This is a genomic window from Roseibium sp. MMSF_3544, assembly GCF_030732845.1.
Lineage (GTDB): Bacteria > Pseudomonadota > Alphaproteobacteria > Rhizobiales > Stappiaceae > Roseibium.
This window is the reverse complement of record NZ_JASHKA010000029.1, coordinates 1-57,671: the sequence shown is the minus strand read 5'-3', so window position 1 is coordinate 57,671 and position 57,671 is coordinate 1. Positions and strand designations below refer to the sequence as shown.

The 57,671-nt window shown below is 59.6% G+C and carries 47 protein-coding genes (1 of these 47 running past the window's edge); 11 read left to right on the top strand and 36 right to left on the bottom strand.

Features of this window, described 5'->3' with window-relative positions; translation table 11 throughout:
* Together RBB47_RS27340 and RBB47_RS27335 are read left to right on the top strand one after the other, a co-directional pair.
* On the top strand, positions 1-556 hold the 3' end of the coding sequence (locus tag RBB47_RS27340) for an FIST N-terminal domain-containing protein (RefSeq protein ID WP_305989094.1). 641 nt of this gene lie to the left of the window's left edge; 556 of the gene's 1,197 nt are visible here — the last part of the coding sequence; its start codon lies beyond the left edge, outside the window; its stop codon occupies positions 554-556.
* Positions 553-1,905 (top strand): hybrid sensor histidine kinase/response regulator, encoded by a 1,353-nt coding sequence (locus RBB47_RS27335; RefSeq protein WP_305989093.1) that lies wholly within the window; start codon positions 553-555, stop codon positions 1,903-1,905. The genes RBB47_RS27340 and RBB47_RS27335 overlap by 4 nt, the downstream gene beginning before the upstream one ends.
* A 64-nt stretch (positions 1,906-1,969) precedes the next feature.
* On the opposite strand, the gene RBB47_RS27330 is transcribed toward RBB47_RS27335, so the two are convergent.
* Positions 1,970-2,698 (bottom strand): response regulator transcription factor, encoded by a 729-nt coding sequence (locus RBB47_RS27330; RefSeq protein ID WP_305989092.1) that lies wholly within the window; start codon positions 2,696-2,698, stop codon positions 1,970-1,972.
* Between the two features lie 114 nt (positions 2,699-2,812).
* Complete coding sequence (locus tag RBB47_RS27325) at positions 2,813-4,576, bottom strand: PQQ-dependent methanol/ethanol family dehydrogenase (protein ID WP_305989091.1); 1,764 nt, start codon at positions 4,574-4,576, stop codon at positions 2,813-2,815.
* 346 nt (positions 4,577-4,922) lie between these two features.
* Here RBB47_RS27325 and RBB47_RS27320 point away from each other — a divergent pair, with 346 nt between their 5' ends.
* The 4 genes from RBB47_RS27320 (at position 4,923) to RBB47_RS27305 (ending at position 8,223) form a co-directional block, all read left to right on the top strand.
* Positions 4,923-5,900, top strand: a complete 978-nt coding sequence (locus RBB47_RS27320; RefSeq protein ID WP_305989090.1) for an ABC transporter substrate-binding protein — start codon at positions 4,923-4,925, stop codon at positions 5,898-5,900.
* Positions 5,881-6,657 (top strand): ABC transporter permease, encoded by a 777-nt coding sequence (locus tag RBB47_RS27315; RefSeq protein ID WP_305989089.1) that lies wholly within the window; start codon positions 5,881-5,883, stop codon positions 6,655-6,657. The genes RBB47_RS27320 and RBB47_RS27315 overlap by 20 nt, the downstream gene beginning before the upstream one ends.
* Positions 6,654-7,259, top strand: coding sequence for an ABC transporter ATP-binding protein (locus RBB47_RS27310; RefSeq protein ID WP_305989088.1), 606 nt, complete (start codon positions 6,654-6,656; stop codon positions 7,257-7,259). The genes RBB47_RS27315 and RBB47_RS27310 overlap by 4 nt, the downstream gene beginning before the upstream one ends.
* Before the next feature lie 94 nt (positions 7,260-7,353).
* A complete protein-coding gene (locus tag RBB47_RS27305; protein WP_305989087.1) occupies positions 7,354-8,223 on the top strand; it encodes a PHB depolymerase family esterase in 870 nt (289 codons plus the stop codon).
* Positions 8,224-8,263: 40 nt separating this feature from the next.
* Here the strand turns inward: RBB47_RS27305 and RBB47_RS27300 are convergent, their stop codons facing one another.
* From RBB47_RS27300 to RBB47_RS27275, 6 genes are read right to left on the bottom strand one after another with little or no spacing between them, the layout of a single operon-like run.
* Positions 8,264-8,812: a tetratricopeptide repeat protein gene (locus RBB47_RS27300; protein WP_305989086.1), complete on the bottom strand. Its 549-nt coding sequence runs from the start codon at positions 8,810-8,812 to the stop codon at positions 8,264-8,266.
* A 40-nt stretch (positions 8,813-8,852) separates the two neighbouring features.
* The gene (locus RBB47_RS27295) at positions 8,853-9,644 is read right to left on the bottom strand and encodes an ABC transporter permease (RefSeq protein WP_305989085.1); all 792 of its coding nucleotides are present in this window, start codon (positions 9,642-9,644) and stop codon (positions 8,853-8,855) included.
* On the bottom strand, positions 9,641-10,363 hold the full coding sequence (locus tag RBB47_RS27290) for an ABC transporter ATP-binding protein (RefSeq protein ID WP_305989084.1): 723 nt from the start codon (positions 10,361-10,363) through the stop codon (positions 9,641-9,643). The genes RBB47_RS27295 and RBB47_RS27290 overlap by 4 nt, the downstream gene beginning before the upstream one ends.
* Positions 10,360-10,815, bottom strand: a complete 456-nt coding sequence (locus tag RBB47_RS27285) for a hypothetical protein (protein ID WP_305989083.1) — start codon at positions 10,813-10,815, stop codon at positions 10,360-10,362. Before RBB47_RS27285 ends, RBB47_RS27290 begins: the two co-directional genes overlap by 4 nt.
* 20 nt (positions 10,816-10,835) lie before the next feature.
* Positions 10,836-11,807, bottom strand: a complete 972-nt coding sequence (locus tag RBB47_RS27280; protein WP_305989082.1) for a YVTN family beta-propeller repeat protein — start codon at positions 11,805-11,807, stop codon at positions 10,836-10,838.
* Positions 11,808-11,810: 3 nt separating this feature from the next.
* A complete protein-coding gene (locus RBB47_RS27275) occupies positions 11,811-12,983 on the bottom strand; it encodes an ABC transporter substrate-binding protein (protein WP_305989081.1) in 1,173 nt (390 codons plus the stop codon).
* Between the two features lie 164 nt (positions 12,984-13,147).
* On the opposite strand from RBB47_RS27275, the gene pedF reads away from it, so the two are divergent.
* Together pedF and RBB47_RS27265 are read left to right on the top strand one after the other, a co-directional pair.
* Positions 13,148-13,873: a cytochrome c-550 PedF gene (gene pedF / locus RBB47_RS31050; RefSeq protein WP_371932866.1), complete on the top strand. Its 726-nt coding sequence runs from the start codon at positions 13,148-13,150 to the stop codon at positions 13,871-13,873.
* Complete coding sequence (locus tag RBB47_RS27265) at positions 13,873-14,790, top strand: ABC transporter substrate-binding protein (protein WP_305989080.1); 918 nt, start codon at positions 13,873-13,875, stop codon at positions 14,788-14,790. The genes pedF and RBB47_RS27265 overlap by 1 nt, the downstream gene beginning before the upstream one ends.
* 21 nt (positions 14,791-14,811) lie before the next feature.
* On the opposite strand, the gene RBB47_RS27260 is transcribed toward RBB47_RS27265, so the two are convergent.
* Together RBB47_RS27260 and RBB47_RS27255 are read right to left on the bottom strand one after the other, a co-directional pair.
* Complete coding sequence (locus RBB47_RS27260) at positions 14,812-15,738, bottom strand: FAD:protein FMN transferase (RefSeq protein ID WP_305989079.1); 927 nt, start codon at positions 15,736-15,738, stop codon at positions 14,812-14,814.
* A complete protein-coding gene (locus RBB47_RS27255) occupies positions 15,735-17,828 on the bottom strand; it encodes a 4Fe-4S binding protein (RefSeq protein ID WP_305989078.1) in 2,094 nt (697 codons plus the stop codon). Before RBB47_RS27255 ends, RBB47_RS27260 begins: the two co-directional genes overlap by 4 nt.
* Positions 17,829-17,999: 171 nt before the next feature.
* Here RBB47_RS27255 and RBB47_RS27250 point away from each other — a divergent pair, with 171 nt between their 5' ends.
* The gene (locus RBB47_RS27250; protein WP_305989077.1) at positions 18,000-18,392 is read left to right on the top strand and encodes a cytochrome c family protein; all 393 of its coding nucleotides are present in this window, start codon (positions 18,000-18,002) and stop codon (positions 18,390-18,392) included.
* A 54-nt stretch (positions 18,393-18,446) separates the two neighbouring features.
* Here RBB47_RS27250 and RBB47_RS27245 read toward each other — a convergent pair whose 3' ends face one another.
* From RBB47_RS27245 to RBB47_RS27170, 16 genes are all read right to left on the bottom strand, one after another.
* A complete protein-coding gene (locus RBB47_RS27245; RefSeq protein ID WP_305989076.1) occupies positions 18,447-19,820 on the bottom strand; it encodes an ATP-binding protein in 1,374 nt (457 codons plus the stop codon).
* Positions 19,817-25,255, bottom strand: a complete 5,439-nt coding sequence (locus RBB47_RS27240) for a DUF4157 domain-containing protein (RefSeq protein ID WP_305989075.1) — start codon at positions 25,253-25,255, stop codon at positions 19,817-19,819. The genes RBB47_RS27245 and RBB47_RS27240 overlap by 4 nt, the downstream gene beginning before the upstream one ends.
* A complete protein-coding gene (locus RBB47_RS27235) occupies positions 25,252-26,556 on the bottom strand; it encodes a contractile injection system tape measure protein (RefSeq protein ID WP_305989074.1) in 1,305 nt (434 codons plus the stop codon). The genes RBB47_RS27240 and RBB47_RS27235 overlap by 4 nt, the downstream gene beginning before the upstream one ends.
* Before the next feature lie 3 nt (positions 26,557-26,559).
* A complete protein-coding gene (locus tag RBB47_RS27230; RefSeq protein WP_305989073.1) occupies positions 26,560-29,805 on the bottom strand; it encodes a hypothetical protein in 3,246 nt (1,081 codons plus the stop codon).
* Between the two features lie 12 nt (positions 29,806-29,817).
* Positions 29,818-32,880, bottom strand: coding sequence for a hypothetical protein (locus tag RBB47_RS27225; RefSeq protein WP_305989072.1), 3,063 nt, complete (start codon positions 32,878-32,880; stop codon positions 29,818-29,820).
* Complete coding sequence (locus tag RBB47_RS27220; RefSeq protein ID WP_305989071.1) at positions 32,880-36,509, bottom strand: baseplate J/gp47 family protein; 3,630 nt, start codon at positions 36,507-36,509, stop codon at positions 32,880-32,882. Before RBB47_RS27220 ends, RBB47_RS27225 begins: the two co-directional genes overlap by 1 nt.
* The gene (locus RBB47_RS27215) at positions 36,506-36,901 is read right to left on the bottom strand and encodes a GPW/gp25 family protein (protein ID WP_305989070.1); all 396 of its coding nucleotides are present in this window, start codon (positions 36,899-36,901) and stop codon (positions 36,506-36,508) included. Before RBB47_RS27215 ends, RBB47_RS27220 begins: the two co-directional genes overlap by 4 nt.
* A gap of 3 nt (positions 36,902-36,904) precedes the next feature.
* The gene (locus RBB47_RS27210) at positions 36,905-37,204 is read right to left on the bottom strand and encodes a PAAR domain-containing protein (protein WP_305989069.1); all 300 of its coding nucleotides are present in this window, start codon (positions 37,202-37,204) and stop codon (positions 36,905-36,907) included.
* Between the two features lie 17 nt (positions 37,205-37,221).
* On the bottom strand, positions 37,222-38,952 hold the full coding sequence (locus RBB47_RS27205) for a phage baseplate assembly protein V (protein WP_305989068.1): 1,731 nt from the start codon (positions 38,950-38,952) through the stop codon (positions 37,222-37,224).
* A 3-nt stretch (positions 38,953-38,955) separates the two neighbouring features.
* Positions 38,956-39,663 (bottom strand): hypothetical protein, encoded by a 708-nt coding sequence (locus tag RBB47_RS27200; protein WP_305989067.1) that lies wholly within the window; start codon positions 39,661-39,663, stop codon positions 38,956-38,958.
* Between the two features lies 1 nt (position 39,664).
* Complete coding sequence (locus tag RBB47_RS27195; protein ID WP_305989066.1) at positions 39,665-39,835, bottom strand: hypothetical protein; 171 nt, start codon at positions 39,833-39,835, stop codon at positions 39,665-39,667.
* Positions 39,836-40,285: a phage tail protein gene (locus tag RBB47_RS27190; RefSeq protein WP_305989065.1), complete on the bottom strand. Its 450-nt coding sequence runs from the start codon at positions 40,283-40,285 to the stop codon at positions 39,836-39,838.
* Positions 40,286-40,294: 9 nt separating this feature from the next.
* A complete protein-coding gene (locus RBB47_RS27185; RefSeq protein WP_305989064.1) occupies positions 40,295-40,726 on the bottom strand; it encodes a phage tail protein in 432 nt (143 codons plus the stop codon).
* 27 nt (positions 40,727-40,753) lie between these two features.
* Positions 40,754-42,301, bottom strand: a complete 1,548-nt coding sequence (locus RBB47_RS27180; protein WP_305989063.1) for a hypothetical protein — start codon at positions 42,299-42,301, stop codon at positions 40,754-40,756.
* A 67-nt stretch (positions 42,302-42,368) separates the two neighbouring features.
* On the bottom strand, positions 42,369-43,118 hold the full coding sequence (locus RBB47_RS27175; RefSeq protein ID WP_305989062.1) for a hypothetical protein: 750 nt from the start codon (positions 43,116-43,118) through the stop codon (positions 42,369-42,371).
* A complete protein-coding gene (locus RBB47_RS27170; RefSeq protein ID WP_305989061.1) occupies positions 43,115-43,669 on the bottom strand; it encodes a DUF4255 domain-containing protein in 555 nt (184 codons plus the stop codon). Before RBB47_RS27170 ends, RBB47_RS27175 begins: the two co-directional genes overlap by 4 nt.
* 390 nt (positions 43,670-44,059) lie before the next feature.
* Here RBB47_RS27170 and denD point away from each other — a divergent pair, with 390 nt between their 5' ends.
* A complete protein-coding gene (gene denD / locus RBB47_RS27165; protein WP_305989060.1) occupies positions 44,060-45,046 on the top strand; it encodes a D-erythronate dehydrogenase in 987 nt (328 codons plus the stop codon).
* Entirely contained in the window at positions 45,043-45,810 is a 768-nt protein-coding gene (locus tag RBB47_RS27160) for an SDR family oxidoreductase (RefSeq protein ID WP_305989059.1), read from the top strand. Before denD ends, RBB47_RS27160 begins: the two co-directional genes overlap by 4 nt.
* 45 nt (positions 45,811-45,855) lie before the next feature.
* Here RBB47_RS27160 and RBB47_RS27155 read toward each other — a convergent pair whose 3' ends face one another.
* The 10 genes from RBB47_RS27155 to RBB47_RS27110 are packed head-to-tail and all read right to left on the bottom strand — an operon-like array spanning position 45,856 to position 57,313.
* Complete coding sequence (locus RBB47_RS27155; protein WP_305989058.1) at positions 45,856-47,364, bottom strand: aldehyde dehydrogenase (NADP(+)); 1,509 nt, start codon at positions 47,362-47,364, stop codon at positions 45,856-45,858.
* Between the two features lie 18 nt (positions 47,365-47,382).
* Positions 47,383-48,537 (bottom strand): fumarylacetoacetate hydrolase family protein, encoded by a 1,155-nt coding sequence (locus tag RBB47_RS27150; protein ID WP_305989057.1) that lies wholly within the window; start codon positions 48,535-48,537, stop codon positions 47,383-47,385.
* The gene (locus RBB47_RS27145; RefSeq protein ID WP_305989056.1) at positions 48,534-49,370 is read right to left on the bottom strand and encodes an alpha/beta hydrolase; all 837 of its coding nucleotides are present in this window, start codon (positions 49,368-49,370) and stop codon (positions 48,534-48,536) included. The genes RBB47_RS27150 and RBB47_RS27145 overlap by 4 nt, the downstream gene beginning before the upstream one ends.
* A complete protein-coding gene (locus RBB47_RS27140; RefSeq protein ID WP_305989055.1) occupies positions 49,367-50,005 on the bottom strand; it encodes a hypothetical protein in 639 nt (212 codons plus the stop codon). Before RBB47_RS27140 ends, RBB47_RS27145 begins: the two co-directional genes overlap by 4 nt.
* On the bottom strand, positions 49,998-51,359 hold the full coding sequence (locus RBB47_RS27135; RefSeq protein ID WP_305989054.1) for a substrate-binding domain-containing protein: 1,362 nt from the start codon (positions 51,357-51,359) through the stop codon (positions 49,998-50,000). Before RBB47_RS27135 ends, RBB47_RS27140 begins: the two co-directional genes overlap by 8 nt.
* Before the next feature lie 17 nt (positions 51,360-51,376).
* Positions 51,377-52,336, bottom strand: a complete 960-nt coding sequence (locus RBB47_RS27130) for an ABC transporter permease (RefSeq protein ID WP_305989053.1) — start codon at positions 52,334-52,336, stop codon at positions 51,377-51,379.
* Positions 52,333-53,277, bottom strand: a complete 945-nt coding sequence (locus tag RBB47_RS27125) for an ABC transporter permease (RefSeq protein ID WP_305989052.1) — start codon at positions 53,275-53,277, stop codon at positions 52,333-52,335. The genes RBB47_RS27130 and RBB47_RS27125 overlap by 4 nt, the downstream gene beginning before the upstream one ends.
* Entirely contained in the window at positions 53,270-54,793 is a 1,524-nt protein-coding gene (locus RBB47_RS27120) for a sugar ABC transporter ATP-binding protein (protein WP_305989051.1), read from the bottom strand. Before RBB47_RS27120 ends, RBB47_RS27125 begins: the two co-directional genes overlap by 8 nt.
* Before the next feature lie 59 nt (positions 54,794-54,852).
* The gene (locus RBB47_RS27115; protein WP_305989050.1) at positions 54,853-55,980 is read right to left on the bottom strand and encodes a substrate-binding domain-containing protein; all 1,128 of its coding nucleotides are present in this window, start codon (positions 55,978-55,980) and stop codon (positions 54,853-54,855) included.
* Between the two features lie 46 nt (positions 55,981-56,026).
* On the bottom strand, positions 56,027-57,313 hold the full coding sequence (locus tag RBB47_RS27110; protein ID WP_305989049.1) for an amidohydrolase family protein: 1,287 nt from the start codon (positions 57,311-57,313) through the stop codon (positions 56,027-56,029).
* Positions 57,314-57,671 lie beyond the last annotated feature (358 nt).

Sequence of the window (57,671 nt, the reverse complement as noted above, 5' to 3'; positions counted from 1 at the left end):
GACTGACAATTTTGTGCCAACGGAGCGCAAGCTGGTCGTGACTAGGTCCGATCCGGAGCGGCGCATCATTTACGAGTTCAATGCGGCGGAGGCCGCGACGGAATATGCGCGCGCCGTCGGGATAGACCCGGGCGCGTTGTCGCCGATGAGCTTTGCCTCCCATCCGCTGGTCGTGCGTGTCGGCGGCGAATATTACTGCCGGTCTGTCCAGAAGGTGAACCCGGACGGTTCCCTGTCGTTTTTTTGCGCGATCGACGATGGCATCGTCCTGACGGTTGCAGAGCCGACCGGCATGACCCGGTCCACGAACGAGGCATTTGAAAATGTGGTCAGCGAAATCGGCGATGTCGATTTCGTTCTCGGATTCGATTGCGTCCTGAGGCGCATTGATGCGCAAAACCGCCAGGCAACGCAGCGGATCCAGAAAATTTATCAGAAATACAATGTCGTCGGGTTCAACACCTACGGCGAACAGTACTTGTCGATGCATCTCAACCAGACCTTTACCGGAATTGCCTTTGCGCGGTTGTCCGGAAACGCGGGAGACGCGGTATGAGCCTGTCCGATATTGATGACGTGATCCGCCTGCAAAAGATCAATTCTGCGCTTGTCGACCGGGTTGAACAGGCCATGGACCAGCAACGAAACGCGTTCTCGCTTTTTCAGACGGCGATCTCGCTGGAAGGCCAGGTCAGGCGGCGGACCGACGAGCTGACATCCGCGCTGCGACGGCTCGAGGAAACCAATATCGAACTGGCCGAGCAGAAGGACATATCCGAGCGCGCAAACCGGTCGAAGACACAGTTCCTGGCCGCGGCCAGCCACGACATTCTGCAGCCGCTGAACGCCGCGCAATTGACGATTTCCTCGCTCTATGACCTGCAGGTGTCGGAACAGGCCCGCTCCATGGTCAGCCAGGTCGAACGCTCGCTCGATACGATGAACGAACTGCTGCGAACGCTCCTCGACATTTCCCGACTGGACGCCGGTGTCACCACACCACGTTTCGCATCGGTGCCGATCCCGCCGATACTCGCCAGCCTGTTGTCTGATCTGCGCCCGATCGCGGAGAAAAAAGGGCTGCGCCTGCGTGTTGCCGTAACCAATGACTGCGTCTACACGGACCGCCTGATGCTCCGGCGCGCGCTCCAGAACCTGATCACCAACGCCATCCGCTACACGGAACGCGGTGGTGTCCTGATCGGAACCCGCAGGCATGGGGACGACATCTCCATTGAGGTGATCGATACGGGCGCCGGAATTCCGGAAGACCAGCAGGAGAAAATCTTCGAGGAGTTTCACCGCGGGCCGCTGACGCATGGAGATGCAGAACACGGGACCGGTCTGGGACTGGGACTTGCCATTGTCCGCCGGCTGGTGACAGCGCTCAAGCACGATGTCTCGGTGCGTTCAACACCGGGCAAGGGGAGTATCTTCCGCATTCGGGCAAAGCGCGCGGAGGCTCCGCCTTCGGTGGTGAATGCCGCACCGGTTGCTCCGGCCACACTGCCCACAAACGCGAATCTAGCCGGCAAGAAGATACTGGTTATTGAGAACGATCCGGCCGTTCTTGAGGCCATGGAAGGGCTTCTGGCAAACTGGGGTTGTCAGTACAGGATCGCCCGCTCGACGCCCCAGGCCATTGATGCGCTCGAGGGAACGACCTGGTTGCCCGATTTGATTATTGCAGATCACCATCTGGACTTCGGACATTTGGGTACCGACACGCTGGAGCGCCTTTTCGACCTGCTGCCAGTGCGTGTTCCGGCTATCCTGGCAACCGCGGACGCGTCGCAGAGTGTTACCGAGCGCGCCAGGCATCTCGGTGTCGAACACCTGCCGAAACCTGTGAAGCCCGCTCAACTTCGCGCGCTGGCAACACACCTGATCAATTCCAGCAAGTAACCGTGCCGGGGACCTGATCGCGCAGCCAAGCGACCTGAACGGCGAAGTCGGTAACACACAAACTCTAGCTGTGATGCCGGAGGGACCTGGTGTCCTGATTTGATGTGGCACTTGTGTCGAAGGGATCAGCGGTGCCGAGCGCTTCGAGTTTCTTGACCTCGATCACGGCCTGGGTCCGGCTCGAAACACATAATTTGCGAAGAATTTCCGAGACATGAGCCTTCACGGTGGTTTCGCCGACCTGGAGCTCATAGGCAATCTGTTTGTTCAGCAAGCCGTTGCAAATCATCTGAAGGACGCGGATCTGCTGTGGCGTCAGGCTGGACAACCGTTCGATCATCTTGCGCGTCTGATCGTCAAGCGGTTCGTCGTCCGCATCATTGTAGTCGTCCGGCAGGTAAGTAGCGCCATTCATCACCTGCTGGATGGCGTTCGCCAGGGTGGTTTTCTTCGAAGATTTCGGGATGAAACCGGCTGCGCCGTAGGCCATGACCTGGGCGATGATCGGCGGGTCTTCCGCTCCGGAGACAACGACCACCGGCAGGCGGGGATAATGTGTTCTCAGATGCAGAAGTCCGTCCATGCCCTTCACACCCGGAATGGACAGATCCAGAAGCGCAAGGTCGAAGCCTGCATCGTCGTCCAGCAACTCACAGGCATCATCGAGCGAAGCCGCATCAAGCGTATCTGAATTCGGGTAGGCGAGTTCCACAGCACTGTGAAGCGCTTCCCGGAACAGGGGATGATCATCAATGATCAGGAACTTGGTGACGCTGTCGCTTTCAATTGACATGACCCTCTCCTCCCGGTCCGGAACAATTGTGTCGAGCAGTTCTTGCACGCAAACAGCCGGGTTTACGCGAAGGCTTCCGGCGGAACACCGCCGGAAGCCTTGAGCTGTTGCGATTTAGTTCGAAGATGCCAACTGTTTCGGCAGTTTGAACACCCAGATCGAACCGCCCTGGTTGAGGTAATTCACCTTCTTGGCGACTTCGCCGCCCCACAGCGGAACCGCACCGCCCCATCCGGAGGCAATGGCGATGTATTGCTCGCCATCCATGTCCCACGTAATTGGCTGGCCAACGATACCGGAACCGGTCTGGAAGGACCAGAGCTCCTCGCCGGTATCCGCATCAAAGGCCTTGAACTGGCCTTCCGGCATTCCGGTGAAGACAAGGCCACCGGCAGTGGTCATCACGCCGCCCCACAGGGGTGCGTTGTTTTTGTGTTCCCACTTGATCTCACCGCTGTTCGGATCGATTGCCTTCAGAGACCCGATATAGTCTTCGAAGATCGGCTTGATGGTGAACCCGGATCCAAGATAGGCCGCGCCTTTCTTGTAAGTGATCGGCTCGTTCCAGATGTCCATGCCCCACTCGTTCGACGGCACATAGAAGAGGCCGGTATCCGGATTGTGAGCCATCGGCATCCAGTTCTTGCCGCCCAGGAACGAGGGAACCGCGAAGACGACCTCGCCCTTCTTGCCGTCGGCTGCCTTGCTCGGATCGCCCGGGCGGTTGGCTTCGACGAAGTTCGGACGGCCGTCCTCACCGATACCGTCCGCCCAGCTGATCTGCTTCACAAACGGCCACGCGTTGACGAACGCCCCGTCTTCCCGGTTGAGGATATAGAAATATCCGTTCCGGTCAGCGGTCGCGTAGCGCTGGTTGCCCTCGGCATCTACAAACGGGATCACTTCGTTCACACCGTCAAAATCCCAGCCTTCGCGCGGGGTCGTCTGGTAGTGCCACTTGATGTCGCCGTTTTCCGGGTTGATCCCGATCCGCGAGGCTGCATAGAGGTTGTCGCCTTCCGTACCGCTCGGGTTGCCTGCACCACGCAGCCAGCTGTTCCATGGTGCCGGATTGCCTGCGCCGAACACGAGCGTGTTCGTGTCCTGATCATACGTCCCGCCAAGCCAGGTCGCGCCACCACCGGTTTTCCAGAGATCGCCCGGCCAGGTCGCGTTCAGCGTGCCGGTCATGGTGCTGTCTTCACCCTTGAAGGTTCCCATGTGGCCTTCGATCACCGGCCGCGTCCAGACCAGCTCACCGGTTTCCGCGTCACGGGCCTGCACTTCGCCGACAATGCCGAATTCACCGCCCGAGTTACCCGTGATGACAAGACCGTTCACGATGACCGGAGCGGCCGTATAGGAATAACCGGCCTTGTAATCGGCGATTTTCTTGCGCCAGACCACATCGCCGGTCTTCAGATCAAGCGCCACGATCCGCGCATCCAGCGTCCCGAAATAGATCTTGTCGCCGAAAATAGCTGCACCGCGGTTGACGACGTCGCAGCACGGCAAAATGCCCTCGGGAAGGCGGGCGTCATATTGCCAGATCTCTTCGCCGGTCTTGACGTCGATGGCGTAGAGCCGCGAGTAGGACCCCGTAATATACATCACGCCGTCATAAATCAGTGGTTGCGTTTCCTGGCCGCGCTGCTTTTCACCGCCCAGTGAAAATGCCCAGGCCGGCACCACGTTCTTGACGTTGTCCTTGTTGATGATCTTGAGCGGCGAATAGCGCTGCTGGTCCCGGCCCATGCCGTTGGTCAGAACGCTGCTGGTGGTCGCCTGATCGTTCGCCAGATCCTCTTCCGTCACATCGGCGTGTGCCCCGGTCATAGCGAGTGCACTGACCGCTGCCATTGCGAATAACTTCCTCATCCTGTCTCCTCCCAGGTTCAGTTCGGACCGGGCGACGCGTCCTGAATGCGGACAAACACACGTAGCCGCCACCTCCCTCATTTTCAGTCTAGTGGAAAGGTTGGCGCCCGAGAATTGCACCATAGTGCACCTTCTGAACCGCAGAATTCAGGGATTCTGCGTAGGTGCACTGCAACAAATGCGGAAAACCGAGCGCGAAGGCTCCGATTTCCGGATCTAAGGAGATTTGACAATAGATGACTGGCTGGCATTTCCGGTCAAATTGGGTGCCAGTTCCGACCGAAAGTCCAATTCATTGACCGCGTGTGCCTGCTAAGCTGAAGGTAAATATCATCGGGAGGAAATCATGCATCGGCTTGCCAAACTGTTCGCTGCCGGACTTGCGTGCCTTGCCCTGAGCGGCCAGGTTCACGCGGGCGAGAAACCTGTCCTCAAGGCAGCTGTACTGAAGGTTGGGACGGTGAACTGGGAGCTTGATACGATCAAGCACAACGGTCTCGACACCCAGAACGGATTTAAACTTGAGGTTGCTGGCCTTGCCGGAAATCCGGCTACCCGTATCGCGTTTCAAGGTGGCGAAGCCGATATCGTCGTTGCCGACTGGCTGTGGGTCGCGCGCCAGCGTGCGGACGGACACGACTATGTCTTCGTGCCCTATTCCAAATCCGTTGGCGGTCTGATGGTGCCCAAGGACAGCGAGGCCCAGACCCTTGAGGATCTCGCCGGTCAGAAGATTGGCATCGCCGGCGGTCCGGTTGACAAGAGCTGGCTGATCCTGAGGGCCTTTGCGGAGCAGGAATACGGCATCGACCTTGCCGCCGAAACCGAGCAGGTCTTCGGCGCACCACCGCTGATTTTCAAAAATGCACTCTCCGGCGAGACCGCAGGCGCAATAAACTTCTGGCATTTCGGTGCAAAAATGAAGGCAAAGGGCATGCGGGAACTGATCTCCGTTTCAGACGCCGCCAAGGCTCTCGGCTTAAATCCGGAGACTCCCCTGCTCGGGTACGTCTTTCATGGCGAGATGCTGAAGGAGCAGCCCGATCTGGTCCGCGGTTTCATGGCAGCCTCAAGAGGCGCAAAAGATATCCTGGCGAACGACCCGGAAGCCTTCGACCGGATCAGGCCGCTGATGCGCGCAAAAAGCGACGCGGATTTTGAAGCGCTGAAAGCCGGTTTCGTTGCGGGAATTCCCGCCCCAGGCCCGGTGAACGAGGAAGAAGCCGAACGCATGCTCGAGGTCATGGCACGGCTCGGTGGCGAGAAACTCGTCGGGTCCGCAACAACCTTGCCGGAGGGTGTGTTTGTCATTCCGGAAGGCTGATCCCCGGACAGCCGGCTCCATCAGGGTCCGGCTGATTTCCCTCGGCCTGCTGGTGGTCGGATGGTGGGCCTTTGCTGTTGCCTTAGCAGATCCGGAGATCCTGCCCTCACCATTGGAAATCGCGAGGCTCACGGCAAGGGAGCTCTTCAACGGCCCCTTGCTCTATAACCTCGGCGTCACTCTGGGGCGCGTTGTCGCCGCCTTCATTCTGGCGATGGCTATCGGAACTGTGGCTGGTCTTGTCATGGGAAGACGCAAGGCCGTCGACACCTGGCTCGATCCCTGGCTCCTGTTTTTCCTGAACCTGCCCGCGCTCGTCACCATCGTGTTGTGTTACCTCTGGATCGGCCTGACCGAAGTCGCGGCGATCACGGCCGTTGCCATCAACAAGATCCCGATGGTGACGGTGCTCATTCGGGAAGGCGCACGCACGTTCGACCCAGCCCTCGACGACATGTCCCGCATCTTCCGGGTACCCCGCATCACGCGCCTTCGGCACATCATCGCGCCGCAACTGGCGCCCTATTTCGCCGCGAGCGCGCGCACCGGAACGGCCCTGATCTGGAAGATCGTTCTTGTCGTCGAATTTCTCGGACGGTCAAACGGTGTCGGCTTTCAGATCCATCTTTATTTCCAGCTCTTCGACGTTGCCATGGTGCTGACCTATGCCTTGTCGTTCATTGCCGTGATGCTGACGATCGAGTTTGCAATCCTTCAGCCCTGGGAGCGCCGCGCGAGCCGGTGGCGGCAGGCATGATCGAGATCGACATCCGCGAAAAATCCTTCGGCGAGCACGACGTTCTTGGAAACGTCCGTCTGGAAATCGCTGCGGGAGAATGCATGGCCGTGCTTGGCCCGTCCGGTATCGGCAAAACAACACTGCTCCGGATCGCCGCAGGTCTCGAGGATGACTTTCAAGGCAAGGTCGTTCGGCCAGGACGCATCGCGATGGTATTCCAGGAACCGACCCTTCTGCCCTGGCGAAGCGCGGCGGACAACATCCAGCTGATTACCAATGTCCCGGTGGAAGACGTGAAAGACGCTCTTGAGCGGGTCGGCCTGACCGGAAAGCAGAACCACTTTCCCGACCAGCTTTCCCTCGGTCAAAGACGGCGCCTTTCCCTTGCGCGGGCCTTTGCGGCGAAACCGGACTTTCTGGTTATGGACGAGCCCTTTGCCTCGCTGGACAAGGACCTCGCCCGCAACATGATCGATCTGACGGTGGAGCTTTTGAAAGACACGCAGATCGCAACGCTCCTTGTGACGCATTCGGAAACCGAGGCAGGCGCGCTCGCCACCAAGGTGTTTCGGCTTGAAGGCCAGCCAGCGATGCTGACGCCGACTGAAGTCTCCAGCTGAACACGCCTTCAACAAACGCTAACGGCGTTTTGAGTTGGCGCGCCCGAAGGCAAACCATAGTGTTTGTGCCTCGAGCAATCCGGAGATGCGATCCTTGCAAAAATCAGTTCTGGCGGCGGCAACCCTGATGTTCCTGTTTGGCGGCATCGGCACGGCAAGCGCCGAAAACCAGCCGGTCCATCCCTGTGGCCTCGAGACTGCCTGCAGCGCAGCTGAAAGACCTTACCGCGCCAAGCCGCCCGAAGGCTGGGACGGTGTAAAGCCGCTGCCGGTTCTGATCCATTTCCATGGCTGGAAACGCGATTCCAAGCACCCGCTGAAAAACCCGAAGGTCCTGACTGCAATCAATGAGAACGGAGCCTTGCTGGTGGCTCCTGAAGGACTCAACAGGACCTGGGATTTCTGGAACCGCGACAATCGCGATGTCCCGTTCGTTCGCGCCGTCATCGAGGATGTGGCGCAGCACTATCCGATCGACAGGAGCCGCATCTATGCAACGGGTTTTTCCTACGGCTCGGCGATGGCCTGGCGCACGGCCTGTGACGCTGGCGACCTGATCGCGGGCATCTTGCCGGCGGCAGGAACGCTCTACCGCCAGGAAAGCATTACTTGTCCGACCGGGCCGATGAACGTGATGTATGTGCATGGCTTCAAGGACAATGTCATGGACTTGCCCCTCGCCGCGGACGGCAACCCGAATGTGGCGGTCGACCTGTGGCGGCGTACCAATCTTTGCGCGGCGGAACCGGACGGCAAGGAAACCTTGAACGGGCACGACTGCCTCGTCTGGTCGACCTGCCAAAGCGGCCGGGAGGTGATGCTTTGCCTGCACGAGCGCGGCCACATTGTTCCAAAGGGCTGGATTGCTGCTGCGCTGGAGCGCGCGCTCACAAAGTATCGACTGGGTGAGCGCACCCTGGGTCAGGCCGAGGTCAAGGCCCAAGGCGCAACTGCAAAGCAGTAATCGACTTGAACTGAAACCTAACGGCTATGAGGTACGGCCCCTAGTAGATCCGCTGGAACTTCCATTCGTCCGCATCCGGCGTCACGGACTTCCAGTCGTAGCCCTCGTTTTGCAGCTCCTTGGCCGTTTCAAATCCCTGTTCGGCGGACCGGTCGATATAGCTTTTGCCGAGGTCTATATCCTGGTCGACGCCATAGCCGCGAAGCAGATTCAGTCCGTGATTGAACTGCCCAACCGGATCGCCTGCGTCAGCCGCCTTTTTGTCCCAGTTCGCTGCTGCTGCCGGATCTTCGTTCTCCCCAAGACCGTTCTGGTTCATGTAGGCCATCCAGGTCATGGTGCCCGTCCAGCCCTTGTCCGCGCAGGTCTGGAAGATCCGCCGGGCGGCCTCGTGGTCGCCCTTCTTGGTCAACAGGTACCCTTGAGCGCAAACGACCATGTCGACGTCGCCCTCCAAAGCGCGGGAGAGCGATTTGCTCAGGCTCATCTCGTCCGGATTGAGCGTACCGCCGTCGTCGGCTTCTTCAGCCAGGGCAGCCTGACCGAACGTTCCTGCCACCAGCAATATCGAAGCAACTAAAGTTTTCATGCCCGGGCCTCCTGTTTGAAAAAACCGTCCCGATGGTCGTTCAGGCTTTCCGCCTGACAATGCCGCGGGACGGATCATACCCCCAAAGACTGCCAAAGAGAAAGATTGCAAAGGCCAGCAGGACCCACAAAAGGGCCATCCAGTCGACCTGGCCGTAGAGCGCAAAGCGAATGAGTTCGACACCGTGCGAAAACGGGTTGAAGGCGCAGATATCTCGCAGGATGGTCGAGGCCTCCGCCATCTTCCACAGCGGGTAAAGCGCGGTGGACAAGAAGAACATCGGAAAGATGACGAAGTTCATCACGCCCGCGAAATTTTCCAGCTGGTTGATCGTACTCGACAGCAAGAGCCCCAGCGCACCCAACATCAACCCGTTCAGGATAAGCGCCGGCAGAATGGCCAGATAGCCCGCCGGTGAGAAGGTGATCCCAGTGACGGCGGCGATCGCCAGAAAGGTATAGACCTGAAAGATCGAAATGGTCGTGCTGGCGAAGAGCTTGCAAAACAGCAGCCACCAGCGCGGGATAGGGCTGGTCAACAATAGGCGCATCGATCCCATCTCACGGTCATAGACGAGACTGAGCGAGGACTGCATGCCCGAAAACAGCTGGATCATGCCGCAAAGACCGGGAACGATATAGATCTCGTAGGTGATGTAGGTCTGATACGGCGGTTGAATGGAAAGGCCAAGCGCTGCCCTGAACCCCGCCGCGAACACAATCAGCCAGACCAGAGGTCGTACGATGGCAGCGAGAAACCGGCCGCGCTGCGATACGAACCGCAGCGCTTCGCGGTGAACAATGGCAACCAGACAGACAAGTGCTGCTTTCATTGGCTGCCTCCGGTCAGTTCCAGAAAGCTCTCATGCAGGGAAGACTGCCCGGCAATTCCCGCCGCGCTCCCTTCTGCACAAATCTCGCCCCGATGGAGCACGACGAGATGATCGTTGTCGCGCACTTCGTCGACCAGATGCGTTGCCCAGAGCACCGTCAGATCCTGCTCGTTCGCAAGATCGTGCACATGATCGGTGATCGAGCGTCTCGTCGCTGCGTCTAGACCGACAGTCGGCTCGTCCAGCAGCAAGACCGCCGGACCATGGATCAGCGCCCGCGCAATCTCCATGCGCCGCCTGTGCCCGCCGTTAAGTGCCCTGACTTTCTCGCCCGCGCGTTCCGCCATCTGAACGCGATCCAGCGACGCAGCGATCCTCCTGTCGGCCTCTTTGCCGGCAAGCCCGTGAAGGGCAGCGAAATACTTCAGGTTGCGCACGACGGTCAGGTCAAGATCGAGCGTTGGCTGCTGAAAGACCACACCGATCCGCGCCAGCGCCTCACCCGGCTTTCGCGACAGCGAATGCCCGTCGACTTCGATTTCGCCGGTGTCCGGCACAAACAGGCGCGTCAGAATGGAAAACAAAGTGCTCTTCCCGGCACCGTTCGGGCCGAGAAGAGCGCAAAATGTTCCTTTTTGCAGCGAAAAGCTGATGTCGTTCAGAGCCGTTTTCTTGCCATAGCGATGGGTAATGCCCTGGACGCTCAGGCGGGTTGTCACTTGATGGTTATCTCCACCTTCTGAAGGTCGCTTCCCGGGACGCCGAAATCATAGGTTCCAGGTTTGATCGCCAGGAAGCTGATCTCTGCCGTGCCGGCCTCGTCGAACTCAAGGCTGTCGACCCCGAGCGGGCGAATCTCGATACCTTCAATTACGATCTCGTCGATCCAGATCGCCCGGAAGAAACCGGCACCGTTGAGCGCGAGTTCCTGGCTGCCGTCAGCCTCGATTTCGATCTCATAGTAGGTTCCGGATTTCAGTTCCAGTTTGCCGCTTTCGTTGAGCGGCATGCCTGCGGAGAGCGTCAGCGGTGACAGGTCCTCGCGGTTTTTGCTGGATAGAATCCCGGCGTTGCCAAAGGCTGGTGCATCATCGTCGTCATCGTCGCTGTCGGCCAGGACAGGCGCTGTCAAAATGGCGAAGGTCGTCATAAAGGCGAGCAAGACTCTCATGTGTTTCCTCCCGATTGAACTCAGTTTGTCGGCCGGTATGCCGCGCCCCAGGGGAAGCGCCCGACCTTGATGCTTTTGATGGGTTCCAGTTTTTCCACGTCGATCACGGTGACATCGCCGGAAACGCCGTTGGTGGTGAACAGAAGGCTCTCGTCACCGTTGAACGACATGTGCCAGACGCGCCGTCCAACGAGGATGTAATCCGTCACCTCGTAGGTTTTCGGATCGACAACAGCGACGTGGTTGGACGGTCCAAGAGCGACAAAGACGTGCTTGCCGTCCTTGGTCATTTCGAAACCCACCGGCTGAACGCGATCCGGATGAATGCCCTGGATCTCGAAATTGATCTTGGCCTTTTCTTCCTGGCTTGCGCGGTCGAACACTGTGATCGTGCCGCCGATCTCCGAACTCACCCAAAGCTCCGTGCCGTCATGCGTGAATTCGGCGTGGCGCGGGCGCTGGTCGACAATCGTGTTGGCAAAAAGCTCCTGGGTTTTTGTGTCGATCCAGTGCGCCATGTTGGTGGTTTCGGACGTGGTGATCGCAATGTCCCCATCCGGTGACACCGCCATGCCTTCCGGTTCGATGCCGACATCGATCTGCGCAATGACCTTGCGGGTTTCGGTATCGACCACGGTTGTGATCGCGTCGTCCTCGTTGGCGATATAAAGATGCCTGTTGTCCGGATGGAGGACGAATTGCTCGGGATCTTCGCCGGAGGGCAGTTCATGCAGGACCTTGCCGGTTTCCGGATCGATCACCTGCACGGTGTCGCTGTCGGAGGCGCACAGGTAAAGCACCGAATGATCGATGGCGAAGGTGATGCCCCGCGGGCGCTCACCAACCTCGATTGTCCGCACGACCTCGAGCGTCTCGATATCGATCACGCTGATCGTGTCGTCCTTTTCGTTGGACACCCAGATTTCATCTGCGACGGCAACGGAAAGTCCCATTCCCATCGCAAGTCCGGCGATCTGCCAAAGAATGCGCATGTTTCACTCCCCAAATGCGGTGCAGGCGCTTTCCGCCTCGTCTATTCCGAGCGTATCAAGCTCGGTTCGTTGATGAAGAAATCCTTCGAGCGGCGCCTGGGTCGCCACTGCCCGGGGATGCACCAGCGGAATCGGCTGGCGCATCTGGCCGTTCCAGGTCCGGAACGTGAGCGGCCTGCCCTTGAAACCGGCAAGTTCGAACTTGTCGGAAAGAAGGTACTCGCGGATGACACCTGGCTCCGCCTGATTGGTTCGCGTCACGGCTTCCCCCAGCGCGCGCATGGCAACCCAGCTCGCATAGTCGACAGGCCTCATCGGCCGGTCCGCTTCCTCTTCGAACCGGTTCTGAAGCTGCGCGGCGCCCCATTGCTCCACTGTCCTGTCCCAGGCCGTCGCCACCAGTCCTTCCGTCCCTGCCACAGGACGCGGTTCCCATGTGCTGAACGGCACGTATCGGCCGAAATCATCCGTTTCGTCCGCGACAATCAGAAGATCATGTTCGGGAAAATCCTGCGTGAAGAGCGGCAGTTCCTGGAACGCATTGCGGCGCATGTCCGCATCGACATCCCACTCCTTGACCTCGCGGATGCGCACGCCGAACTTTTGCGCCGACTTTTGCAGCGCGTCAGCATAGGCCTTGTCTTTCGGATTGGGTCCGGAAATGACCACCCAGTCCGTCCACTTCTTGCGCACACCGAACTGGGCAAGCGCATCCGTCAGCATCGCCCTTGACGGCAAGGTGTGAAGGATATTCCTCCGGCACGCATTGCCCCTCAAATCGACATCCGGTGCACTGGCATTGAAGAGGATTGCACCTTCCGCCTCGGGCAGGTCCGCAAGCGCGAGCAACTTTTCCTGCGGAGCCTTTACGATGATGAATGGTGTCAGCGACAGCAGCTCGCGCGCGGCACTTTCAAAATCGCCGCCCTCGTCGACAATCCGTGTTTCCAGAGAGTAGGTCTGCTTCAGAAAACGACCGGTCGTCGCATTGTCCTTTAGGCCAAGTTCAGCGCCTGCAAGACCCTCGTTTTCGGGGATCGGGTCGAGGTTGGAGAGCACCGGAGGTTGTGGTTCAATTTGCTCAAGATAACCGATTGCAACCGCCACCTCACCATACGCTGCACCGCAATAAAGCCATACAAGCACTAAGTAATTCGCGATCAATCTGGCAATCATACAACCCTCTCCCATGACCCGAATACGCGCAGTGCAGCAATATTTTCTAGGTTAGGCTGATTGTAACCACATCGGCTGGAAAACGAGACTTGTCCCTTGGTACAATAGCGCCCCTGCCAGAGCTGTGCGTATCTAAGTTCGACGATCTCGGGAGGAGAGAACTCATGAATTTACGCAAATGTATGCTGGGCATCTTTGCGGCTGGGACCGCGCTTTCCCTGACATCCATCGATCCGATGGGCCGGGTTGAAGCACATGGCGATGTGGCACCTCAGGCCGTCGACACGGCCGGTCTTCCTGACCTCGGCGAAGAGTGGCTCGCGGAGAACCCCTGGCGGGATCCGGACAACGAGTTTTGGGCGCTTGCCATCAGCATCGGTGCATCAGGCTACAACCAGAATTGCGCTCGCTGCCATGGCCTGGAAGTCATTTCCGGTGGTCTCGCACCGGACCTTCGTTACCTGGAAGCTGACGACTTCGGCGACGAATGGTATCTGGAACGCTATCAGAACGGCTATACCCAGAACGGCATTACCAAGATGCCGGCTTTTGGCGAACTTCTCGGGCAAGAAGCTGCCTGGGCCATCCGCACCTACGTTGAAACCCGTCCGGATGAAGGCGCGCTCGATCCTCATTCGGATCGGCTGAAGGCCATTCGGGATGAAATCAAGGCATTGGCGGACAAAGCGACACCAGCTGCAGAAGTAGAAGGTACCATCGCACCGCTGCGCGCAGAGATGGAAGAAATTGCCAACTCACTGGAGACCGGCTCAGGTGCTCCGAAGGCGGAGTCGGTTGCCTCGCGCGCTGTCATACAGTTGGATGGCTCCGATGACAGTCTCAAGAAAACCGTTGAGATCCTGACGATCGGACTATCGGCCGCCGAATAATGTTCAAACCTGCGCTCAAGGCAGTTTCCGCCGTGCTGGCCATGCTTTGCATGACCGGAACGGCGGCGTTTGCGCAAAACTGTGAAAATGTCCGTTTCGGTGATGAGGCCGAGCGTAAGCCCCAAAATGTGGGCCGCGACATCGTCGGCCAGAGCCTCGACGACATTCAGGACCGTGGGTTTATCAAGATTGCGGTCTATGAAGACTTTCCTCCCTTTTCCTACGAGGACAAGGGGGTCCTGAAAGGTGTCGACATAGAAATTGGGCGGCTAATCGCACAGGATCTCGGGGTCGAAGCAAGGTTCATTGCGACGGCCGCGGACGAGAATGTCGATGGCGATCTGCGCAACAACGTGTGGCGCGGCAAACTCATTGGCGGGCAAATCGCAAACGTGATGCTGCATGTCCCCTATGACCGGGAACTCGGCTGCCGGAACGAAATGGTTGTGCTTAACGGCCAGTACTACAACGAGCAGCTTGCAATCGCCTATCGCAAGGATGCTTATCCGGAAGATCCGCCCGTACCGGCCTATTTCCGCGTCGATACGGTCGGCGTCGAAAACGACACGCTCTCCGATTTCTACCTGTCCAACTTTGCGCGCGGGCAGTTGATCGCCAACATGAGCCGTTATCCGACGGCAACCGACGCCATGACCGCATTGGCAAACGGCGAGGTGATGGCGGTGATGGCGCCTCTCTCTCAGATCGAACATGGCCTGAACGATGACATTGCCGTCCACATGCCGCCTTTTCCGGGTCTTGCCAAATCCGCCTGGACGCTTGGTGTTGCCGTGCGGCACAACTGGCGGCCACTTTCCTATGCGGTCGACGACGCGATCCGCTTTGCCATCGACGATGGCCGCATGGCAAAGATCTTTGAGGACCACGGCCTGACTTATACAAAGCCGGATTGGTAACTGGCAGTATTCCGCCGTTTTCTAGATCCGAACAAGCGTACCGTCCTGCTCCTCAAGCCAGATGGCCTGTGCTACTCCCTCGGCAACAATCCGCTCTGCAAGCGCCGGTGTGTTTGTCAGCGCCAGCGCGGTCGAAAGCCCGTCTGCCGCAGTTGCCGTGTCCGCCTTGACCGTCACGGATTGCCACCGCAGCGCCGCCTGTGTCAGGTCCGGGCGAACGATGTGTCCTTGTCCGTTTAAAAAGCGCGTTCCGAAAGGCGCCGAGGTTGCAAGCGCCGCCTCTTTGAGATCGACCGCTTCAACGACGGCACCGCTCGCATTGGCGACGCCGATCCGGGCGTTGCGTGTACCGGCGCGGAATTCGCCGATATGAACCAGATTGGAGTCAAATCCGTGGGTGCGCAGCACCTCGCTGACACGGTCGGTCGCAAAACCCTGCGCAATCCCATTCAGCGTCATCGCCATACCTGGCCGGGAGAATGAAATATGCGCAGGCTGAAGCTGCACCTTGTCCCACCCGATCCGTGCCGCGAGTGAACGTCGGTCTTCCGCGCTCATCCCTTTTCCGGCCTCTGCCTCAGCCACCATCAGTGGCTGAATGCTCGGGTCGAACAAGCCGTCTGTCTGCCGGTTGATCCTGTCGACGCGCCGCATCAGGCGCGCGAATTCCGGTGCCATCGACAAGAAGCCGCTGTCATTCAGCCGATTGAGTGCCGAGTTCGCCTTATAGAGCGAAAACAGGCTCTCCATTCGCAGGATCGTGTCCCGCGCAGCCGCCAATGCCTGTGCCGCCTTTGCCCTGTCAGTACCGAAGAGCTGGATATCTGCCTCGGCACCCAGCGCACGGCCGCGCCACCTGACGGGTTCTGATCCACCCGCCCGCGCCGCCGTCGCGGACAGGACGCATCCTGCCATGATCGTCAGAAAACGGCGGCGGCTTGGCTTCACAACTGCCTCCCTCGTTTGGCAAGAACCAGCGGAACACATTTCGCGTCATCGTCGTGAATGGTCACGCAATCGAGGCACTGGAAGCACTCGTCGTAGCGGATGCCGCCCGAGGGTTTGATCGCATTGTAATTGCACCTTACCCGGCAGAGCTGGCACGGACTGCCGCAGACATCGCGGCGCGGAATCCAGTCGCGGATCCGCAAGAAACCACCGATCGCCATGACAGCACCAAGAGGGCAGATGTAGCGGCAGAAACCCTTGAACAGCATCATGCTCAAGAGCAGCAATCCCACGCAGTAAAGGACGAAATACCATTCGCGCACAAAGTAGGTTGTGATCGCGGTCTTGAAGGGTTCGACCTCAACGGCAGCGTCCAGATAGGAAGGTGCCGTAAACGCCAGCGCAACGAGACCGGCAAGGATGACGTATTTCAATTTCACCAGCCATCGGTCGACATGATCAGGAACGCGGATCTGTGGCAGGCGCATGAGACGCCCGAGATAGTGCATGAACTCCTGCATCGCTCCGAACGGGCACATCCAGCCGCAGAAGAACCCTCTGCCCCAGACAATGAAAGTCACGATGACAACCGCCCAGATCAAAAGGGAAAACGGATCGTAGAGCAGGAAGGCGAGGCTCTGGCCTTCAAATGCGCCCCTCAAAACACCGAGCACAGTCACGATGGAGAGCTGCCCCTGGCCCCACCAGCCGACAAAACCGATCACACCAGCAAGGATTGCGAGCCGGATCGCGACATAGTGCGAGGTTCCCGCAAGCCTTGACTGACCGAGCAACAGCAAGGGCAAAAGCATCGCCAGCCCACCGGCCAGAACCACCAGATCCCCTGATCGCGCATCTATTGCCTGCCGCCAGACAGGCACCGGCGCGGGCGGTTCGTCCCGGATGAAGAAGCGCTCATCGGTCTTGTGCGTAATCGTAAAATCCACCGTCCCGACTTCAGGCCGGAATGATCCGTGTTCGCGGACGGCTCGAACCGACAGGGACCAGTCGCTGGTCGGATCGAAGCCCAGCCTGCGATCCGTTCTGAGAACCATCGCAACCTCGCCCGGAATTCCGTCCCGCAACTCGATATCAAGATCGGCGTCACGCAAGGAGATCGGCAAACCGTCCTGGCTTGCCGTGATGAGGTCAGGGCTCGTGTTACGCACAAACTCCTCCGTCACAAGGCCATGCCGCCCTGCATCGATGACCAGGATCGGCTCGTCCTCCGGAGAAAGTTCCTGGAAGTTGCGCAGCTGGCGCAAGCTGTCCGGTTCAAGGATCGCCTCGGCAATCGACGGTGGTCCGACATCGACCACCCAGAGATCAAGATAGGCTTCGTCCGGTTCATCCTTGGCAATCGGATCGTCGTCCGCCCAGATCGAATCGGCAAAGGCTTCATCCACTTCCCGATTGGTGACAAGACGCCGGCCGACAATGCCTTCCTTGACGATCCTGTCCCAGGTCAGCTCTTCCCGGTATTCGAGGTTTGGTTCGGCGGCTGCCCTGCCGCCGATCTCCTGCATCTTTTCCCGGGCCACCTTGAATGCTGCCGCCAACAGCGTTTCGTGGGCAATCCTGACGCTCGCCGTGGCCTTGGTCACACCGTCCAGATAAACAAGCGAGGAGCCGCTGCCGCCATCGCCATAGGGAACACCGATAACCAGGGAATCGGTGATCGAGTGACCCTTGTACTGGGCAATGAATTCCTGAAACGGCGCTTCGCCCAAACCGGAGACGAAAATCGGTTCGTTGTGAGTGACCAGCTCGACATCGATCAGTTGGCCCTCGAGGGTCAAAATGACGAAGAGGTTGATCGGGGCACCGGAAAACCCAGGCAGGGGTGCAAGGGGTTCGGTTTCAAAGGCGTAACCCGCAACGCGGCTGTCCAGGTTGATCAGTTCATAGATACCGCCCTCCAGCAGCTCGCCCAACTGATACGGCGGCTGAATGAACAAGGCGGCTTCTTCGCGATCAAGTTCCAGAGAAGCAGCAGGTGTGACGGCAAGCGCCAGCACAGCCGCAGCGCAAGCCAAAAGCCGCGCCAGCACGCCGACAAAGTCCCGCGCCCTTCCTTGAAGCTCCTCCATGCCGGTCAGTTTTTCTGCACGCGTCGGCGGGCGCAACTGTCCTTTAGTGCAGTTCACCTACGGCTGTCGCATCTGCGCCTGTACCAAAGGCCAAGAAATCCGTTGATACAGATCAACGTTGCAGGGCGCCGACTGGCATTGACTCAAGGTCAATCAGGAGAGGAGAACCCAATGTCGGTCCGGAACATATCATTGGCAGTGGCGGCTTTGACATTCACGCAATCCGCGCAGGCAGCCGAAGTCTTTGAACAAGCCAAGGTAACGGCAGGCGAAATGCTCTACCGCGTCGAGTGCAGGCGCTGCCACGCGCCCGGATCCGACGATCCGAGCTATGGCCCCCCGCTTGAAAACATCATCGGCAGGGGCGCCGGGACATTCCCCGACTACGAGTATTCCGAAGCGCTAGCCACGTCCGGCATCGTCTGGACGCCGGCCGCCCTGCGCGCCTGGATGGAGGACAACACGGGCTTTCTGCCGGGCACGAAAATGCGCCATGTCGGTATCGAGGACCGGACGGTCCAGGATTTCATCCTAACCTATCTCGCCAGCCTGAGCTCGCAGTAGAAGGCACTGGCAGCCACCTGACGCGCGGAGTTCATTTCAAACTCCGCTCCGTCATTAGTTTTTTGCAGGCAGAGGCTTGAAGACGCGGCCTTCCTTTTCGACCTCGCGGCGAATGCCGAGTTCCACGTCGTCAAGCCGTATTGTCCTGTCACCGCGCGCGGCCGCTTCGATGGCTGCAAATTGCGAGACATTGACGATCCCGCCTCCGGTCAACTCATATCCGTTGATCGCCTCGATCAGCGAGACACGCTCTTCCGGTGATCCACAATCCGGCAAGGCGCTGTCCCAGATCGCCTGCCGCTCGTCCGGTCCGGGTTCGGGAAAACGAATGATGGCGTTGAAGCGGCGCAAGAATGCCTCGTCGATATTGGCGCGCAGGTTCGAGGCGAGAATGCAGATCCCGTCAAAGTCTTCGACACGCTGCAGGAGATAGGAGACCTCCTGGTTGGCGTAGCGGTCATGACTGTCCTTGACGGCTGTCCGCTTGCCGAAAAGGGCATCTGCTTCATCGAAGAACAAAATCCAGGCGCGGCGGTGCGCCGACTGGAACAGAGCCGAGAGGTTCTTTTCCGTTTCGCCGACATATTTGGAAACGATGGTGGACAGATCCACGCGATAGACCTCCCGCCCCGTCGATCTGCCCAGCAGCGTTGCTGCAAAAGTCTTTCCGGTGCCTGACGCCCCGTGAAAAAGCGCCCGGTACCCGGGCCTCAAGCGGGCGCCAAACCCGAAATCCGTCAACAGCGACTTTTCGAACTGCGCCCAGCGCAGAAGCTCGTCCAGCTGTTCCCGCGTCGGCGCGGGCAGAACCAGGTCCTCCCAGGAGCGTTTGGTTTCGATCCGCCGTGCGGGGAAAGCCGCCGAGAAGGGTGGGGCCTCCATGGACCCTACCGTGAGCCGGTCCGCCCAATCTCGTGACATGACGATACGCCCCGCCAGCGCGGGCGCGCCCTCTTCCGGTGGCTCCAGGCGCAACAGTCCGGTCTCCGCAAACCAGTGTTCGGGACGAAAAAGCCGCTGAACTTCGAAGCGGCCCTGGATGTCATCGTCGGCCAGAAGATAGGCAGCCGTTTGGCCGGTTGGGATAAACGTCCGGGAGTCAGCATGGCGGCTGCCACCGATTTCCGGAAAATCGCCCTGTTTGTTCAGCGCATCGCGGATTTCCCGATCCAGGAGTGCCGGCTTTGCGTGCGGGGCGAGTGCAAGCAGCAAGGTTACGTATTCGGAAAAACTCGGCTGCCGGTCCCGGATAAGATTTCCCAGTTCCGACCCGTCATCGAAGAAATCAATCGAGATCTCACCGCCTGGTGCCAAATCCTTGCCACCAATCCGGGCGTGGACCAGTTTTGCGAGCAGATCCATGGCGACTTCGAGATTGGCCGTGTTGTCGGCAGCCAGATCAGCCGGATGCTTTGTCGGACGGTTCATAGCCGGATATCTCCCGCTGCCAACGCATTATAGGTGGCAGTCACGTAGTTCAGACGCTTGTCTGCGTGGTCTTGGCCGCCCTGCGCAATCAGACTGGCTTTTTCCTTGGTGTAGAGTTTCGAGCGCATGCTGGCCCTTGACGCAAACGTATTCCCGGCAAGATGCGTCGAGACGAAATAAGTGGTCACAACTCCATGGGGCGTAATGGCACCGACGAGCTGACTGGTGCCGCCCTGCTTAATACTGGGGACCTGCGCCGTCGCTGTCAGCGGCGGCTTTTCAGACATCGTGATCGTATCCTGTCCAAGCGTTTTCTTCTGCCGGAAGCTGTTCCCGTTCTTTTCCGACAGGCCCCATTTGACGCTAATGGACTTGGGGAATCTGTTGACCGGAGCAGCCCCGGACCAGAATGTCGCATCTGCCTTGTAGAACATGGACTCTTCGCTTTTTGCCATCTGCGATTTCGCTCCCGCCTCGACGCCCGTTGCCATTTTGGAGTTCATGGTCTTGGTAATCGGAACAAGGTTGCGGTTTTCACCTGGCCCATGAAGGTTGTCGTTAAGCAGGTGGCCACGTACCCACACGTGCTTGCGTTTGTTGTTCGGGTCCGTATCCAGCTTTACGGCATGCGACCACTCCGGACTTTGGGCCGATGATTTTGGCGCCGACCCTTTTGTGTTGCCCTCCAGCCGCGTCAGCGGAATGGCATAGGCCGATTTCGACGACCCGTCCGTGAACTTCACCTGCGTCTGGATGTCGTCCGCCGATCCCATGTCGGCGGTACGCATGGTCGCCGTCACCTTGTCGAGCGCGGCGCGGAACTTGACCTCTTCGGCAGTGATCTGCGATTTCGGAGCGTTTTTCGAAACGAGTTTCTGCAGCGCCGCTTCGTGCGTCAGAACAGTCTTGTACTGCTTTAGTGCTGTCTTGAAGATACCCTTTTGGGTGGCATCGCTGGTCTCGGCTATCTTCTTGTTCAAGAAAGTCTGGATCGGAGTTGGGGTCGACTCGATCCAAAGGTCTGCATTATTGCCCGTGCCCTTGTAGTAGAGCTTGTGCTGGCCGCCGTCCTTTGACTTGAACTCCCGCTTTGCCTTCCACCAATTGAGAACCGCGTCCTTGACCTTTTTCGCGCCCGCCTTGGTTTTGCCCCAGATCTTCTTGGCGAATGCCACGACCTTGTCGATCAGCGCATCGATCATCTTGTTGATCGGAGCGGTGATCTTTTGGATGACGCCCTGCACAGCTTCGCCGATGTTGCCGAGCCCAATCGCGGAAGCCACAAACGAAATCACAACCGGCAGCGAGCGCGCCATTGCATCTTCCACAGCCTTCGCCGCGGGCCCGAGGACACCGGCGGCGATGTTGGCGACGGCCGTATAGACGCTCATCACAAAGTCCTTGATGCGCGTGAAATTATCGATCAGCCAGAAGACGAGATCCGCCAGCAGTTTCAGTGCCTTCACAAGGGCCGACGCCGGATTCAGAAGGCTCAGAAGCCAGATGATGCCCTCCTTGATGACGTTGACGATCGCCCAGTTCTTGATGCCGTCGATCACCGTCTGCTTGAGACTGGCGAGCTTCGCCTTGATCTCTTCCCACAGGCCGCTGAAATCCTTGTCGACCAGCTTCTTGATCAGTGCGAAGCCATCTTCGACAAGATTGAAGATCTTGGCGGCATTCGGGAATTTCTTGATGATCCGTGCCTTGATGTTCTCGTAGGTCAGTCCGAGGATTTGCGCGACAAGGCTGAAAATACCCTTGATGTCCCACTTGGCAGGCAGGGTTATGGGCACCGTTGACAATGCACCGGTCAGCCATTGAATCGCCCCGGTCTTGAAGTGCTGGCCGAACCGTTCTGCGAAGCCGCGCACGCCCATGCCAACGGCTGTCATGACATTGTTGATGAATTTGCCCGGCGCCTTCAGGATCGCCATGAGCTGCGACTTGGCCCGGTCAAAGAAATCGAAGACCGGCTGCGGGTCGATGCCTGCGATCTCGCAGGCTGTTTCCACGGCAATCCGCGCGGCACCGGCGAAGTCGCCAGTCATAAGCGCACCGGCCATGCGGATTGCGCCCTTGAGACCGGCCTTGAACTTGTCGAGGATCTGGTTGAGCTTCTTGCCAAGCCAGTCGGCCGCGGCCTCCACTCCGGCGATTGCCCCGTCGGCAGCCGCGTTGACACCATCGACCGCCGTGTCGACAACCGCGTCGATGCCCTCGTTCATCTTCTTGGCGACATCCGGAAAGAAGGTCCCAACGGTTACGTCGATCAGACCCTTGGCAAATGTCCGGTAGCCTTCAAGCGCCAGAATTGCCGCTGCGCGCGCTGCATTGATCAGCCCGATGGCGAGGTCCTTGGCCGCATCGATGGCGGCTTTGACCAGCTTGCGCAGCCCCTCGAAGATAAGGTCGATCGCCTCGGTGATCTTGTTGATGGCGTCCTTGACGAAACTGACGGCGCGGTCGAGCAGGCCCTGTTTTTCCTTCTTGTCCTTCAGTTCCTTTTTCTTGTCAGCCGCCTTGGCCTCTTCATCCTTCTTGTGCTGGCGGGCCTTCTCCTCGCCTTTTTCAAGTTCCTTGTCGGCCTTGCCCTCTTCCGTTTTCACATTGTCGCGGATTTTCTTGGCATCGTCGGTCTCGCGCTTGCCTGCGTCGCCGGCGAATTTTGCAACCCCGTCGTATGCCTGGCCAATCGCCTCACCCTGTCGTCTGGCAACATCTCCGCGCCCGGCGACGACGGCCTGGCGCTGTTTGTCGTCCGCATCGATATTGGCTTTCTCGGCACGGCTTTCCGCTTCGGTGATTCTCGCATCCTGGTCCGCATCGCGCTTGGCGGCAGCAGCCACCGTTTCGGAACGCGCAGCTGCGACGTTGGCGTGGAGATCAGGCGCGATCTTGGCGTCGGCTGCATCGCGCACCTGCTGCGGCAACTCGGCCGATGCATAGTCCGCAGCGCCTTCATCGGGCGGCAGTTCGGCGATCGGCTCTGCCGGCTCCTTGGAGACGGGTGCGGTCTTCTTCTCATCCACCTTGCGTGGCTGAATATTCGACTGACCGGGGTGATTGCGGAATTCGGCGGTCTGCTTGTCACGCTCGCCGCGCAGTTTTTCGGTGCCCTCGGCACGTTGACGTCCCATCTGGCCGACATCCGCCTTGCCAGTCAGCGCAACGCGCTTGCGCGCTCCGGCATGGGTGTTCACGCTGTCGTCTGTCGTTCGGATACTGGCCATCAGATTGGTGAACTGGTTCTTCAACCAGCTCAGGAAACCACCTTCAGACTGTTTCTTGACCTTGTACCGCATCGTCCGGGTCGTCGGCGCCTTGCCCTTCTCCTGATAGGGGTCCGCTGCCAGGTCACCCGTTTCGGGTCCCTTGCCGTCAGCTCCCAGCGTCGTGTCCGCAGGGGTCGGGATGTCGCCCGCGGCAGTAATGTCCGGATTGATCTCGCCACCGGTTTTCGCTTCCAAGACCGGTGCCTCGTCGGCGGCTTTGGACTTTTCCGCATTGGCCTTTGCATCCAGCTTGCCTCCGACGACCGGTGCAGTGACCGCCATGCTGCTTGGCGATGAATCAAGAAAGGACGTCATCGCCTTGTCAGACGGTCCCTCGAGCGCGAGCGCCTCGACCTTTGCGGGCGGTTCCACGGAGGCATCCGGTTCCGGCGGCAGGTCGACACCGACTTCTTCTTCCGGCGGCTGCAGAACATCACCGGGAACAGGCGTCGGCTCTTCTTCTACAACTTCCGGAGCTGCCTCCACACCCGTTGCGGTCTCCTCCGGCGCGTCCTGGTCCTGCTCTGCGCCCTCACCATAACCGCCAATATCTTCCGATGCCCGGTCAGTGACGATCAGGGGAACTTCAGGCAACGACAGCTTTGCAACCGGATCGAAGAAATGGTCCCAGAGCCGGGCCGGAAGCCATTTTTCCTCGACCTGGCCACCAAGGTTGTCGTTTCCGGCTGTGTTGCCGTCGACCGTCCGGATCATGATGGAATCGAACGGCTTGCCGGCGGCCGTCTCGACACTTTCGACACCTGTCACAAGCGCCTGGTGATGGGTATGGGGTTTGACGCCCGGCCAGGTCTTGCGATAGGCGATGTCACCCTTTTGTGGCAGTTCGTTGGGCTGACGCACACCGACATGCGGAACGATGCTTACGCCCAGATTCCAGGGTGGGAGCGGCAGTCCTGCCTTGCGCAGATTGGACCATGCAAAGATACCGCACCAATGCGGCAATCCGTAAGGGTCCTTCATGATCGGTTTTTTGATCACTGTCGGATCGATCACGTCGCCGTCGAAGGCACCGCGGAAGATCTGAAGCAGGCGCTGCCAGCCGTAGCGGTTGCCTTCGGCATCCGTCGTCTTGGAATTGATCTTGCCGATATGTTCGCGCGCATACCCGATCGCCTTCAAGCTCTCAGGCCGCGACGCCACCTTGTCGCCTTCCGGCATGCGGGCCGTGGGTGCGTTGTCGCTCAGGTCAACGGCGCCCTGCTGCAGCGTGTGCGCCAACTCGTGAGCAATCAGATGGTCGCCGCGCTTGGTGCCGGGTGCAAACCGGTGGGGCGAGAAGAAGATATCCTTGCCCGAGGCAAAAGCCTTTGCGTTCAGCATCTTTGTCATCAGGGCCGCAGGCGTATCGGTGTGAATTCTAACGCCAGACAAGTCCGCGCCGATCGCAGCTTCCATCTTCCGCCTGACGGGTTCTGACAGCGGATTGCCCCGTCCTCTTGCTGCCCGCAACTGGCGTTCGACGATCCCCATTCTAACCGCCCGCGCGGAAGGCGGAGGCGCCTCACCGCGCATCTGCACTTCTTCTTCCTCCTCGCTGCGCTGCGCGTCTTCTTCGGTCGCCCTTTGAGCTTCTTCGTCCATCGAGGCCTGAACCTCTTCCTCCCCTGAGAGCTGTGCCTCTTCAGGTTCGGCCTGAGCCTCTTCTTCCTCGGCGAGCTGGGCCTTCTCGGGGGCGGTCTGGGCTTCTTCTTCCTCGGCGAGCTGCGTCTCTTCAGGCTCTGTCTGGGCCTCCTCTTCTTCTGACGTCTGGACTTCCTCTTCCGGTGCTTTCTGCAGCTCTCCTTCCTCAGCCATCTGCACCGGCTCGTCCTCGACGGTTGGACAGTCGGGCCGCAGAACCGGTTCGTGTTCCTCATATTGCGGATCGCTGGCGCGTTCATGCACTGAGCGGGCGGCGTCATTATCTGCAGAACGGCGCGACACCGGCGTCAAATGCGCGGCAACGGGTCCACCTCCGCTCATGGGACCTCTGTTGTGAACGACTGCATCGGCGGCACTGTCTGCTTCACGCTCGTGGCGGTCGCCCGGGCGCGAAACATTCAGTTTGGTCTGGATCGCGGGCCCGCTGAAAAACGGCCCCTGCCGTCCGGAGGCGCGACCGGTTTCGGTCTTTGCTGGCATCCGGGCTGCAGTCTTCATATCCACGCCACCTTCAAGGGTGCAGGCAACCAGGGCAAACTGATCAGGCTGAGGGCCCAGGGAAGTCGATCGAGAAGAATGTCGACCCCCCTGCGCTCAACAGTGATCGTCAGGGCATCAGCAGCCCCCGTCAGCACTCCGTTCCGCTGCAGGAACGTTTCGCGAATGCCGTCAGGTGTGGCGTGACCGATGCCATCCCACGCGTCGATCGCAGCCGACAGCATGCGCTCACCTTCTGCAATCTGTTCAGGATCGAGCTCCGAAAGAGGCAGCACGGGCTGATCATCTGGAACCGCGCACAGAAGGCGCGGTATGACGAGGTCCGGCTCCTCGTGGCCGGTCTTTCCGGTGGCGATGACATGCAGGAGCCGGGCTGCGGTAGCCCGCGCCTCCGGCGCAACAAACAGGCGGTTACGCATCAGACCAATCCCCTCAAAGTAGGGGCGCAAGAACGGATGCAGCAACACCAGACCGGCGTTTTTGCAAGGAAGGCCGCCCGGTGCAGAGTGCGGGTCCACAGTATCTGCCGGTTCCTCGTTTTGCGCGCCCGGTTCACTTTGCACGGGATGCCTGGCGTCAAGTTCCAACTCGAGCTCCGCGACAACGCGCGTAAGCAAGCCGGACTGTTCACCCGTTCCCGGCAACGCGGGCTCGGAGCTGGAAAAGAACCCGAATTCCGGCAAGTCTCGCACGCTTGGCAAAGCCTCGCTCAACAGGGCGCTGGCCATCTCCCTCGGCGCCGTTGCTACAAAGCGGAGCAGGACAGCCCGGCGCAGGGATGTGCTCGCCGACTGAAAAAGCTGTTTGAAAGCCTCGACGGTCCCCTGCGTGATATCGATGGCTGCATAGAGTGCGGCGACGTCCGGGAAGGTCGCCGCCGGGCTAAGTCTGCCGGTCGCAAGATAAGTCATCAGGACTTCGGCTGCGGATCGCGACAACATGATCCGGTAGGCCTGCCGCGCACCGATCGCGCCCGCATGGATTTCAGATTTGGGTGGCGCCGGCAGATCCGTGCGGCGAACCGCCTGAATGGCGGCACGGCGGAGCGCTTCTCGTGTTGCTGAAATCAGATGCGACAGATCGAAGTCGTCTGCCGCAAACACGCCGAGGTCCACTTCGAGACGGTCGATCACCAGCAACTCGTCTTCTGGCAGGAACCCGCTCAAAGCAGCGTCGAGCGCTTCTTCAAGCTCTCCCGTGCCCGCGGCCTCAAGCCGCGTGCGCCACTGCAAGAGCCCCGCCTGGTCCGGTCCTGAAATGCGGAAACAGGCGCGGCCTATCCGGTGTGTCTCACCGGACATCCGTCACCCCCTTCGTTTCGTGACCAGGAGCGTGAGCTCATGCTCCTCGCCCGGATCGAGATGCAGCGTGGTCATGACGCCCTGAAGATCCGGCGAAGCGGCTCCGACTGCCAGCATGCCCGCGCGGACCGGGATTTCGAACTTGCCGTCCTCGGTCGGAACGCGGCGGGTCGGTGCGCCTGCTTCCGAGAGAATGACTTCGGTTTCGGGAACCGGGTCCGGATTGCGATCGCCGTCCTGTATCACGACGCCTCGCAAAATGGCGCGCGCACGATCGGGCGGCGGTTCGTCCCGCACACCATCATCATCGCGGTCCGTGTCGGGCACAACAAAGTCTCCCGGGTTCCAGATGATGCCGCCCGGCGACCTGAGGTCGTTGACGATTGGCTGATCGATCAGCGAAACAATGTCGTCTGGTCCACCGCGGCCTGGCTCGTCGTCGTCAAAGGGCGGAAGGCCCATCGGCCCCGGGTTGCCGTTCGGGTCGAACGGATTGGCGGAAAAGCGGCGGCGAAGATAAAGGTCCGAACAGTCCGTGTCGCAGCAATGGTAAGGCAGGCAGAAGTCTGCAAGCACGACAAACCGGTCGAGCGGATCCCGGGTGGCGAAGGCATGCGCCGACCCCACCGCCGACAAGGCTCCGTCGATCGCATTGTCGTCAGTGTTCCTGTCTTCGTCCAGCCGCCTGATCGGGTCGATCGTGACCCGGTCGATCGGACGCGCCTGAGCAAGAAGCGCATCGATGGAGCAATAGGCAAGAACCAGTGTGCCGCCGACATTCACGCCCGCATGGTGTTCCAAACCGGGGTGCCGCCGTGCATAGCCGGAGAGTGTCAGCTCAGACAGCAGGCGCTGCAGCGCAGCGGTCAGTTCCGAATTGATATTGACCGCAGAAAAGGCGCTGCTCTGCGAGGCGACAAGCCCTGCAGAAGCAACCACACGCGCCTGATTCTGACGCGCTTCCGGGTCTTCGAGCGGCGCTGCCCGGAACGTCTGCGCGTAGTTGACATAGGCCTGCGAAAAGCCGCGATAAAGGCGTCCGAACTCCTCGACCTGGAACTCCGCAAGACTGTCGACGGACAGCATGTTCATCAGTCCGACACCCTGCGACGCCAGGCTGATTGGCGCATAGGCAGCCAGGACATCGACATCGTCGCCGCCTTGGGCGACAACCGCCCGGCGGGTCCTGTCAAAGAGATTGCCGCCCCCGCCGGGGTCGCCCACCTGTCTGAAGAGCGCTCCGGTCGTTCCGGCCTGTTCCTTGCCGGCGACACGTGTCAGCACCTCGTCAACACTAAAGGGACGCGAGATGATTTCGGAGCGCAAGACATCCGAACGTGCTCGGAGCGCTTCCGTTTCCTTCGGGTCGAGATCAAGTGCAAAGCGCGACGCCGTGGCGACCTCGAACAGACCACCGCCAGCAGCAACGCCATCCGTGAAGTCCCGCCCGGTGAAATCGTCGCCCCGCCTCATGACGGCCCCTGGTGTGACCGGCTGCTGCCAGAGACGCTGAAGCAACAGGACAATGAAGGCAAAGATCGCCCGGATAACGAGCATGAAGATGATGTCGATATCGCTCATCCGGCAGAGGAACAACTGGCGTGCGGCCTGCAGCATCTGCTGACGTGCAACCTCGTCAAGCTGGTTGCCTGCTGCGTCATCCGTTCCAAGGGTCAGTGGCATGAAGACAGGTTCAATCGAAAAGGACAGGCCAAGCTGCTGCTTCCACCCGGCAAGCTGTGCCATGGCCGAGCCGAGCGGTTTGCCGACGATGCCTTCCACGCGAATGAAATCCTGATCGTCCAGGCGGAAATGGAGCGGATGGGAATCCGTCGGCGCACTGAACTGGTAGGAATAAACCGTGTTCAGAAGGCGCGTCCGCGTCTTTGCGTAGCTCCAGTTCGTATGAAGGTCCGATCCGGGCTGAAACGCATAGTAAAACGGAATGGCCCGTGCACTGAGTGGAGCATCCCAGGTCTTGCTGGGGGTCAAGCGGATCGGAGCCTGCACGCGCGATGTCGTACGGTAGGTAAGAGCCAGGAGATGCATCCGCTGGAACAAGGACCGCACTTCCTCCAGACGAGGACCGTGCGTGTGGGCGGGTGAGGCAATGAAATGTGTCCGGCGCGCAGCAACCCTGGGTCTGAGGCCCGCGCCGGTGCTGGCGGTGTGAGGGTTCCAGGCAATCACGTCCTGTGCTGTTGGAAAATCTGTTGTGAAGGCGTCCGGCTTGTCCGTGGCGTCGCCGAGAAAAACATGTCGCGGAAACCGGCCCGGGTTCGGCAGACATTCCTGTTCGAACCTCGCCGCCGCCTCGACGAATTCATTGTAGGCCATGACGACATCACGCATATAGTCGTACATGTATTGCACCATGAAAATGTTTAGAGCGAGCTGGCCCCAGACATTCGAAAAATAGGTGCTTGGAAAAACTTCCTCGTTCTCGTCGTACATATCCGCGACGAGATAGCCGTACGCGTCATAGGCGTCGCGCAGCGCGGACGGCAGGTGCTGGCTAAGCTTCAGCGCAATGCCGACGATGCGCAGGATGAGAGCGGCAAAATTGTCCGTACCGGTCGCCGCGATCTTGAGCTTTTCAAGGCGCAGATGAACGAGTTCGTTCATCGGATGAGATGCGCGGTCGACGGGTCTTTCGGCAATCTCTTCTTCCTGGGAAAGGATCGCGTCGGCCTGGTCGCGCGTGAGCAACAACCGACGCACCGTGAAGCGCCACTCGGCGCCTTTGTCGGAGCAGTCGTTGACGTCGCAACTCTTGAGCGATTCCAGACGGGTCTCCAGAAAAAGCATCACGGTCTTGTCTGCCAGGAAGGCAGCCGTCAACGCTTGGGGATCGTCTTCGCCGGGAGCGGGTTCGAAATCGGTATCGATGAGTTCGAAGAGTGGGATCTGCTCGTCATTGCCGTCGAAGAAGAACGGATAGCGTTCTTCTTCAAGCTGGTCTTGTGTGACCTCCTCCGCATCGGAAACCGGCAATTCGTAAGGCCGGAACCGGTCGTAGCTCTGTGCTTCATCGGCAATCAGATACCCTTCCGAAGTCACCGCGACACCCTTCGAGATGTGGACCAGAGGCCCTTCTGCGTCGACGTCGAAACCGCAGACCACTCCGATCCCTGAAAGGGTCCGACGGCTCAACCGGTCCTGGCCTTCAAGGTAGGAGACAAGATCGTTGAGCGCCCGGGCGCCCAGAACCTGGCCGGAAACGAAATGTGCAAAGGCATGGTCGTTCATTCTGTCTCTCCCTCAGAAATATCCGAGATTGGTCTCGTCCAGCCGGACGATGTTTTCGTCGCCACCATCGTCGCAGTCGTGCAATGTGGCCGGCGGATAGATGGTGCGCAGATTGTCGAGAACGTTGATCAGTTCCGCCGCCGCACCGGCGAGCGCGGCCTCGTCGCGGGGCCATTCGGCCAGCGCCTCACGCCACGCACGATGCGCGCCATCGAGCGCAGCCATATCCTGATTGTCGACCCAGCAGATCCGCGGATGGATATGGGCCGGGCATTCCTCGCGGATAACCCGTTCGGCAAAGCGCCGGAAATGGAGGTCTCGAAACCGTTCGGGCCAGTAGGGCAGCACCACCGAAATCCGGAAGGAGTATGGGTCTTCCTCTCCGCAGAAATCGCACTCTTCGCTCAGGCAGACGTTCATCAGGGCATCGCCAGGAGCGCGCGGGCGCAGCAGAATGTGCTCGATCAGATGCATGCCTTCGCTGTCGCAAAGATCCTGCTGAAGAACCTGGTTGTGGTGAAACAGCAAACGCCGGGCCGCATCGGAGGCCTCGTGCGGATCCGGGAAAGTTCCCTGCTGGGTCAGCACCGCTCCACCACCTTCCAGACGCAGAACGACAGCACCCTCGCCCGCACTGTCGTCGATCACATAGGTGGTTTCGTCGGCCATCAGAAATTCGAGCGGCCGCGCCGCATCAAGTGCAGCACCAACGGACGCAAAGGTTTCTTCAGACGAGAACAGAACCTCGTCATCCTCGGTCGCGATCGTGACCCGAAAGCTGCCGCCGTCATCTTCGGCTGAAAACAGGACATCGAATACCTGACCGCAGTGAAGGTCATGGCGGCTGAAGTCGGAGATCCCCAGCAGGCGTGCAGCCCGCCTTTCCAGGCCGGAGATGTTTTCGCTGTCCCAGATCTCGGTTGGGTCTTCGGGCATCTGGTTGAAGCCCTTGCTCCGCTCCCGACTGACGAGGGGATAGTCGGCAAGGAAATCGCAGCGCTCGTCGAGCAGTTCCCGCGCCGTCATCAACCGATCGCCGGAGAGCTGGAACGAAATCAGCGCGTAGTCCGCGAACCGCTCGGCGAAACGGGCGATCAGGTGATTGAGCGCCCGAGCCCTGCGATCCAGAAATGCTTCTTCCGTCTCGTTGAGCCTTACCCGGAAAATGTCGTTGGCCAGGGCAGTCGGATCGGTGAAAAACTCACTTTCGAAATCAGACCTCAGACCCGGAAGGAAGGAAAGGTATGGCGGGAACCATGTTTGCTCGAGCGACTTGTCGGGCGAAAGGATGCGTCTGGCTGCCGCCAATTGCCCGAGATAATCGGCGAGAACCTGGTCAAAGAACGTCAGATAGGCTTTTAGCTGTCTGGCCTGCGCAACCCGTTCGACCGAGGCGTCAGGTGGCAGCCCGAATCGGTCCGTGTTGTAGTTTCTCGGCAGATCGTTTTGAAGCGTCGGGATCTGATCGAGATTGCGCCAGCGTCCTCTGACAGGTGGCAGGACCTGGTCGGGTGGCACATAAAGCTCTGCCTGTGACAGCGCGCGCAAATGCTCCAGGGTGCGTTCAAGTTCCGTAGGCTGGGCGCGGTAGGGCAGTTCGTTCTTGTAGAGCGTCAGCTTGGTCCCGGAAAAGAACAGTACCGGCTGATGGCCCGCTGGCACCTCGAGCGTCCAGTGTTCCGTATCGCCAATCGGAACGCCTTGCAGATCGTAAGCGCGCAACGTGAGGTCCCTGACCGCGACGACGCCCTCCAGGTCCACGATGATGTTGATCAGGTCGGAGACGTGAACCCTGCGCCGCAATTCACACGCGGCCAGATCCTCATCCGAAATGAAGCCGGGTTTTGTAAAAATCGGTCGGCCTTCGACCTCAAAGTCGAAATCGATATAGGGTCCGTTGAAGATTTCGTCCGCGGGAACACCGTCAGCCAGAAGCGCATCAAGTGTCCGGAAGACCGGCGGTGGATTTAGATAGAGTTCGACCGCATGAAGGATCCGCGCCTCGACTTCCTCCAGATCGGCGTCAGGCGTCACATCGACGTCGGCGCACAAACCGACCCGATATGGGGCGACACTTTCAATTGAAAGATAATCCTCGCAGAGCGGTCGGTGGGCGTGAAGGACCCGGCGGACCGCAGTCAGGGCACGGCGGCGCGCCTCGCGCTTGCGCAGGAACAAGCCGGCCGGCCCGTCCGGGCCCGCTTCTTCCAGGGCGTCCTGAAGATCACCGGCTGTCACAACAACAGGATCTGCCGTTGGTCGGGGCCGATCCTCCAGAACCGTGATCTCCAGGCCGGTGAGAGACGCGATCGTGTTGCCGCCCTGATCGACGTCAAGATCAGCGCCGAACTCGATCCCGTTGCCCGCATCCGTGACATTGCTGGCAGTCACCTGGTCCGGATCGAACGGATCGGGCAGAACGTCGTGTTCGAAGGGCAGCGTCGTGTCGTCCGGAAGGTTCAGCGCAATGACCACGCCCTTGAGAGGACCGGAGCGCAGGGTGATCTCGAGTGCAGCTTCATTCAGCGACCCGAGCACATCATCCACCGGAAGCTCGACCAGCACCCGGTAAAGCCCGCTCAATTTGACGGGGTGGTTGTCTTTCCCGTCCACATTGAGCGGATCGTGCGACAAGGCATCGGCGAGGCAGTCGGCAAAAACCGGTGTCTCGGAGAGACGATAACTGTCGGGCTGATCCGGATTGGTCATCGGATCCAGCCAGACATTGCGAACACCTTCGATCCGGATCAGGAGGCGTCGGTGGTCGTTGATCGTGACGGGAGACGTTGTCAGGATTTCGTGTGCCGGGAACAGGCCTGTCTCTGATGCGGGTCCAATTGATCCGCCCGGTTTGGTCACCAGATCGGACATGGGGAAGGCCGTGCGGTAGCTGAGATCGGTGATCGCATAGGCCATCGCCTCGAGCATGGTGATGCCCGGGTCCGGACTGTTGTGGTTGCTCCAGATCTCGCCGCACAGCGCTGTAATGCGCTCGATCCCGAGGCGGCGGAGTGCATCGTAGTCCTGTGCGCCGGTCGGCTTGAAACCCTGCAGAATGAAGAGATCGTCAGCCATCACACCAGTCCGATCGTATGGGTTCGCGCCGAGACAAGAACCGAGCGGGCCGTCGTGGCCTGGATGATTTCAAGGTCGATTTGCGGCACCGGCCCCTCCGGATCAGGCCGGTGAAACAGCTTCACGTCTTCCAGGTAGTCGACGAAGGGCAATTCCTCAACAAAATCGATGACCGTCGACTTGTAGACCCGCCCACCGAATTCGACACCGCGCGCTCCCCGCTCCGTCCACGGTGTCAGGTGTCCGATCAGGGCAGTCTCAATTTCCTTGCGGTAAAAGTCCGTGTCCGCGATACCGTCCCGGAACGCGACATTCAGTGTGACGTGGATTTCCTCGAATTTCGGATTTGCCGTTTCGAGCCTGACGAACGGCGAACAGCGGCTTGAGAGGTGCGAATGAAGGTCGCGCAGGGTGGCCTGATCGGAATAGGGACGCAGCGGATCGCGCAAATCCGTGCCGAACGTGTAGGGGACCGCGACAAAGGTGACTGCCCCTGGTGCGATCTCGTTGTCGCCGACGACTTTGCCGGACTGACGTTTCAGCTCCGTGTGATTGAGGCACTTGGCCCGGTAGACGCGGGGCAGCGCCTCGAGCGCCAGATGTTCATAGTCCCACATGGTAACGGCCCGGTCCTTGTGGCGGAGCCGTTCGGAGACGCGCCGACGGAACGCGTCGGGACCTTCGAGACCCCGGCCACCAAAACTGGCAAAGGGTTGATCGAACCCCTTGACGGCCGGGTCCGGTCGCAAAAGTTTGCTGATTGTCCCGGGTGGTAAGGGGTTTTCAAGAAAAGCAGGATCGTTGTCCTGATCGGCAAATGTCGCTTGAAGCCCCTGCGCGGCAACGAGATGCACCCGGTTGACTGCGTCGGCGTTGGCAGGCGCTGCGATCCTGAACCAGTGCAGACCGGTCGGCATGTGCGGTGCCGACGTCGCTGCCGCAAGCGGGACCGCAAAAGACATCAGCCCGGACCCGGCTAGATCGCCGGTTCGGTCGATAACCTCTTGCGCCTTGAAGCTTTTCCAGCCCTCTTCACTTAGCCAGGCATGTTCAAGTTCCGGCAGTTCAAGCAGCGGGTTACCTGTTCCGTCTGCGACCTGTATGAGGAGAGAAAGCGTTTCCGGCGGGTCGAGAGCTTCAACACCGATGAAGAGAGCCCCTTCGAACGGCAGGTCAGGCAGGATGGCGCCCTTTCCCTTGGCCGGTTCAATACCAAACGGATGCAGCCGCCAGACCGCTTCGGCGACAACGTTCTTCGCCTCGTAATCAAGCGAAATCTCGGCGACTTCAGGCGTATATGGCGGATCCGGAATTCCGGATGATGGCGTGAGCGCCTGGAACCCGGGCGTGAAGCCGGGCAAAATCTCGATGCCGAAGGTTTCCTGCGGGTTGGTGTTTACAGGTTCCGCCTTGGTCCCGCCGCCGCTGGCGAGGTCGATCAACGCGAGCGTCTTGGCGTCGAGGTACCGGTCGTGACCGAAGTCCCGGTTGAGTGTCATGCGCATGAAGCCTGAGCGCTGCGTGGCATCAAAAAGCGGATCTTCAAGTAAAAGCGCGGCATCCATGGCCGCTTCCCCCGGCTCAATGGCCGCGATCGGTCTGGTCCCCGTGCCGCCAAGATCCAGGAAAGCCGCCTTCGTGTCGCCGCTCTTCCATTTGCCCCCGCCCAGATAGTCAAAGGTGACCTGATAGGCACCGGCCTCCTGGTTGTCGAAGAACTGCCCTTTTACATATGGTTCCGCCCACTTCACGTTGAGCGTCAGATCTTTCAGCTGGCGGCTGAAGACCTCGCTGGACCCGATAATCCAATTGGCATCCTTGCGGGGCTGGGCACCGAACGGCGTGAAGACGGCGGAGGGGTCGGCGACCCCATCGTCGGTCCGCACGCTCATCTGCCGCAATCCTGTGGCTTTGGTCTGGACTTCCACACTGTTGCGGCTGGCACTCCGAAACACCGCCATCGCTCTGGAAGCCGCCTTTTGGTCTCCCTCCCAGTCGAGCAGAAGTTCAACGACCGGAAGTCCAACAGGATAAGAGGCCTCGTGCACCTCCGGATCGTGCGGAACGATCGCTGGATGCGCACCGCCAAGTGTCAGTTTGAAGATGGCCTGGCCCTTGGTGATCGACACCTTGAGATGAGCGGCGTTTGAAAGCTCCAGCCAGCCATCTTCCGTCGTCAGGCGCGCCTTGAAGCCCTTCAAGGAGGCAACCGAACCCGAGAGAGACGTCTTGAACCTGATGGTCGCCGTGCGGCTTCCCTCGCGCAGGAAAAGCTGGCGGTCGGCGACGGCAAACCCGATGCGGGCAAAGGGAGCCGGCTCGGGTCCGAAAGGTGCAAAGTGAGGGGCGTCTTCGGCAAGTTCCGCCCCCAACCCGTCGGCCGATGCAGTAACGGGAGACGCGAGAACGGTGACACTTTCCTTGCCGCCCGACGTTTTGGTTTCAACGCGAACCGACTTCAGGTCCGCGACCAGCGCCCGGTTGGCGACGAAATCCTCGTTGAGTGTATAGACAACTTCCTTGCCACGACCGTCCTTGCCGGCCCGGACCGGTGTGCCGGCAGGCAGCAGATGAGCCTCGGTTCCCCGTGCGAGCTTCACAAGCAGGTGCACGTGATCCGGCTGGGGTGCCTTGCGGGCAAGGCGCAGGACTTCCTGATAGTAAAAGTCCATGTGCCGGCCGGTGAAGTCGTTGAGCTCCAGCCTTGCCTGGTCGTAAAGCGACAGAAAAGCCAGCCACAGACCGTAATGCGGCGTGTGTCCGGCGAAGGCTTCAAGGCTTTCCTTTAGCTGTGCCTCGGCTTCCTTGCGGGCGCGCGCAAGCGCCTGAAAGATACGCTCCATGCTTGAGACGAGAAGATTGTAGTTCAGCGCATCATAGATCTGCGCATAGGTGTCGGCGCCGTCGAGATAGGGCGAGGGGTCAGGACTTTGCGCATCGTAAAAGTCGGTCCAACCCGTCGGCGCAAAACCGCTGACGACATGGACCGGAAGCGAGGTGACCTCAAACGCCTCCCCGTTAAAGATGATGTCGCGCACGTCGTCGGCGATCTGTGGCCCGGCGCCGGGATTGTCGGAGGTATTGAGATTGGACTTGCTGAGCGCACTTGCAAGGACCACGCCTTCGTCGACGCCCCCCTGATGATACCTGGCGAGATCCGCCAGGCGGGGCGCGATGCTTTGCTCTATCAGGCGAACTATCTGGCGGCGGAACGGGTGTTCGGAACCGAGCGGAGACAGGCGAAGCGTCAGTTCCTGCAAGAGCGCGACCGGCAGATGAAAGACCAGCCCGAAATGCGCACGAAGCTGCGCGACCGGTCTGGACGGGTCGTCTTCCAGAAAACCTTGCGCGTCGCTGAGCGCGCGGCGGAACGGATCGACCGGCAGTCGGGCAATCGATGCCAGCACAGCCGAAATGTCACTGTCGAAAAAGCCCGACCAGTCGCCAGCCTGAGCGCCATCCTTTGCGTAGAACTTCATATGCCGGGCAAACTTGCGCCCGAACTGGATCAGGTCCGCGGCATCCCGCTCATCGAGCTGGAAGTGATCGGCCCGACGCTCGGCGATGTCCCGATCCGGCTGGGCGGTGCCGGTTCGTGAAAGCGGGCCACGGCGGTCGCACGTGCTCATAGCGCAGCCTCCAGCTCATAAGGTAAAACAAGACTGAAGCGCGACTTCGCACCCCGGATCTCGTAGTCCAATGATATCTCCAGGATGCCTTCCGCCTGGCGCGCCTCGACGGCGACGCGCTTCGCTTCGACCCGCGGTTCGTGCAGCAAAATCGCGCGGCGGATCACCGTTTCGATCATCGTCAGGCGAGTGGAGTTCATCGGGCCAAAAATCTCTTCTTTGATCCGGCAACCGAAGTCCGGACGCATGACCCGTTCACCGAGCGTCGTGGTCAGAATGATCCGCAGGCTTTCGCGGATGTTCTGCACGCCATCGGTCATTTGCACCGCGCCGTTTTCAAATGTTGGCGGGAAACTCCAGCCGGTCCCGATGAAACGGTCCTCGACAGCCATCGCTCACCCTCCGATCCTGACCGTTGGAAGGCCCGCAGCAATCAGACCGCCATGCGCTGTCGGGTCACCCTGACGCGCAGCGGGGCGGCCACCAATCCGGACAGTTGTCGATCCCTTGAGAATGGTATCGGGTGGACCGACACAGGTCGCAATGTCTCCCTGGACAGCCGCCGGAAGCCCGCCAATCCGCACCAGCGGCACACCCGGCCCGGTGATCGGTCCGCCAACATGGGGAACCGGCACGACGGCAGGCGTCTGCATCGGGCAGGAATGGAAGTCGCTGATCCGGGCAGCCGGTGGCATGATTTCACTCCCAATAGCTAGTTGATGTCGACCGTCGCGCCGCGCACGATGGTCTGTCCCGAACTTTGCAGCCGGGCCGAGGTGTTGCCTTTCAACTCCGTGCCGAGTTTTGCCGCGGCGTTGACATTGGTTCCGTCGATCTTGATGTCGCCCTTGGCGTCCAGCGTGATGTCGGAATTGCTGGATAGCGTGATGCCGGCGTCGTCGAGTTCGATCTTGTTGCCTGTCCGGTCCGAGATGATGATTGAGCCGTCGTCATCCGAAAGCGATATCGAGCGCTTGTCGTCTGTTTCGATCACCAACGACGGGCCGCTGTCATCAAACACGATGCGCGTGCCGGCACGCGAAACGAGTCCCTTGAGGTCATTGCCCTCCGCACCCGGTAACGGCGAGGTTGCTGCCGAACTGTGCAATCCGCCGATCAGCACCGGATCGCGGGGATCGGAATCCAGAAACCCGAGCAGGCATTCGCTGCCGGGATCCGGGAGCATGACCAGACCCCGCTCTTCCCCCCCGCCGACGCTCATCGGACGTGCCCAGATTGGCTCGGAAGTCTCCGTCTCGCTGACCAGGCGAACAGCGACGCGGTCTTCTCCCGCGGGATCGCTATGCACTTCGTCGACGATACCGATCTGCAATCCGGATATGGACGGGATCAGGCCTGCAGCCGGTGGCGCACAAATATCGTGACGTTCATCGTGAAAGGCCGGGTCAAGTCCGATCTGCACAAAACACCGCCAGTCGCCGCGCGCGATCGAGTGGCGCAGACCGGAGACGAAGGCCTTTCCGTCGAAGCGGGGCCCCAACCCTTTCAGCTCCACGGTGTCACCAACCTTGAGCGCAGTTGAGCCTTGAACTTCCGCCATCCCGGTGACGGCCGACAAGCGCCGCCGCAACATTGCCGCGCGCGCCCAGTCGTCCAGCTCTGCCTGGTCCCGCGCCCCCGACTGCCTTGGCTTCGGTTTCACACCGGCAGCTTCGGCAAGGGCATCACCATCAAGGTTTCCGGGACCTGGAACGTCACTTGAAGAACTTTCCGCTGTTTCGATGGCGGCATCGGCCGGGCTCCACGCGCCGACTGAAATCTCGGCAGCCTGCGCCTCCGCATTCAGTTCCACATCCAGGCTGAAGACGGTCCGCCCATATTCCAGTGTTGCAGCTGGATCAGCAGCCGGATCAGGGGTGAACAGGCGCAGTCCATCAGGCTCGCCGACCAGAAGCTGCCCGATCCGCTCGCCGCGCAGGACCGAGAAGTCCCAGTCTGTTGCCTGATGTTGCACAAGCTGAGGGCGCTCGGCATCTGAATCGCCATCAAAGCCGATGCCGTATCCGGAGGCCAAGTCGCCAAGCGCATCGGCATCCGTCACATCGACCCATATCCGAGAGTGCCGGGCATGGTGCATGCGGAACGCTGCGTGCTTGACCTCGACATGCAGCCGCGACGAACCATGCAGAGGTGCCTCGATGCGCAAACGCGTTGCGATCCCCTTGAAGACCAGTTCCTCGTTCCGGTCATAACCGAGATCGATCTCGATCTCCGCTCCAGGGGAGAATTCGTCGGATGCCGCGATATCGAAACTCTGCTTGGCCGGGTCTCCGTCCTGAAAGATCAGATGCGCGTAGGGTATGGATCCGCAAACCTGCGAGATCTCCAGCGAGAGCAGCGCAAACGTGCCCGGAATGTCCGATCCGTTCGAGCGGATCGTGACCGTCGTCAATGCTGCGCTTCTCGTCGGCTCAAGCGGCATCGTTCACCTCACCGGCGGCAGGATCAGTTCCGATCCGGTTTCAAGCTGTCGGACAGAATCGAGGCCGTTCGCTTCGGCAACGGCGATGTAAAGACCCGGGTCCCGATATATGCCGTAAGTCAGGTTCACGAGCGTGTCGCCGTCATGAATGAGACGGCCATGCGTGATGTCCGGACTGGCGAGGTTTTTTTCCTTCTCCTGAACTTCCGGATCCTTGTGTTCCTTGAATGTCGCGCTCAGAACAGCGCGCAGTGGATTGCCCTGGGAATCGAACAGTTTGAAATTGACCGAATAGGTCTCCAAAGCGCAGGTCACCGACAGGCGGCCCCAGGCGAGGTGCAAGAATCGTTGCCGATGGACTTCACCCGAAAAGCCAACGGTTTCCCGGAACGCGTCAAGGCGTTCCAGCAGAGTTTCTGACGAACTCGGGTCCCCGCCATGGCGGCCGTCTGCATCGAGTGCGCCGGATCCTTCCAGCGGCAGATCGAAGGTGAACGTCCTCGGCTTGATCCCCTTGATCTTCGCCTCGTTTCCGTCCGCGCCCTGTGGCGTCTCATCGGCGTTCATTTCCAATTCGATCGCGTCCGTGTATTCGGCCGGATTGATTTGGGCTTCGAAGGTCGGTCCCGCCGGAAGGCTGTCAGCAAAGGCCTTGGACGATTCGTACGGAACGATCGACATCTTCACCAATGTGCCATCGGAAAGGGTCATCTCAACGTTCCTCGCGCCGTCTGATAACGGCTATCGCCTCCGCAACGGCAGCGGAAATCACGCGCTCGCGTTCCGAGGCTTTCTCAGTCTCGGACATTTCATTAGCCGGCTTTTCTTTGGGACTGCCTTCGATCCGGCCCCGGAATTCAATCAGATTGATTTGCACTGCCATTCAGGCCTCCCGGAAATAGGCGTAGGCAAGCTCCAGTGTCTCGACCGCAACTTCGCTAGTTTCGGCGTTGAAATCCGAGACCGTCCATTTCTTCGGCCAGGCATTCACCACCGAAAACGTGCGCAACGGCTCGAGCTTCGGATCGAGCAGCACGACGCTCAGCGTGATCGGGCGAATGACCAGGCTCTGAATTGCATCGCGGATCCATTGTGTGACCGCGCTTTCGGCAATCAGCCCGCGTTTCAAGACAAGGTCCGGATAGCTTGCGCGCACCGGCACTTTGTGAACGAAGCGGTTCTCGCCGCCCTCGGTCACCGTTTCCTGTTCGAGTTCCATGGACAAGCCTGAGACTTCCCGGAACCTAACGTCGAGATCGCCTGCGCCAGCGAGGTCAAACTCAACCCGGAAGTTATGGACGAGCGGCAGGTTATAGGGGTGAGCGAGCGCCATAGAGCCGCCTCACGGTACAGAGATTGCAATGGAGTCGCCCTGGATCTCCATGGCTTCGATAGCGATTTCGTTGCCGTCGGCCTTGAGATCGGTTGAAGCAATCTTGCTTACGAAGGCGTTTGAAATCACCCAGACGAAAACCGGTTCGCGCATTTCGTCCAAAAGCGATATCTGGACGTCCCGGCGGTTGGTTGGATCGAGGATCGTCTGGAACCAGTCGTGGATTTCATTGTCGCCGCGCACCATGCCGCGCTTGCAGGTCACCGTGCCGTATTTCTTCATGCCCGGGAGCTTAATCTTCGACGCCTCCACAAAGGCACCCTCACGGTATTCAATGACCTCCGTTTCGATGTCGAGACCGGAGACTTCCGTGAAACCAATTCGAGTGAATCCTTCCATCTCGACCTCGAAATTGTATTTTGCGATCGGATAGTTGACCATTTTTCAAATCCTTTCGGATGCGGCGCCTCAGGCAGCCTGGGCTTTTTGCGTGAATTGGAGGATGATCTTTTCCGCCGGGCCGGGCAGCGCCGCGCGCACAAGGATCCGCATGATGCCGTCGACGATGTCCTGCTGGCTCATGGTCGCGCCGAGCCCGATGGAAACCTCGAATGCATCGGCTGCGGTCGGTCCCGCCAGTGTCCCCGCACGCCATTCGTTGAGCAGGAACCCCTCGATCATGCGTTTCACACGCACCCAGGTCTTGGCCACGTTCGGCTGAAACACGAAGGCCTCAAGGGCATCACCTATGCTTTCCTCAAGATAGATCGCCGTCCGCCGCCGGTTGACGAATTTCCAATCGCCGCTGTTGCCGGCAAGCGTACGGGCACCCCAGACGAGCGTGCCCCGGCCGGTGAAAAACCGGATCGCATTGACGGACTTGCCGGCGGTCGGGTCGACGTTCAGGATACCCTGCTCTTCGTCGGTGATCGCAAAGGAGGGGCCGACCGCATTCATGATCCCGACATTCGCTGGAGCCACATGCACACCACGCTGCCGGTCGACTCGCGCATAGATCCCGGCCATCGCGGGCGATGGCGGCATGATCAGTGTCGTGCTGTTCAACAGGTTCAAGACAGCTTCGACAATCGGCTTTTCACCCGGCAGGTTGTTGTTCGCGTCGTCCAGGTCGATGAGCCCTTGAAAAAAATCGTCCGAAAGCGCCAGGTTCGGGTTACCGTTGCTAAAGAGGTCTGCCGATGGGCCGGTCTGATTTCCCTCTGCATCGATGGTGATAAGTTGAGAGTTGGCAGTGATCTCGACCGTGTCCGGGTTGAACAGGACAGGCATGTTTGTGTTGAGGAACGGCAGGTAGGCCGCCCCGTATTTCAGGACGTCTTCGGAGACGGCGGTCACATTGTCCCTGAAGTGCTCCGTTACAAGTTCGCCCAGGGAAGTCCCCGGGGTTGTTTTGTTGACAACGCCGCCCGGGCGCGCATCGAAGACGTCCGCAACCGTGAAGCGGTCCGTCATCCTGTTGCAAGATTGCATTGCGGCAGTGACCAGCGACCCGTAGTTAATAGCGTCTGCGCCAATCGTGTTCAGGACGACGATCAGAGTGACTTCGTCGGTCTCTTCCAGCGCCGTGATGGCGCTGACGTAGTTGGCCTGAAACCCGCCGTTGTCATCAATGGGCCGGACATAGCAAGGCCCGCCGCCATTGTCGAAATAGAGTTGCATGGCATGATAGAGCAGCAGTGCCCCGGTTGGGACGCGCGTGGGCGTCGCCTCGTAGCTGACGTCGATACTTTGCAATGCGCCGTTCGTATCGACGGTTTTGTCAGCGCGAATTGTAAATCCGTTGGCAACCGGCACCCCAAAGAGGTCTTCAAATTCCTGCAGTGAGCCAATGCGCCAGGTTTCGTCGACCAGATTTGTCGCCCCGTCCGGCGCCAGAGGTTCAGTAACCGGGCCGATGAAGGCAGGCACCGCCGTTGCGACACCTGCGATCGTCGGCGTGTTGAACGGCAGTTCCTGTATGGCCACGCCGGGCGTCGAGAGCATTAGATTGGTCATGGCGGGTTCCTCTCAGGGGCTTAGGATCGGGGGCTTAGGATCGGAGTCTTGGTTTCGGGGCTTCGTTTCAGGGGCTTGCTCTGGGTCGAAAGGATGCAGTGAACTGAGCGCCGTCCGGAACGGGAACGGCGTCCTGCCGCTGCTCCCACCACAGGTCGAGGATCATCTCCGCACCACCGTTGCTGATTTCGTCATCTGCGTAGACAAGCTGATCAAGAGCACCCGCGACGGGTGTTGTCATGCGCACGGCAGGATGCTCCAGCGAACTGAGGTCCGCGTTCAGTCTCAGGACCGGACCGGGAGGCGCGGTGAAGCTCAGCTCGAACAGCTCGCTGTTGTCGAAGCGGTCCCGCGCATGCAGACGGTCGGGTGCACCACCCGTCAAATCGATTGTGACTGGAAAGCTGCTTGCGGGTCCGGTCTGAACGAGTTCGTCCTGCTCCACCGTGACACCATTGCTGAGCGCACCTGATGTTTGAATTGTTCCGGATGCGTCGAGGTTATCCAGCAGAATCTGCCGGCCGGCCGGCAAAAGGTCCGGATGAAAGCGGTTGTAGAACTGGGGATCGGTCAGGCGCACACCGAAACTCATTCGCGTCCGGGAGCTGATCGGGCCGATCAGAGGATCAGCTTCATCCGGATTGCGCCGGCTGTAGATTGAGAACCCCGCAACGCCCGATCTGAAGATCAGGGCGTGGTTGGCCAGAACCTTGCGCGTGTACGCGGTTGGGCGCACATCAAATGCATCGACGGGCTGCCCGCCATCGTCTTCAAAACTGACCTGCAGAAAGCGGCGATATTGGCGTACGAAGCTCATGTGCCGCTCATATTCATTTCGATGGTTTCGATTTCGCGCAGTGTCTCGTCTTCAACCTCGCGGCGGATCTCGACCAGCCTGACCTTGTAGATCACGCAGGGAAAAATCATGCCGCCCATGATGGACCAGAGATTGTTGAGCGCCTCGAAGCTCATGTTGTGGTGATCGAACGCCAGCTGGACAGCGCGCTCGGGGAACGGATTGTCGGCCCGGCTGTCCGCCGGTGTGAAAATGCGCTGGTCCTGGAACAGGGCAATCGTTTGCGAAAGGTTGAACAGGCTTGTGCCGTAGTTCTGAAAATCAAAAGCGAACAGCAAATAGAGGTTCATGTAGACCGATGGTTGCCGCTGGACGGGCTGCCCATCGACCACAAACATGTTCGGTGTGTTGCGAAGTGCGGCCTCTTCTTCGACATTGATCAGGGTGATTGTCAGCCCTTCGGAGCCTTCCTCCGTGAGCACCCTGGCACTCTCAAGTTGTGCCTCCGTATCACTCACATTGAGATGATCACGCACTTCCCGCCGGACAAATTCGAGTGCCTCATTGATCATGACTGGACACCAATCTAATTTTACAAAACAAAGATAAGCTTCTGAAAAGACAAAGCTTACCCGTTCGCCGAATCTCGGCGACTAACAATGCATAAGAATTGAAAAGTTGCTGCCAATCATAGTAAGTAGAAGAATTCCCTTGCGTCAACATCTGTAAGGAAAGTTCTCTGAAATTTGCCAATACACTCGCTTTAATTGCATTGGAAGTTGCGTTCGGATGCTTACGTCAGCGTCGTCGAACGTTTCAAAGAAGAATCTTGACCTTACCGGATTTGCGAATGCTCCGCCCCCCTTGCTAAGTTTCCAGCAATCGGCAAATTGCCGTTGTGGAACCGGCGAAAAATGCCGCGAGTGTTTGTGAAGTTGCAGCGCCCTGGGAGAGCGAAACTCATGCATGTGCTTGTCACCGGAGCGGGCGGAATGGTCGGCCGGAAGCTTGTTGCAAGGCTTGCAGCAGAGCCCGCGCTCTTCGGAACAGAGGTCGAAAAGCTCACGCTTGTCGATGTTGTCGAGCCGCCAGTGCCGCCTTCTCTTCAGAACATGGCGACAGCCCTGACACTTGATCTCGCGGCAGAGGGTGAAGCGGACCGGATAATATCTGGCAGACCGGACCTGGTGTTTCATCTCGCTGCAATCGTGTCCGGCGAAGCGGAGACAGATTTCGACAAAGGTTACGCGATTAATCTCGACGGTGGCCGCTCGCTGTTCGACGCAATCAGGCGAGAGGGGATCCGGGAGCCCTACTGTCCACGCCTGATCTTTGCTTCGTCGATTGCCGTTTTCGGTCGACCGTTTCCCGAGAAGATTGGCGATGAGTTTTTCACGACACCCCTGACGAGCTACGGCACCCAGAAAGCAATCTGTGAACTGCTGCTGTCCGACTACACCCGGAAAGGCATCTTCGACGGCATCGGTCTGCGCCTGCCGACAGTTTGTATCCGGCCCGGCAGGCCCAACAAGGCAGCTTCAGGCTTCTTCTCCAACATCATGCGCGAGCCGCTGAACGGCGAAGAAGCAATACTGCCCGTCGAAGATAATGTGCGTCACTGGTTCGCCAGCCCTCGCGCAACGGTCGGTTTTTTCGCCCATGCGGCCCGCATGGACACATCAGTCCTGGGGGCACGCCGCGCGCTGACCATGCCTGGATTGTCAGCGCTGGTCGCCGAACAGATCGAGGCTCTGCGCAGGATCGCCGGAGAAAAGACCGTCGCGCTGATCCGGCGGGAACCCGATCCGGACATTCGTAAGATCGTGGCGGGTTGGCCAAGAGACTTTGACGCAAGACGAGCAAGCGAGCTGGGATTCGAGGCTGAAAGGAGCTTCGAGGACATCATCAGAATTCACATCGAAGACGAATTGGAAGGGGCATCCGCATGAGTGAAACAACTAACCGAGGCATCGCGCTTGTAACCGGTGGCGGCTCCGGCGTCGGCAAGGCGATTGCCAAAGGCCTCAGCGCCGCCGGCTGGCATGTCCTCATCACCGGGCGGCGTGAAGACGTTCTGGCCGCGACAGCCAATGACCTCGCCTCGGAAACCGGAAACAAGGTCGACTTCCTGACCTGCGATGTCGGGGACGCCAGCTCGGTGCAATCCCTTTTTTCTCAGTTGCAGCAGGACTTCGGCCGCCTCGATCTCCTGGTAAACAATGCCGGCATCGGCAATTCCCCGGTTCCGATGGAAGACATCAGTCCGGAGGAATGGAACCGGGTTGTTGCGACCAATCTTTCAGGCGCCTTTTTCTGCACGCAACAAGCTGTTCGCCTGATGAAAGCACAGAGCCCGAATGGCGGGCGGATCATCAACAACGGCTCGATTTCAGCGTCAACGCCGAGGCCGAACTCGGCCCCCTATACGGCAACCAAGCACGCGATCACAGGCCTGACCAAATCGACCGCACTTGACGGACGGCCGTTCGACATTGCCTGCGGCCAGATCGATATCGGCAACGCGGCAAGTGACATGACTGCCAAAATGAGCGCCGGTGTTCCCCAGGCAAACGGTGAACTGGCCCCCGAGCCGACGATCAATCCGGCGCATGTCGCCGAAGCGGTCGTCTACATGGCCGGTCTGCCGCTAGATGCCAACGTTCTGACCCTGACGGTGATGGCAACGAAGATGCCATTTGTCGGGCGCGGCTAGTCTGATAAAGCGCCACCGCTTCAAATAAAGCGGTGGCGCGACAACTCAGGCCTTGAGGCTGTCCGGCAGAAGGTCTGCGGGCAGGTTCTGGTAGCTGACCGGGCGCAGCCAGCGCCGGATGGCCATGGTGCCGACCGACGTAGCCCCGAAGTTTGTGGAGGCCGGATATGGGCCGCCATGAACCATGGCGTCGGCAACCTCGACACCGGTCGGGAACCCGTTGGCGAGAATTCGGCCCGCGCGGCGCTCGAGGATCGGCATGAGCGACTTCGCGAGCGCTGCGTCGCTTTCTTCCATTTGAAGCGTCGCGGTCAACTGTCCCTCGAAACTGCGCGCGACCGACCGCATTTCCGCATCGTCGGAGACGGTTACGATGACGCCAGCAGGGCCGAAAACCTCTTCCTGCAAATCGCGGTTGCCGACGAATGTCTGCGCATTGGCCCGATAAACGGCAGGCGTTGCGCCGCGGTTGTCGCTGACCGAACTCAACAGCGTCTCGACACCCTCAACGGCGCCAATACGGCCCTGTCCGGCGCGGCAGGCATTTGCGATCCCGTCAGTCAGCATGGTTTGCGCACCCACGGACTGAAGCGCCTTGACGGCACTGCCGGCAAAAGTGTCCGCCTGTTCCCCGGCATGGACGATGACGACGCCCGGATTGGTGCAGAACTGGCCGACACCCATGGTCAGCGATCCGGCCCAGCCTTCGCCGATGGCCTCGGCACGCTGTTCCATTGCGGCCGGCAACAGAAAGACCGGATTGACGCTGCCGAGTTCGCCGAAGAAGGGGATCGGTTCCGGCCGTGAGGCGCACAAGTCGAAGAGCGCCCGTCCCCCGCGCAGCGACCCGGTAAATCCAACGGCCTTGATCAGCGGGTGCTGAACCAGCGACTGTCCCAATTCGAGTGTCGTGCCCTGCAGAAACCCGAATGTCCCCGCAGGAAGTCCTAGCGCCTTGACCGCAGCGTCGATCGCCTGGGCGACAATCTCACCGGTTCCGGGATGGGCAGGATGCCCCTTGACGACGACCGGACATCCGGCGGCGAGCGCGGATGCGGTATCACCGCCGGCCGTTGAAAAGGCAAGCGGGAAGTTGGAAGCGCCGAACACGGCGACCGGACCGATCGGACGCTGCACCAGGTAAAGCTCCGGCCGCGGCAGGGGCTGACGGTCCGGCAAGGCTTCATCATGACGACGGTCGAGATAATCCCCTTTCAGGATCGTTTCGGCGAAGAGGCGGAGTTGCCCCGTTGTCCGACCGCGCTCACCATTGAGGCGCATGGCCGGAAGTGCGGTTTCCTGGCATCCGACTTCGGTCAGCTCATCGCCCCGCGCTTCAATCTCATCGGCGATTTTGTTGAGCAGCGCTGCGCGCTCTTCATCGCTCGTGGTGCTGAAGGCTTCAAACGCATCATCTGACGCGCGGCAGGCCCGATCCACATCAGCTGCCATCATTTCAGAAAAGGAGTGTGGTGACCCTTCGGCTGGTTGCGACTCGAACGTCGTGTTGCCGGAAATCCATTCTCCGTTGACGAGGCTTTTGCCCGTTAGCATCCCGTATGTCCTTCAAGATTAGATAAGATTGCGTTTCGACAGGTTTCGCATGAGTGCGCCGGTTCCGAAAGTCCATTCCGGGCATTCGGTAGAGAGCCGGACCGTGTTTTTGAGTGTCCCGAGCTGCGCACAGGATATTTCGACAACGTCGCCAAGCTTATGGGTGAAGCCTTCTCCAGGAGCATCGCGATCTTTTGTCGGTGCGAACAAAGTGCCGAGATACAGGAAGAAACCGTCCGGATACTGGTGGTGCCTGCCACGCGCCTGCCCGACGAGGTCCAGCGGATCCCGGCTGATTTGCGTCATTGTCGAATGCCCGGAGAGCTCAAACCCATCGGTGCCGGTCACTTTCAGGTCGAGTTCCAGTTTTCGCACGTCATCGATCGTAAATGCGCTATCGAACAGCCTCACTGCCGGGCCGATCGAGGCGGAGGCGTTGTTGTCCTTCGCCTTGCCGAGAAGCAGAGCAGACCGGCCTTCGACATCGCGCAGATTGACGTCGTTGCCGAGCGTTGCTCCTTTGACCTTGCCGGCGCTGTCGACGGCAAGAACGACCTCCGGCTCGGGATTGTTCCAGTTAGATACCGGATGCAGACCGACGGCCGCTCCGAACCCGACTGCGGACATCGGCTGCGACTTCGTGAAAACTTCAGCGTCCGGGCCGATTCCGACCTCCAGATACTGCGACCAGACATCTTCTGCGATCAGCGCCGTTTTCAGCTCTGCGGCTTTTTCCGAGCCGGGAATGACGGAGCGCAAACTGTCACCAAGGATCGCATTGCAGCGTTCCCGGATCTTTTCGGCCTTGCTCGGGTCTCCCTTCGCCTTTTCCTCAATCACCCGCTCCAGCATTGAAAACGCAAAGGTGACGCCGCAGGCCTTGACGGCCTGCAGATCGAGCGGGGCGAGCAGACGTGGTTTTGCGGGATCGAAATCCTCCCGCGAATTTTCCGCGATCTCGTCAAGTGACCCGACCGCAACGCCGTCCGCATTCGCAACCCAGCCAACAGGGTCGTCCAGTTCAAGAAGATCACGGACTGTGGGAACCGTGGCGCAGGTGACATCAAGGAGCGTACCGTCTCTAAGAGCACAAACGGAGGGACCGGAAAGCTCCGGACGCCAGACCCTGAAAACAAACGTACCGGTATCTGGCAGGTTCAACGCGTTGGTCATTTTGCTATCGTATCCACTTCCTCAGGTAGGCCCGCGTTGTTTAACCAGAGACCCAAGGCTTCGATCAAGGGGCTCTTTGCGGAATTCAGATCGCTCAGGATATTCATGTGATGTGCACCGCGCACACGCAGATGCGCTGCTCCGACACTCTCGGCCATCTTGCGGGACTGACTTTGAAACTCGTCTGTTTCGCGTCCTCCGACCACGCAAATGAGCGGCGTGCCTGGCTGCTTTCCAATCAGGCTGTGCGTGCTGATTTCTTCTTCGGTCAAGCCGATTTCGTCCTGCAGGAAGGATCTTGCAACAGGCGCAAGATCATAAACGCCGCTCATGGCGACAACGCCGGCAATGCGACCGGCAAGGCCGGGATTCAGGGCCGCGCTGACCGCGAGATGCGCGCCGGCGGAGTGTCCCACGAGCAATAACTTCGAACTTTCCGGAAAGATCCCGGCAAGCGCCGTCACAGCAGCGGTTGCATCCGACACAAGGTCAGCCAACCGGAAATCCGGCATCAGACGGTATTCCACATTGCCGCATTTGGGCCCAAACGCCGACAACCCCGTCATGCAGCAACGGTGTCCTTCAGCCGTCAGTGCCCGCCAATAGCCTCCGTGAAGAAAGACCGGAACGAGCTGCCCTCCGGAGCCGCCGCAGTCGGCGATTTCCACCCATTGCCGGTCATGATCGCCATAAGGAACACGCTCGAACGGCACGTTCCGGCCAACCTCCAGGCTGGCCTTGTCCCGCCAGTCGGACCAGAAAGCAAAGTCCGCAATGACATCCGAAAACTTGAACTGAAGATCCCAGTCGCGCCTTTCGTCCCTGTCGTTCATGTGAGTTTCTCCGATTGTGTGCGCAGAAGGTCCGAGGCCTTGCGGAGATGCGCGCGCAGATCGTCTGTGGCTGCTTCGTGAAGACCCGGCAGCAACACGCCGACGATACACTGACGGTCTTCTCGTTCAGACACGGCCGCGATTGCCGCGCGTTGCGCTGCGACAGCTTCATGCCGATTGGACAGCGAAATTTCAGCCAGCCGCTCATCGTCCAAGACCGGCAAAGACGGCAGGTAATACTGTGCCTGCGGGACAGCAAACGTAAGACCGCGGCCCCGCGAATGAGGCCCGATCATGCACTGCGAATTTCCTGCAACAGCCAGAAATGCCGTTAGACGTGTTGCCTGGCGCAACTGGATGAGAACCGGTTCTGCCACGAGCGCAAATTCCCCGAAGCCAAGCGCTGACAGTCCGATCGTTCGCGTGGACGGGCCACGCAAATAGTCCCCTTCGGTGGAACGGCTCAAGAGACCTTCGCTTTCCGCAATGGCAGCGGCTCTGTATCCTGACGTCGTCGCAAGTCCGACGGCACGCGCCAGCGGCAAAGGCCCCGAAAGCACCTTCTGCAATGGCTCGTCCAGAAGCTTCTCAAAGACATCCAGCGCCTTGTCGTAGGAATTGCCGTGCTTATCCATGACGGGTTCCTGCTCCCTTGTCTGCCTCGACCCGTGTTCCGCGCAAACTTGGACCCTGCGACAGGATCGCTGTGTCCGGCAGATCCCAGCCGACATGGCGCTCCGCCCAGGCATCTGCACGCACGCTTGCTGTCTCCATGCCGCGTGGCAGCACGACGGGAACGGGCACCTCCACGCGCCGTGGGACGGATTTGCCGGACAGGACGTCGAGCGCGACTTCAACGGCCCGCGCGCCCATCGCCGCAGGATAGTCCAGTGCCACGAACGGAACCTTGTAATAGAGAGCAAGTTTGTACATCTGGTTCAGGTCGCCGCCGGTATGAACAGGAACGGCAAGTTCGTTTTCGACAAAGTATTTCAGCGACCCGACACCCTGAAGACCGCTATCGCACCAGATCCCGTCCGGAACGTCCGCCCCCTGGTCGATCAGGCGTTCCACCGCAGTCCAACCGCCGGCTTCCGTCCAGTCCGTGTAGGTCACCGCCTCGACCTGAATGCCCGGGAATTCCGAGAACCCGTTGAACGCCGCCGATTGACGCCGGATCGCCGGACTGGTGCCTTCAAGGCCCGACAACATCCAGATCCGGCCGACGCCTTTCAGGCGCTCCGCAAGCCAGAGCGCACTTATGCGCCCGATGCGGCGGTCGGATGCTGTCACGAAGGAAACCAGCGAGGAATGATCGCGCGGGCGCCGGTCGACAGCCACAATGGGAATACCGCGCGCGGCAACATCCTTGAGTTTCCGGTCGAGCAGCGGCGACAGAACATTTGTCGTGCTGACGAGAAGAATATCCAGATCACAATCGAGCAACTCGTCGATCTGGTCGATCTGGGTGTGCGCGTCGTCACCGGCTTCACGGACCAGAAAAGCATCGATGCGGTCCGCATGGAGACGCTCCGCATACCGCATGCTGTCGAACATCGCCCTGCGCCAAGCGTTGGACAACGACGCGTTTGCGAAGCCGATCCGGAATGGCGGATTGCGTTTGTACTGCGATGTCGAAACCGTTTCGAACAGGCGCGCATCCCACTCGGTCACGGCAAGATGCGCTTCTTCCGAACCACGCTCCGGCGTCACTGCCGCTGCGGTCTGCAACACCGCGTTTTCCGTGGCTTCCAGCGGAACAAAGGCAAGCTGGGCTGCCTTAGGGCCAAGGCGCAGCAAGCCGTGGTCCACCCGTTCAAGCCAGCCGCGAAGGGTCATTGCCCGCAAAAGCCCGAACCCGGTCGACCTGTTCATGCCGACATCCTGAAGGATCTCGTGGGTGGGCCGCGGGCTGTTCACCTGGTCGAAACACCCCAGGATCCGCGCAATGCGGACAAGGTTGGATCTGGGTGTTTCGCCTGTCGGCACAGTCTAGAGCCTTCTTGTCAACGCCGCGAACGCCGCATGTAAACCGCCGCTGCAAGCACGATCAAACTTCCCTTGATGACAAGCTGCAACTCGATCGAAAGTCCCAGAATGACAACAATGTTGAAAAGCGACACGAGCACCAGGGTTGCCAGGAGAACGCCCGGGACACTGCCCTTGCCGCCCGACAGGGCCGCGCCGCCGATAACGGCCGCCGCGATACTGTCGAGTTCATATCCGCGTCCCGTCCAGTTGTCGACAATTCCGACATATCCCACCAGCACAAGACCCGCCAGACCGGCCAGAATGCCGGAAATCATGAAGGCACTGACCACGAGCAGACGGGTCGGTGCACCGGTCATGTAAGCCGCATCCGGATTGTCGCCGTATAGCTTCAGCCGGCGCCCGTAGACGGTGTATTCCAGCAGCCAGTGTGCGGCGACGGCGACGACACCGAGGAGGATCAGAGCCACCGGAATGCCATAGATGTTGCCGGTTGCCAGCCACCTGAAAGCGTCGGGCAGCGTGCCGCCGGGCGCCCCGCCTGTATAGGCGAAGCGCACGCCCTGTAGAACGATCATCGTGGCGAGCGTTGCCAGAAACGGCGTCACGCCGCGATAAGCCACGAGGTAGCCGTTGATCGCACCGATAAGAGCGCCCAGAAGAATACCGACGGCAAAGATCACACCCGTGTTGTCGTTCAGGCCGATCGACAGCACCGCCACGGTTGCCATGATCGAGGCAACCGACAGATCCAGCCCCCGGACGATAATGACGATCATCTGCCCGATGACAACAAATCCGAGTGGCGCGGCCTGAAGCAGGATGTCGCTCAGGTTCGCGGGGCTCAAAAAGCGCGGCGACAGCGCTGTCGTTATCGCCCAGATCACGATGAGAAACCCGGTGAGCATGAGCAGTTCACGGTTCTGCTGCGCACGGACCGTACCGCTGTTTTTCCCGAAAAGCGCCGACATCGTCATTTGCTTTTTCTCCCGACGAAGATGGAAACCGCTGCGATGATGATCAGGCCTTCCGCGATCCACTGGTAGAAACTGGAAACGTTCATGAAGTTGAGCACGTTCGCGAGCAGAGCCAGCACGATCACTGCCAGCAAGGTTCCCAGGACACCGCCGCGTCCACCGGCCAGAAGCGTGCCGCCGACGATCACCGGCGTGATCGATTTCAGGTCGAACCCGACCCCGGCCCTTGGATCACCGACACCGAACCGGCCGCAGATGTAAATTGCGGTAATGGCGGCAAGGAAGCCGGAAAGCGCATAAACGATGAGCTTGGTCGACTTGACGGGAACACCCGAAATCGACGCCGCCTGTTCGTTGTCGCCAATGGCGTACACCCTCAGGCCGAACCGGGTCTTCCAGAGCAGGAAACCTGCTAGCAGGTAAAGCACAAGCGTGAAAATCGTGCCGTAGGGAACCATCCCGAAGCGGCCATAGACGAGATCTTCAAAGAACAACGGCACCGAGCCCGTCGGCTGGCGTGTGATCAGAAGGGCAAGCCCGGAAAGGATGGTCGACGTGCCGAGTGTGACAATCAGCGGATGGATGCCGACGAACGTCACGATGCCCCCGTTGATTGCGCCGATGAACGCTCCCAGTGCAAGGACGGCAACAACTGCGGCCGCAAATGTCGAGGGATCTTCACCCGCGATCGAGGCAAAAACCACCGTCAGCAACCCGAGCGCACCGGCATAGGACAGATCGATGCCGCCTGACAGAATAACGATCGTCTGCGCCAGGGCGACAAGCGCAAGCGCAACCATCTGGTCCTGGACGTTGGCGAAATTGAGGGGCGTGGCGAACCGGTCGGAGGAGTACATTCCGACCAGAACGACGAGGCCGATAAGGGCAAGCACAACCAGGTGGACCGGCTGTGCCCGTGTCATCCGGATTACATCATCCATTGGAAGCTACTCCGTGGTGGGTCGGTGTTTCGGCAGCCGCGACACTCATGATCGCCTCTTCCGTAATGTCCTGGGAGGTCAGTTCTGTGGCCAGCTCGCCATCCCGCATGACGAAGACTCGATCGCAAAGACCAACAATTTCAATAAGTTCCGATGAAATTGCGAGAATTGCCATACCCTCGTCCGCCAGATGGCGCAGTGTCTTGTAGATCTCGGACTTTGCGCCGACATCAACCCCTCGCGTCGGTTCGTCGAGGATCAGAACCTTGGGCCGGTTCTCAAGGAGCCGCGCGATCAGCACCTTCTGCTGATTACCTCCCGAAAGGGCTGAAATCGGCAGTCCGACATTGTCGACCACGACTCCGAAACGCTCTTTCATGACCTTGGCGCGCGCCTCTTCGTGACCGATCGGCACCCGCGCCGGGTGGACGCCGTGCCCCGGCGTGGTGGCTGCAAAGTTGCGCGCGACCGAACTGTTGAGGAAGAGGCCATCATCCTTGCGGCTTTCGGTCAGCATGAGAATGCCGGCATCGATGCTGTTGGACGGGGAGCGATAATCCAGGGGCTCACCTTCGATCAGCACCTTCCCGCTTGCGGTGTTCGCGCCGTAGATGGCAAGCGCGAGTTCCGTGCGGCCAGACCCGACAAGACCTGCAAGACCGACGATTTCGCCGGCACGAACTTCGAAATTGACAGGGGGCAGAGTGTCTTCGACCACCAGATCCTTGATCTCCAGCATCGGCTCGCCCGGTTCCCGATCAAGCGGTTTTTCCGGAAACAGGTTTCCAAGCTCGCGGCCCACCATCGCTGCGATTACGGAATCGTGGGTGTACCCGGACACCGGCCCCTGAGAGGTCACGACGCCATCCTTGATGACGGTGATGTCGGTGCAGATCTCGAAGATCTCGTCGAGACGGTGGGACACATAGACAATGCCAAGCCCGCTCGCCCGCAATTCAGTGATGATCTTGAAAAGATGACGGGTTTCGTTTTGCGACAGGACGGCCGTCGGCTCGTCCAGGATCAGCACTTTTGCGTCGGAGCGCAAAGCCTTGGCAATCTCGACCATCTGCTTGTCGGCAACGCTCAGATCATCAACCAGAGATCGCGCCGCCAGATGGATACCGAGCTTTTCCAGCAGAGCTTCGGTCTGTGCAACAAGCGCCTTCCGGTCGATGAGACCGAGGCGTGTCAGCGGTTCGGCATCAAGAAAGATGTTCTCCGCGACACTCAATGCTCCGATCGTCGAAAACTCCTGGTGGACAACGGCAATGCCGGCTTCAAGACTTGCGCGCGGGCTGGACCAGTCCTCCTGCTTGCCGTTGAATTCAACGTGCCCTGATGTTGGATGATACAACCCTGTCAGCAGCTTGATCAGGGTCGATTTGCCGGCGCCGTTCTCTCCGCAGAGCGCGACGGATGCGCCGGAATGAACCTCGAATTCAATTCCCTTCAAAACCTCATTCGGACCGAACGACTTTGAAAGGGCGCGCGCGGCCAATACCGGCTCAGACATGGCTGGCTCCTCCCGGGTTCCGGTTTGACCGGGCGGCAGAAGCCGCCCGGCACTTGGTTTTATTTTGGATAGTCTGCTGAGAAGGTTGCCGGGTCGTAGTCGTCTCCAACGCCGGAGGACATGATCACGGAGCCGGGCTTGTCCATCAGCGCATAGTCGGCGGTAAAGACATCGGCCTTGACCGACGGCGTCTCATGGCCTTCCGAAACAACAACCTGCTGGTTGACTTCGATGCGGCGCGGAATGCCCTTGCCGTCAAGAACGTCGAAGAGCACTTCGAACCCCTTGGCACCCATTGCCGGCGGATAATCAATGCCGATCATCGGAACATCGTTTTGAACCGAAAGCTGATACATGGCGTTGAAGTCGCCGCCCGTGTGCGGCGGGATTTTTCCAGCCTCGTATCCGGCTGCCAGGAATGCCTCGATCGACCCGGAACCCTGCAGTCCGCTGTCCGCCCACACGCCGGCGATCTCGTCACCGTATTTCTGGATGAGTGCGGACATGATCGTCTTGCCGTTTGCAGGCGACCAGGAGGTGTATTGGGTTTCCAGGACCTCAATCTCGGGGAACTGGTTGAAGACCTCCAGGGCAGCTTTGATCCGGTTTTCAGCCGGCGACGCACCTGCCAGGCCACCGAGCATGACCACTTTGCCCTTGCCGCCGAGTTTTTCAGCAAGCCACTGCGCCGAGATGCGGCCAAGTGCCTGGTCCGAGGCGGTGACGAACGTGATGTAGTTTTCGTCGGACGTCACCTGGCGGTCGACCAGGACGACTGGAATACCCTGCCGCTTTGCGCGGCGGACAGCCGGATCGAGGGCCTCGGCGGTGGCCGGGCTGATCAGGAGAATGTCCACGCCTTGCGCGATCAGATCCTGGACATCGGCCGCCTGTTTGGACGGATCGTCATTGGCGTCCGTGATAATGAAACGCTCGATCTTGTCCGAGTGGCGTTCGGCCGCTGCTTCAATCCCGTGCAGCATGGCAACACGCCATGGATTTGAAATTGATGCGTTGGAAAACCCGATGACATAGGGTCCTTCCTTCTTGAATTCCGCCGCGTCGAAGATATCGACCGAGCCAGGATTCCAAAGGAATGTTCTCGGCACACCGTCATAGTCGGCAACAGCGGCACCTGCGGACAGGCAAAGGGTTGCGGCCGCAGCCACAAGAGTTCTGATACGCATTTTTCTCCTCCCTAATGCGTTCGTGAAACCAGATATTTTGAAGGGTCTATTCCGCGGCCTGGATCAGGCCTTGTGCACGGAAACTCCCGTGACGGGGATCCTTCCAGGCAACACCGTCCTTCATGATCATTGCCAGGTTGTCTTGCTTTTGAAGCAGCGACACGTCGCTGACGACATCCCCGCGAACCAGCAACAGATCGGCGAGGTATCCCTCACGAACCTGACCCAGTTCATCGCTGCGCCCCATCAGTTCCGCACCGACCTTTGTCGCGCAGCGCAGCGCCTCGACCGGCGAGTAGCCGAAGTAGCGGACGAAATGCTCGATATCACGGGCGTTCTGTCCCATCGGGGTCACGGAAAATCCGTAGTCGCCCCCGACCACGACACGAACCCCGCGCTTGCGGATCTCGTGATAGGTCGCACAGGTCGCTTCGAACTTTCTGAAAAGACCCATGCTTTCGGCGACCTCTTTGGTCAGACCGACAACATCGCCTTCCCGCGTGCTGTTGTGAACGAGACCAAAGGCCGGACCGACGAAGATACGGTCCTTTGCGCCTTCGAGCATGTCGAGCGCTTCTTCGTCGGCAAAGTCACAATGGTAGATACAGTCGACACCGTGCCGAACAGCCATCTTCACGCTTTGTGACGATCTGGCATGTGCCGCCACCATCTTGTCGAAGGCGTGCGCGACCTTGACGAATGCCGCAAGTTCCTCGTCTTCTGTCGGCGTGATCTCCGCCCTTGCGTGGCTGACGAACTCGTCACCAGAAATATTGATCTTCATGACATCGACACCGTCGCGGACGCATTCGCGCGCAACCCGCCGCATCTCATCCGGTCCATCGGCAACGAGCCCGAAGCTTTCCTGATACATGTGCCGCTTGCGTTCATCGCCGAGACCGGCCGTCGTCGTAACTTCAGGGCTGCCGGCCATCATGCGCGGACCATCGATCAGACCGGACTCGATCGCGTTCCGGGCCGTCACACCGAGCATCGGTTTTGCCGACGCAGCCTCGAAGATCGACGTAAAACCGTGACTGAGCAAAAGCCTGAGGTTTTGCGCCGTGAGAAGCATGTGCTCTTCCGGACACAATTGGCCGAGTTCAGGCGGCTCGGAAATGCCGGTAAAACTGGGATGACAATGGCCTTCGACCATGCCCGGCATAAGGCTCATGCCGGTTCCGTCGATCGTGTTCTCAGACAGCCCGGATGGCAGATCCGTGCCTTCGATCACCTTTTCAATTCGATTGCCTTCGACAACCACGGTTCCTGGAAAGGCTGCTTCCGCAGCACCGTCCCAAATCATGGCGCCCTGGATAACGGTTTGTGTCATGTGCTCCTCCCAAGCCGCCCCGGCTGCGTCATCTACCGGCGCGTTGAGGGGGAGAATGTCAGACTTTAGACGGACAACAAGACAATATGTCGCAACCTTTAACCATATATTGGACTACTCCAATTTAAAGATACGTATTTTTACTTTTCCCAGTCAACCGTGGGGTTTGACGCAACAGGCCTTGACCGGGCGAAAACCGCTCAGACCAATCTGTCACGAAGTACCTGCCATGTGAGCTTATTTATTCCTAACAACTTTCAGATCTCACACCCCCCAACGCAAAAAACCCGGCTTGGTTGCCGGGTTGTTTTGGTTGCGGGAGCAGGATTTGAACCGTTCGGGCTACAATCGATTCACT

Bases quoted from the DNA above. Each gene is read 5' to 3' on its own strand.
- RBB47_RS27335 (WP_305989093.1), top strand. From the start codon at position 553: ATGAGCCTGTCCGATATTGATGACGTGATCCGCCTGCAAAAGATCAAT.
- RBB47_RS27330 (WP_305989092.1), bottom strand. From the start codon at position 2,698: ATGTCAATTGAAAGCGACAGCGTCACCAAGTTCCTGATCATTGATGAT.
- RBB47_RS27325 (WP_305989091.1), bottom strand. From the start codon at position 4,576: ATGAGGAAGTTATTCGCAATGGCAGCGGTCAGTGCACTCGCTATGACC.
- RBB47_RS27320 (WP_305989090.1), top strand. From the start codon at position 4,923: ATGCATCGGCTTGCCAAACTGTTCGCTGCCGGACTTGCGTGCCTTGCC.
- RBB47_RS27310 (WP_305989088.1), top strand. From the start codon at position 6,654: ATGATCGAGATCGACATCCGCGAAAAATCCTTCGGCGAGCACGACGTT.
- RBB47_RS27300 (WP_305989086.1), bottom strand. From the start codon at position 8,812: ATGAAAACTTTAGTTGCTTCGATATTGCTGGTGGCAGGAACGTTCGGT.
- RBB47_RS27295 (WP_305989085.1), bottom strand. From the start codon at position 9,644: ATGAAAGCAGCACTTGTCTGTCTGGTTGCCATTGTTCACCGCGAAGCG.
- RBB47_RS27285 (WP_305989083.1), bottom strand. From the start codon at position 10,815: ATGAGAGTCTTGCTCGCCTTTATGACGACCTTCGCCATTTTGACAGCG.
- RBB47_RS27280 (WP_305989082.1), bottom strand. From the start codon at position 11,807: ATGCGCATTCTTTGGCAGATCGCCGGACTTGCGATGGGAATGGGACTT.
- RBB47_RS27275 (WP_305989081.1), bottom strand. From the start codon at position 12,983: ATGATTGCCAGATTGATCGCGAATTACTTAGTGCTTGTATGGCTTTAT.
- pedF (WP_371932866.1), top strand. From the start codon at position 13,148: ATGAATTTACGCAAATGTATGCTGGGCATCTTTGCGGCTGGGACCGCG.
- RBB47_RS27265 (WP_305989080.1), top strand. From the start codon at position 13,873: ATGTTCAAACCTGCGCTCAAGGCAGTTTCCGCCGTGCTGGCCATGCTT.
- RBB47_RS27255 (WP_305989078.1), bottom strand. From the start codon at position 17,828: ATGGAGGAGCTTCAAGGAAGGGCGCGGGACTTTGTCGGCGTGCTGGCG.
- RBB47_RS27250 (WP_305989077.1), top strand. From the start codon at position 18,000: ATGTCGGTCCGGAACATATCATTGGCAGTGGCGGCTTTGACATTCACG.
- RBB47_RS27245 (WP_305989076.1), bottom strand. From the start codon at position 19,820: ATGAACCGTCCGACAAAGCATCCGGCTGATCTGGCTGCCGACAACACG.
- RBB47_RS27240 (WP_305989075.1), bottom strand. From the start codon at position 25,255: ATGAAGACTGCAGCCCGGATGCCAGCAAAGACCGAAACCGGTCGCGCC.
- RBB47_RS27235 (WP_305989074.1), bottom strand. From the start codon at position 26,556: ATGTCCGGTGAGACACACCGGATAGGCCGCGCCTGTTTCCGCATTTCA.
- RBB47_RS27230 (WP_305989073.1), bottom strand. From the start codon at position 29,805: ATGAACGACCATGCCTTTGCACATTTCGTTTCCGGCCAGGTTCTGGGC.
- RBB47_RS27225 (WP_305989072.1), bottom strand. From the start codon at position 32,880: ATGGCTGACGATCTCTTCATTCTGCAGGGTTTCAAGCCGACCGGCGCA.
- RBB47_RS27220 (WP_305989071.1), bottom strand. From the start codon at position 36,509: ATGAGCACGTGCGACCGCCGTGGCCCGCTTTCACGAACCGGCACCGCC.
- RBB47_RS27215 (WP_305989070.1), bottom strand. From the start codon at position 36,901: ATGGCTGTCGAGGACCGTTTCATCGGGACCGGCTGGAGTTTCCCGCCA.
- RBB47_RS27210 (WP_305989069.1), bottom strand. From the start codon at position 37,204: ATGCCACCGGCTGCCCGGATCAGCGACTTCCATTCCTGCCCGATGCAG.
- RBB47_RS27205 (WP_305989068.1), bottom strand. From the start codon at position 38,952: ATGCCGCTTGAGCCGACGAGAAGCGCAGCATTGACGACGGTCACGATC.
- RBB47_RS27200 (WP_305989067.1), bottom strand. From the start codon at position 39,663: ATGACCCTTTCCGATGGCACATTGGTGAAGATGTCGATCGTTCCGTAC.
- RBB47_RS27195 (WP_305989066.1), bottom strand. From the start codon at position 39,835: ATGGCAGTGCAAATCAATCTGATTGAATTCCGGGGCCGGATCGAAGGC.
- RBB47_RS27190 (WP_305989065.1), bottom strand. From the start codon at position 40,285: ATGGCGCTCGCTCACCCCTATAACCTGCCGCTCGTCCATAACTTCCGG.
- RBB47_RS27185 (WP_305989064.1), bottom strand. From the start codon at position 40,726: ATGGTCAACTATCCGATCGCAAAATACAATTTCGAGGTCGAGATGGAA.
- RBB47_RS27180 (WP_305989063.1), bottom strand. From the start codon at position 42,301: ATGACCAATCTAATGCTCTCGACGCCCGGCGTGGCCATACAGGAACTG.
- RBB47_RS27175 (WP_305989062.1), bottom strand. From the start codon at position 43,118: ATGAGCTTCGTACGCCAATATCGCCGCTTTCTGCAGGTCAGTTTTGAA.
- RBB47_RS27170 (WP_305989061.1), bottom strand. From the start codon at position 43,669: ATGATCAATGAGGCACTCGAATTTGTCCGGCGGGAAGTGCGTGATCAT.
- denD (WP_305989060.1), top strand. From the start codon at position 44,060: ATGCATGTGCTTGTCACCGGAGCGGGCGGAATGGTCGGCCGGAAGCTT.
- RBB47_RS27160 (WP_305989059.1), top strand. From the start codon at position 45,043: ATGAGTGAAACAACTAACCGAGGCATCGCGCTTGTAACCGGTGGCGGC.
- RBB47_RS27155 (WP_305989058.1), bottom strand. From the start codon at position 47,364: ATGCTAACGGGCAAAAGCCTCGTCAACGGAGAATGGATTTCCGGCAAC.
- RBB47_RS27150 (WP_305989057.1), bottom strand. From the start codon at position 48,537: ATGACCAACGCGTTGAACCTGCCAGATACCGGTACGTTTGTTTTCAGG.
- RBB47_RS27145 (WP_305989056.1), bottom strand. From the start codon at position 49,370: ATGAACGACAGGGACGAAAGGCGCGACTGGGATCTTCAGTTCAAGTTT.
- RBB47_RS27140 (WP_305989055.1), bottom strand. From the start codon at position 50,005: ATGGATAAGCACGGCAATTCCTACGACAAGGCGCTGGATGTCTTTGAG.
- RBB47_RS27130 (WP_305989053.1), bottom strand. From the start codon at position 52,336: ATGACGATGTCGGCGCTTTTCGGGAAAAACAGCGGTACGGTCCGTGCG.
- RBB47_RS27125 (WP_305989052.1), bottom strand. From the start codon at position 53,277: ATGGATGATGTAATCCGGATGACACGGGCACAGCCGGTCCACCTGGTT.
- RBB47_RS27120 (WP_305989051.1), bottom strand. From the start codon at position 54,793: ATGTCTGAGCCGGTATTGGCCGCGCGCGCCCTTTCAAAGTCGTTCGGT.
- RBB47_RS27115 (WP_305989050.1), bottom strand. From the start codon at position 55,980: ATGCGTATCAGAACTCTTGTGGCTGCGGCCGCAACCCTTTGCCTGTCC.
- RBB47_RS27110 (WP_305989049.1), bottom strand. From the start codon at position 57,313: ATGACACAAACCGTTATCCAGGGCGCCATGATTTGGGACGGTGCTGCG.